At 64.4% G+C, this 57671-nt stretch carries 49 protein-coding genes and 1 riboswitch (2 of these 50 running past the window's edge); of the genes, 27 read left to right on the forward strand and 22 right to left on the reverse strand.

Annotated features, from left to right (window positions below):
* A protein-coding gene (locus AC1POX_RS10960) for an ATP-binding protein (RefSeq protein WP_008575791.1) crosses the window boundary here: on the forward strand, positions 1–430 show its final stretch. It extends 797 nt beyond the left edge of the window; 430 of the gene's 1227 nt are visible here — the last part of the coding sequence; the start codon falls outside the window, past its left edge; its stop codon occupies positions 428–430.
* 120 nt (positions 431–550) lie between these two features.
* Here AC1POX_RS10960 and AC1POX_RS10965 read toward each other — a convergent pair whose 3' ends face one another.
* Together AC1POX_RS10965 and AC1POX_RS10970 are read right to left on the reverse strand one after the other, a co-directional pair.
* Entirely contained in the window at positions 551–2272 is a 1722-nt protein-coding gene (locus tag AC1POX_RS10965; protein WP_008575790.1) for an EAL domain-containing protein, read from the reverse strand.
* A 3-nt stretch (positions 2273–2275) separates the two neighbouring features.
* Positions 2276–4408 (reverse strand): sensor histidine kinase, encoded by a 2133-nt coding sequence (locus AC1POX_RS10970; RefSeq protein WP_029819371.1) that lies wholly within the window; start codon positions 4406–4408, stop codon positions 2276–2278.
* Positions 4409–4528: 120 nt separating this feature from the next.
* On the opposite strand from AC1POX_RS10970, the gene AC1POX_RS10975 reads away from it, so the two are divergent.
* Complete coding sequence (locus AC1POX_RS10975; protein ID WP_372356151.1) at positions 4529–7315, forward strand: sensor domain-containing protein; 2787 nt, start codon at positions 4529–4531, stop codon at positions 7313–7315.
* Positions 7316–7783: 468 nt separating this feature from the next.
* Here AC1POX_RS10975 and AC1POX_RS10980 read toward each other — a convergent pair whose 3' ends face one another.
* From AC1POX_RS10980 to AC1POX_RS11005, 6 genes are all read right to left on the reverse strand, one after another.
* Positions 7784–8467, reverse strand: a complete 684-nt coding sequence (locus tag AC1POX_RS10980) for a hypothetical protein (RefSeq protein WP_136733662.1) — start codon at positions 8465–8467, stop codon at positions 7784–7786.
* 280 nt (positions 8468–8747) lie between these two features.
* On the reverse strand, positions 8748–9032 hold the full coding sequence (locus AC1POX_RS10985) for a hypothetical protein (RefSeq protein ID WP_011347295.1): 285 nt from the start codon (positions 9030–9032) through the stop codon (positions 8748–8750).
* Between the two features lie 86 nt (positions 9033–9118).
* Positions 9119–10396 (reverse strand): methyl-accepting chemotaxis protein, encoded by a 1278-nt coding sequence (locus AC1POX_RS10990; protein ID WP_014090132.1) that lies wholly within the window; start codon positions 10394–10396, stop codon positions 9119–9121.
* A gap of 61 nt (positions 10397–10457) precedes the next feature.
* Entirely contained in the window at positions 10458–11072 is a 615-nt protein-coding gene (hflD, locus tag AC1POX_RS10995; protein ID WP_029819372.1) for a high frequency lysogenization protein HflD, read from the reverse strand.
* On the reverse strand, positions 11072–12208 hold the full coding sequence (gene mnmA, locus AC1POX_RS11000) for a tRNA 2-thiouridine(34) synthase MnmA (protein WP_209262008.1): 1137 nt from the start codon (positions 12206–12208) through the stop codon (positions 11072–11074). Before mnmA ends, hflD begins: the two co-directional genes overlap by 1 nt.
* On the reverse strand, positions 12205–12663 hold the full coding sequence (locus AC1POX_RS11005) for an NUDIX hydrolase (RefSeq protein ID WP_014090135.1): 459 nt from the start codon (positions 12661–12663) through the stop codon (positions 12205–12207). Before AC1POX_RS11005 ends, mnmA begins: the two co-directional genes overlap by 4 nt.
* Before the next feature lie 250 nt (positions 12664–12913).
* Between AC1POX_RS11005 and clpS the strand changes: the two genes are divergently transcribed.
* Positions 12914–13234 (forward strand): ATP-dependent Clp protease adapter ClpS, encoded by a 321-nt coding sequence (gene clpS / locus AC1POX_RS11010; protein WP_005914463.1) that lies wholly within the window; start codon positions 12914–12916, stop codon positions 13232–13234.
* Between the two features lie 142 nt (positions 13235–13376).
* Positions 13377–15659 carry an ATP-dependent Clp protease ATP-binding subunit ClpA gene (gene clpA / locus AC1POX_RS11015; protein ID WP_008575777.1) on the forward strand — a complete coding sequence of 761 codons (2283 nt, stop codon included), beginning with the start codon at positions 13377–13379 and terminating at the stop codon, positions 15657–15659.
* A 272-nt stretch (positions 15660–15931) separates the two neighbouring features.
* Here clpA and infA read toward each other — a convergent pair whose 3' ends face one another.
* The 5 genes from infA to trxB form a co-directional block, all read right to left on the reverse strand.
* Positions 15932–16150 (reverse strand): translation initiation factor IF-1, encoded by a 219-nt coding sequence (gene infA / locus AC1POX_RS11020; protein ID WP_002813418.1) that lies wholly within the window; start codon positions 16148–16150, stop codon positions 15932–15934.
* 80 nt (positions 16151–16230) lie between these two features.
* The gene (gene aat, locus AC1POX_RS11025; RefSeq protein ID WP_372357162.1) at positions 16231–16983 is read right to left on the reverse strand and encodes a leucyl/phenylalanyl-tRNA--protein transferase; all 753 of its coding nucleotides are present in this window, start codon (positions 16981–16983) and stop codon (positions 16231–16233) included.
* Between the two features lie 130 nt (positions 16984–17113).
* The gene (locus AC1POX_RS11030; RefSeq protein ID WP_277570033.1) at positions 17114–18157 is read right to left on the reverse strand and encodes an NAD-dependent epimerase/dehydratase family protein; all 1044 of its coding nucleotides are present in this window, start codon (positions 18155–18157) and stop codon (positions 17114–17116) included.
* A gap of 253 nt (positions 18158–18410) precedes the next feature.
* Positions 18411–19532: a GNAT family N-acetyltransferase gene (locus tag AC1POX_RS11035; protein WP_218488801.1), complete on the reverse strand. Its 1122-nt coding sequence runs from the start codon at positions 19530–19532 to the stop codon at positions 18411–18413.
* A gap of 57 nt (positions 19533–19589) precedes the next feature.
* Entirely contained in the window at positions 19590–20558 is a 969-nt protein-coding gene (gene trxB, locus AC1POX_RS11040) for a thioredoxin-disulfide reductase (protein ID WP_003482910.1), read from the reverse strand.
* Between the two features lie 283 nt (positions 20559–20841).
* Here trxB and AC1POX_RS11045 point away from each other — a divergent pair, with 283 nt between their 5' ends.
* The 3 genes from AC1POX_RS11045 to lolA all read left to right on the forward strand — a co-directional run bounded on the left by AC1POX_RS11045 (position 20842) and on the right by lolA (position 26014).
* Positions 20842–23199 (forward strand): DNA translocase FtsK, encoded by a 2358-nt coding sequence (locus tag AC1POX_RS11045; protein ID WP_008575323.1) that lies wholly within the window; start codon positions 20842–20844, stop codon positions 23197–23199.
* A 171-nt stretch (positions 23200–23370) separates the two neighbouring features.
* The gene (locus AC1POX_RS11050) at positions 23371–25278 is read left to right on the forward strand and encodes a DUF3857 domain-containing transglutaminase family protein (protein ID WP_372357163.1); all 1908 of its coding nucleotides are present in this window, start codon (positions 23371–23373) and stop codon (positions 25276–25278) included.
* Between the two features lie 64 nt (positions 25279–25342).
* Positions 25343–26014: an outer membrane lipoprotein periplasmic chaperone LolA gene (lolA, locus tag AC1POX_RS11055; RefSeq protein WP_008575326.1), complete on the forward strand. Its 672-nt coding sequence runs from the start codon at positions 25343–25345 to the stop codon at positions 26012–26014.
* A 115-nt stretch (positions 26015–26129) separates the two neighbouring features.
* Here the strand turns inward: lolA and xopZ are convergent, their stop codons facing one another.
* Positions 26130–30296 (reverse strand): XopZ family type III secretion system effector, encoded by a 4167-nt coding sequence (gene xopZ / locus AC1POX_RS11060; protein ID WP_372356152.1) that lies wholly within the window; start codon positions 30294–30296, stop codon positions 26130–26132.
* Here xopZ and AC1POX_RS11065 point away from each other — a divergent pair.
* The 3 genes from AC1POX_RS11065 (at position 30225) to crcB (ending at position 32481) form a co-directional block, all read left to right on the forward strand.
* Positions 30225–30530 (forward strand): hypothetical protein, encoded by a 306-nt coding sequence (locus AC1POX_RS11065; protein ID WP_372357207.1) that lies wholly within the window; start codon positions 30225–30227, stop codon positions 30528–30530. The two genes, xopZ and AC1POX_RS11065, sit on opposite strands and share 72 nt — an antisense overlap.
* Positions 30527–31900, forward strand: coding sequence for a replication-associated recombination protein A (locus AC1POX_RS11070; protein WP_029819381.1), 1374 nt, complete (start codon positions 30527–30529; stop codon positions 31898–31900). Before AC1POX_RS11065 ends, AC1POX_RS11070 begins: the two co-directional genes overlap by 4 nt.
* 2 nt (positions 31901–31902) lie before the next feature.
* A riboswitch (Fluoride riboswitch) is annotated at positions 31903–31971 on the forward strand.
* A gap of 108 nt (positions 31972–32079) precedes the next feature.
* Entirely contained in the window at positions 32080–32481 is a 402-nt protein-coding gene (gene crcB / locus AC1POX_RS11075) for a fluoride efflux transporter CrcB (RefSeq protein ID WP_008575332.1), read from the forward strand.
* A 313-nt stretch (positions 32482–32794) separates the two neighbouring features.
* Here crcB and AC1POX_RS11080 read toward each other — a convergent pair whose 3' ends face one another.
* The 3 genes from AC1POX_RS11080 to AC1POX_RS11090 all read right to left on the reverse strand — a co-directional run bounded on the left by AC1POX_RS11080 (position 32795) and on the right by AC1POX_RS11090 (position 37191).
* Positions 32795–34000 carry an acetyl-CoA C-acyltransferase gene (locus AC1POX_RS11080; RefSeq protein WP_014090145.1) on the reverse strand — a complete coding sequence of 402 codons (1206 nt, stop codon included), beginning with the start codon at positions 33998–34000 and terminating at the stop codon, positions 32795–32797.
* Between the two features lie 161 nt (positions 34001–34161).
* Positions 34162–36534, reverse strand: a complete 2373-nt coding sequence (locus tag AC1POX_RS11085; RefSeq protein ID WP_209262002.1) for a 3-hydroxyacyl-CoA dehydrogenase/enoyl-CoA hydratase family protein — start codon at positions 36532–36534, stop codon at positions 34162–34164.
* 24 nt (positions 36535–36558) lie between these two features.
* A complete protein-coding gene (locus AC1POX_RS11090; RefSeq protein ID WP_003482890.1) occupies positions 36559–37191 on the reverse strand; it encodes a TetR/AcrR family transcriptional regulator in 633 nt (210 codons plus the stop codon).
* 218 nt (positions 37192–37409) lie between these two features.
* Here AC1POX_RS11090 and ndk point away from each other — a divergent pair, with 218 nt between their 5' ends.
* The 8 genes from ndk to AC1POX_RS11130 all read left to right on the forward strand — a co-directional run bounded on the left by ndk (position 37410) and on the right by AC1POX_RS11130 (position 45566).
* Entirely contained in the window at positions 37410–37835 is a 426-nt protein-coding gene (gene ndk, locus AC1POX_RS11095) for a nucleoside-diphosphate kinase (RefSeq protein WP_002812972.1), read from the forward strand.
* An 18-nt stretch (positions 37836–37853) separates the two neighbouring features.
* Positions 37854–39059, forward strand: coding sequence for a dual-specificity RNA methyltransferase RlmN (rlmN, locus tag AC1POX_RS11100; RefSeq protein ID WP_008575352.1), 1206 nt, complete (start codon positions 37854–37856; stop codon positions 39057–39059).
* Between the two features lie 10 nt (positions 39060–39069).
* Entirely contained in the window at positions 39070–39852 is a 783-nt protein-coding gene (locus tag AC1POX_RS11105) for a tetratricopeptide repeat protein (protein WP_338339315.1), read from the forward strand.
* Complete coding sequence (locus tag AC1POX_RS11110; RefSeq protein WP_011347313.1) at positions 39849–40709, forward strand: RodZ domain-containing protein; 861 nt, start codon at positions 39849–39851, stop codon at positions 40707–40709. The genes AC1POX_RS11105 and AC1POX_RS11110 overlap by 4 nt, the downstream gene beginning before the upstream one ends.
* A 70-nt stretch (positions 40710–40779) precedes the next feature.
* Positions 40780–41418, forward strand: coding sequence for a YfgM family protein (locus tag AC1POX_RS11115; RefSeq protein WP_008575358.1), 639 nt, complete (start codon positions 40780–40782; stop codon positions 41416–41418).
* Positions 41418–42635 (forward strand): outer membrane protein assembly factor BamB, encoded by a 1218-nt coding sequence (gene bamB, locus AC1POX_RS11120; protein ID WP_008575359.1) that lies wholly within the window; start codon positions 41418–41420, stop codon positions 42633–42635. Before AC1POX_RS11115 ends, bamB begins: the two co-directional genes overlap by 1 nt.
* A gap of 10 nt (positions 42636–42645) precedes the next feature.
* A complete protein-coding gene (gene der, locus AC1POX_RS11125) occupies positions 42646–44043 on the forward strand; it encodes a ribosome biogenesis GTPase Der (RefSeq protein WP_372160593.1) in 1398 nt (465 codons plus the stop codon).
* 302 nt (positions 44044–44345) lie between these two features.
* Positions 44346–45566, forward strand: coding sequence for a molybdopterin molybdotransferase MoeA (locus AC1POX_RS11130; RefSeq protein WP_372356153.1), 1221 nt, complete (start codon positions 44346–44348; stop codon positions 45564–45566).
* Positions 45567–45905: 339 nt separating this feature from the next.
* Here the strand turns inward: AC1POX_RS11130 and moeB are convergent, their stop codons facing one another.
* Both moeB and AC1POX_RS11140 read right to left on the reverse strand, forming a co-directional pair.
* Entirely contained in the window at positions 45906–47111 is a 1206-nt protein-coding gene (gene moeB, locus AC1POX_RS11135) for a molybdopterin-synthase adenylyltransferase MoeB (protein WP_218490152.1), read from the reverse strand.
* A gap of 22 nt (positions 47112–47133) precedes the next feature.
* A complete protein-coding gene (locus AC1POX_RS11140) occupies positions 47134–47298 on the reverse strand; it encodes a hypothetical protein (RefSeq protein WP_372356154.1) in 165 nt (54 codons plus the stop codon).
* On the opposite strand from AC1POX_RS11140, the gene AC1POX_RS11145 reads away from it, so the two are divergent.
* Together AC1POX_RS11145 and AC1POX_RS11150 are read left to right on the forward strand one after the other, a co-directional pair.
* Entirely contained in the window at positions 47297–49960 is a 2664-nt protein-coding gene (locus AC1POX_RS11145; protein ID WP_372356155.1) for a TonB-dependent receptor, read from the forward strand. The two genes, AC1POX_RS11140 and AC1POX_RS11145, sit on opposite strands and share 2 nt — an antisense overlap.
* 97 nt (positions 49961–50057) lie before the next feature.
* The gene (locus AC1POX_RS11150) at positions 50058–50273 is read left to right on the forward strand and encodes a hypothetical protein (RefSeq protein WP_008575367.1); all 216 of its coding nucleotides are present in this window, start codon (positions 50058–50060) and stop codon (positions 50271–50273) included.
* Between the two features lie 34 nt (positions 50274–50307).
* On the opposite strand, the gene AC1POX_RS11155 is transcribed toward AC1POX_RS11150, so the two are convergent.
* A complete protein-coding gene (locus AC1POX_RS11155) occupies positions 50308–50676 on the reverse strand; it encodes a hypothetical protein (RefSeq protein ID WP_372356156.1) in 369 nt (122 codons plus the stop codon).
* A gap of 90 nt (positions 50677–50766) precedes the next feature.
* Between AC1POX_RS11155 and AC1POX_RS11160 the strand changes: the two genes are divergently transcribed.
* From AC1POX_RS11160 to AC1POX_RS11170, 3 genes are read left to right on the forward strand one after another with little or no spacing between them, the layout of a single operon-like run.
* Positions 50767–51345, forward strand: a complete 579-nt coding sequence (locus tag AC1POX_RS11160) for a DUF4142 domain-containing protein (RefSeq protein ID WP_029819392.1) — start codon at positions 50767–50769, stop codon at positions 51343–51345.
* A 3-nt stretch (positions 51346–51348) separates the two neighbouring features.
* Entirely contained in the window at positions 51349–51879 is a 531-nt protein-coding gene (locus AC1POX_RS11165) for an SRPBCC family protein (RefSeq protein ID WP_008575371.1), read from the forward strand.
* 13 nt (positions 51880–51892) lie between these two features.
* Positions 51893–53062, forward strand: coding sequence for a zinc-dependent alcohol dehydrogenase (locus AC1POX_RS11170; RefSeq protein ID WP_372356157.1), 1170 nt, complete (start codon positions 51893–51895; stop codon positions 53060–53062).
* Between the two features lie 197 nt (positions 53063–53259).
* Here the strand turns inward: AC1POX_RS11170 and AC1POX_RS11175 are convergent, their stop codons facing one another.
* Complete coding sequence (locus AC1POX_RS11175; RefSeq protein ID WP_372356158.1) at positions 53260–54030, reverse strand: OBAP family protein; 771 nt, start codon at positions 54028–54030, stop codon at positions 53260–53262.
* Between the two features lie 145 nt (positions 54031–54175).
* Between AC1POX_RS11175 and xth the strand changes: the two genes are divergently transcribed.
* On the forward strand, positions 54176–55171 hold the full coding sequence (gene xth / locus AC1POX_RS11180; protein WP_372356159.1) for an exodeoxyribonuclease III: 996 nt from the start codon (positions 54176–54178) through the stop codon (positions 55169–55171).
* A 34-nt stretch (positions 55172–55205) separates the two neighbouring features.
* Here the strand turns inward: xth and AC1POX_RS11185 are convergent, their stop codons facing one another.
* Positions 55206–55481, reverse strand: coding sequence for a PQ-loop domain-containing transporter (locus AC1POX_RS11185; RefSeq protein ID WP_031422621.1), 276 nt, complete (start codon positions 55479–55481; stop codon positions 55206–55208).
* A 183-nt stretch (positions 55482–55664) separates the two neighbouring features.
* Here AC1POX_RS11185 and AC1POX_RS11190 point away from each other — a divergent pair, with 183 nt between their 5' ends.
* The 3 genes in view from AC1POX_RS11190 to AC1POX_RS11200 are tightly spaced (at most 37 nt apart) and all read left to right on the forward strand, a layout consistent with a single transcriptional unit that may run on beyond the window.
* A complete protein-coding gene (locus AC1POX_RS11190) occupies positions 55665–56939 on the forward strand; it encodes a molybdopterin molybdotransferase MoeA (RefSeq protein ID WP_372356160.1) in 1275 nt (424 codons plus the stop codon).
* 37 nt (positions 56940–56976) lie between these two features.
* Complete coding sequence (mobA, locus tag AC1POX_RS11195; RefSeq protein WP_071117216.1) at positions 56977–57546, forward strand: molybdenum cofactor guanylyltransferase; 570 nt, start codon at positions 56977–56979, stop codon at positions 57544–57546.
* Positions 57530–57671 carry the 5' end (the start) of a hypothetical protein gene (locus AC1POX_RS11200; protein ID WP_008575384.1) on the forward strand. It continues 221 nt past the right edge of the window, so only the first 142 of its 363 coding nucleotides appear in the window; it begins with the start codon at positions 57530–57532; the stop codon falls past the right edge of the window. Before mobA ends, AC1POX_RS11200 begins: the two co-directional genes overlap by 17 nt.

Raw genomic sequence — 57671 nt, forward strand, 5'->3', positions numbered from 1 at the left:
GGGTCTGGAATCCACCATCAACATCATCTGGAACGAGCTCAAGTACAAGGTCACGCTGGAGCGCAACTACGCCGAGTTGCCGCTGGTGGAGTGCCTGCCATCCGAGCTCAACCAGGTCTACATGAACATGCTGCTCAACGCCGGCCAGGCCATCGTCGAGCGCGGCACGATCACCGTGACCACCGGTCGCGACGAAGCAGAAAACGTCTGGATCCAGTTCCAGGACAGCGGTGCCGGCATCGCCCCGGATCTGTTGCAGCGCATCTTCGACCCATTCTTCACCACCAAGCCGGTCGGCAGCGGCACCGGCCTGGGCCTGTCGATTTCCTACGGCATCATCAACAAGCACCACGGCCGCATCGACGTGGAAAGCACGCCAGGGCAGGGTGCCAGTTTCAGGATCACGCTACCGATCCGGCAGCCGCGGTAGCGCTGACGCGCTGGGAATCGGGAATCGGTAAGGTAGCTTTTCGCTCGCTTGATCTGGTTGCGTGTCTGAGAAGCAACAAGACGCAGAGGTCTGCTCTACCGATTCCCCAATCCCGATTCCCTATTCCCGGCCATTACGCAACTCATCATGCGTGCGGAATGCCTGGCGAATGTGCTCGCGCAGCTCGTCGTCGTTCCAGGGCTTGGTCAGGAAACGGTAGATCGCGCCGCGGTTGATGGCCTCGGTGACGGTGGCCAGGTCGGTGTAGCCGGAGAGCACCAGGCGCACCGTGTCCGGGTAGAGCATCTTGACCCGGCCCAGGAACTCGGTGCCGCTCATGTCGCTCATGCGCTGGTCCGACAGGATCACCTGCACATCGTTGGTGGCCAGCAGGTCGAAGGCGTCGCGCACGTTGCCGGCTGCCAGAATCCGGTAACCGTCGCGGCGGAACAGCCGCACCAGCGAGCGCAGCACGTTTTCTTCGTCGTCCAGCAGCAAGAGCGTGCGGTCGGGGCGGCTTTCGGCAAATGATTCCGGGCGCAGGTAGCGGCGACGCAGTGCCATGCCGGCCGACTCGGCTGACATCGGCTCGCCGAACAGGTAGCCCTGGAAGATGTCGCAATCGTTGCGGCGCAAAAAGCCCAGCTGCGCCTGCGATTCCACGCCATTGGCAATCACCGTCATGCCGAGCTGGTGGCCCATGGCGATAATAGCGCGCGCAATCGCCGCCTCGCGGCTGCCGGCCGGTGCGCTCTTGATGAAGCTGCGGTCGATCTTGAGCCGGTCCACCGGGTAGCGCACCAACGCGCTCAGGCTGGAATCGCCGGTGCCGAAGTTGTCCAGGCTCAGGCTGATGCCTTCGTTGCGCAGATTGGCCATCGTCTCGTGGACGAAATTGACGTTGTTGGTCAGCGCGCTTTCGTTGATCTCCAGCGTGACGAACTGCGCCGGCACACCGGCGGTCTGCAGCATCGCCATGACTTCGTTGAAGAAGCCCGGGCGCAGCAGCTGCAGTGTGGAAACATTCACTGCAATGCTGAAATCGTCGAAACCCTGGTCGCGCCACAGCCGCGCCTGGCGTACTGCGTTCTGCAATACCCATTCGCCGATCTGCACGATCACGCCCAGGCGCTCGGCGGTACGCATGAAGCGTTCCGGCACCAGCATGCCCAGGGTGGGCGATTGCCAGCGCAGCAGCGCTTCCATGCCCACGATGCGGCCGTCGCGCGCACTCACCAGCGGCTGATAGCGCAGGCGCAATTCGCCGTGCGGAATCGCATCGACGATCTGCCGCGCAATGATGCTTTCGCTATGCGCGTTGGTGGCCGAGTTGCGCGTGTACAGCCGCACCGTGTTGCCGCCTTCGCGCGCGGCCTGGTAGCTGGCTTCTTCGGCGTAATCCAGCAGCGTGGACAATGAGGTGGAATGTTCCGGACACAGGCTGATGCCGACCTTGCCGGTCATGAACAAGGTATACGGCAGCACCGACAGCGGCAGTTCAAGTTGCTGGCGGATTTCCTCGGCAAAATCTTCCGGCAGGGGCGTGTCGTCGCGGCGCACCGCCACAACCACCATTTCATCGCTGCCGTGGCGCCACAGCTTGCCGCGCGTGCCGAGAAATTCCTGCAGCCTGCGCGCTGCCAGCGTCAGCGCCTGGTCGCCGACCTCGCCACTCATGTTCTCGTTGATCGAGGCGAAGTGATCGATATCGACGTGGAAGATCATCAGCGGCGGGCCGCCGGACGCGGCCGCATCCACCAGGTGCAGCAATTCGGGGTTGCCCGCGCCAAGCCGGGTGGGCTTGACGATTTCCAGTCCGGGCGGGATTACGGGACTCCACATGACTCAACGTCCACCATCGTCGTGGACGGACTCGCCGACCGGGTGATAGGGCAGGCGCAACGTCACGCGCGTGCCTGCTCCGGGGGCTGATTCTATCGCGAGCGTGCCGCCGACGGTTTGCGCACGCTCACGCATCACGATCAGCCCCAGCCCACGCGGACCTTCCGGCTCGAAACCATCGCCGTCATCGCTGACTTCCAGGCGGAAACTGTCGCCATCGATCGAATGCAGACGCAGGTGCACTTCGCCGGCGCAGGCGTGCCGCAACGCATTGGTCAGGCTTTCCTGCGCGATCCGGAAGCAGGCCTGTTCGATCTCGTTGCCCGGCCGTTCCTCGAGTGCCTGAATATCGAGCTCCAGCCGAACCTGCGAGGCGCGGAACAGCATCGATGCCTGCCAACGCAGCGCTGCCTCCAGGCCCAGGGCATCGAGTTGTGGCGGGCGCAACAGCATCGACAGATTGCGCAGCTTGGTCACCGTGGTGTCGGCCAGCGACACGACTTCCAGCAAGTCCTCGCGGCGCGCGTCCGCGTCCGGCTCATCCAGGGCTGCGTGCGCAGACAACTTCATCGCAGTGATCGCTTGCCCGATGTCGTCATGCAGGTCGCGCGAGATGGCACGCCGCTCATCTTCCTGCAACGAAAACAGACGTTTGGCCATCGCCTGCAGTTCGGCATTGCTCTCGGCCAGGGCATCGCGCATGCGCTCGGGTTCGCTCAGATCGCGCACCACCAGCAACTTGCAGCTGCGTCCGCCGTAGCGGATGTCGCCGGCCGACAGACCTGCGTAGAAGGTGCTGCCGTCGCGACGACGCATCGCGCGTGCGCTGGAGACCGGCTCATTGCGATCGCTGCCTGCGCGCAGGTATTCGCGCACCACCGGCAGGTCGTTGTCGCCCACCAGGGTCTGCAGTGGTTCGCCCAGGATGGTTTCGCCATGGAAGCCGAACTGGGCCGAGCCGGCCGCGTTGGCGTACATCACATGCTCGTCGGCGAGAATCAGCACACCGTCGGGCAGCACGCGCACCAGTTCGCGAAACTGCTCCTCGCGTTCGCGCAGCAGCCGGCGCGATTGCTCGCGTTCGCTCACGTCCTGCAAGGTGCCGTGCACATGGCGCACGCCGCTGGGACTGGTCACGCTTTCGGCGCGCAGATGCACCGTGCGCGGTTGCGAATCGCCACCGGTCAGCGGCAGCAGCACATCGATCTGCACCTCGCCACCGGTACACATGTCTTCGATCATGCGTTCGATGCGCACCTGGGTCGCGCTGTCGGAGGCGGTCAGCAATTCTTCCAGCCGATGCTCACGACGGTGCATCGGCACGCTGCGCCCCAGAAGGCGGTAGACCGCCGGCGAATAGCGCCCCAGGCCGGTGGTGCGATCCAGTTGCCAGGAGCCCAGCCGCGCGATGCTCTGCGCCTCTTCCAGGCGTTCGAGCGCCTCGTCGCGCAGATCCTGCGCCCGGCGCTCTTCGCTACGGTCTACGGTGACGACCAGGCGGGCAGGGCCGCTGGCCAGATGCAGCTGGTTGCTGCGCACCTCGACATGCCGCGGGCCGCTGCGCGTCATCAGGTCTTCGTTCAACACGCAGGTGGCATCGCCCTTGCCACGGATCTGCGCAATGATCTCTTCCAGCCGCTCGCCATCGGCATTGGGCCAGATCGCCTGCAGCGTCTGCTGCAGGAACTCGTCGCGCTCCCAGCCGAAGAATTCCAGCGCCGCCGGATTGGCGTCGAGGATGCGCATGGTGGCCAGGTCGTAAATGAAGGCCGGGCTGGGCAATGCCAGGAACTTGGCTTGCAGCAACGCCTCGGACTGCGCCAGCTGGGCGTACTCGTCCACGATCAAGCCGGTAAAGCGGCGCAGCACCAGGTGGATGACGATGCTGGACAGCACCAGAAAGCTCGCATCCGACCAGCGCTCCGGCATGGCGGCGCCGGCCAGGTTGAGCAGCCGGTTACCCAGCAGCAGCCAGATCACGCCAACCAGCAGGTACAGGCCGGTCAGTGTCCACAAGCCTTGCTGCAGGCGCTCGGCCAGACGGAGGCAGGAGACGGGGGCAGACGAAAATGCGGGCGCGGCGACGGGCTGTTGCATGGATCCGCGGACGACCTTGAGTGCTGGCGATGCGGCCATCTTAGCCGCAACTCGGGCCGGTTCGGTCCAGCTCGCAACAGGTGCCTCAACTATTGGCCGGCACGGCCGTTATCCATTGCGACTCCGAAGGCCGGGGTCGATTCTTCGGAGTGTTCCAGAGTGGACTCAGGCGTCATTGCAAGCATGCTGCAGCACCCGCTGACCTCGGCGGTGGTGTTGTTGGATGCGCATGGCCAGCCTCTGGCGGCCAACCGCGTTGCACAATCCCTCGGATTGCCGGCAACCCTCGGCGCATACGCCGATGTGTTGGAAAGCAGCCGTGCCCAATTGGCCGAAAGCGGGGGCATGGCGCCCTGCGTATTGCCAGGCACCGGCGGCGGGCGGCTGGAGGGCTGGCTGCGTGCGGTCTGCGACGAGCACGGCCAGATCATGGCATTCACCCTGAGCATTCCCGAGCCCAAGGGTGCCGATGGCACCAGTCGCTGGGAGATAGGCCTGGACAGCGCCGATCATGGCTTGTGGGATTGGGATATTCCGGCCGATGTGGTGTACCGCTCCGAGCGCTGGACGCGCATGCTCGGTTATTCCGAGCAGCCGCTGCCGAACAATCTCACTGCCTTGTCCGGGCTGATTCATCCGGAAGACCATGCGCATGTCAGCGCGGCGGTGCAGGCGCATCTGGAAGGCCGTACCGATACCTATGTGGCCGAATTTCGGCTACGCCAGCACGACGGCCAGTGGCGCTGGATCCTGGATCGCGGCCGCGTGGTATCGCGGACCGCGGACGGACGTCCATTGCGCATGGTCGGCACGCATACCGACGTGCACCATCAAAAATTGCTCGAGCAGCAGCTGCGCGAGCAGCAGGCACAGCTCGAAGAAGCCCAGCGCATCGCCAGCATGGGGAGCTGGAGCTGGGATTCGCATCACGATGCCCTGTGGGTGTCGCAGGATTTCCTGCAACAACTGGGCATGACCCATGTTCGTCTGCAAGGCATCCGCGACATCCTGCGCCTGCTGGCTGGGCCTTCGGTCGCGCAACTGCGCAGCGCCTGGCGCAAGATCAAGCACGAAGGCATGCCGGTGCATTTCGAACTGGAAATCAACGGCCTGCTCGGTGCCAACCCGCATCATCTGCGGGTGTGGGCACAGCCGGTGTTCGATGGCGACGGCAGCATGGTGCGCGTGCTTGGCCAGCTGCAGAACGTCACCGAACAACGCCAGACCGACGCGCTGATCCGTTGGCGCACCGAATTGCTCAATCGCGTGTCCGCGCTGGGCAAGATCGGCGGCTGCGAGATCGAGGTCGACACCCGGCGCATGCAATGGACCGAGGAGTGCTATCGCATTCACGGCCTGCGCAAGGAAAACATCACCCTGGAGCAGGCGCTGTCGCTGTATACGCAGGATTCGCGCGACGCCTTCGAGGCGGCGCTGCTGCGGATCTCCGATGGCGGACTGCCCGAACAGCTGGAGCTGTGTTTCTATCGCAACTCCGGCCAGCGTGTCTGGGTGCAGGTACTGATCGAGCTGGATCGTCGTGAGGGCTTGCCGCCGCGGTTTGTTGCCTTGTTCCGCGATATCACCCGCGAACGCGAAGCCAACGAGCGCATCGAGTTGCTTGCCCATTACGACCGCCTGACCGGTTTGCCGAACCGCTTCCTGTTGCGCGAGCAGGCAGAAAACGCCATTCGCGAAGCGAACGAGCGCGGCCAGACACTGGCGATGCTGTTGATCGATCTGGATGGCTTCAAAAGCATCAACGATTCGTTTGGCCATGCCACCGGCGACAACCTGCTCAAGCTTGCCTCGGCGCGCCTGCATCAGCATCTGCGTAATAGCGACCTGTTCGGCCGCTTCAGCGACGACGAATTCATCGTGCTGCTGCGCGATATGTCCGAGCCCGAAGATGCCGGCCACGTGGCGCGCAAACTGATTGCTGCGCTCGGCGAGCCGCTACGCAAGGAGCACGTCACCCTCAAGCTCGGCGCCAGCATCGGCATCGCGCTGCAGGGCGAAGGGCTATCGGATTTCGACAGCCTGCTGCGCGCCGCCGACGCGGCGATGTACGCAGCCAAGGAGTCCGGGCGCAATACGTACCATTACTACAGCCAGGACGTGCTGCTGCGGGCGCAGCGCCGCCTGGAGCTGGAGCATGCGCTGCAAGGCGCGCTCGACCGCGAAGAATTCACGCTGGTCTATCAGCCGCTGGTCAACACCGTGGACGATGCATCGCCGGCGATCGAAGCGCTGATGCGCTGGAATCGCCCTGGCCATGGTCCCTGCAGCCCGGTCGAATTCATCCCGATTGCCGAAGAATGCGGCGAGATCGTGCGTCTGGGCGAGTGGGTCATCGGCGAAGCGTGTCGTCAGGCCGTGGTCTGGGATCGGGCCGGGCTGCATTTCAGCCGCGTTGCGGTGAATGTGTCTGCGGTGCAATTGCGCGAACGCGGCTTTGCCGAGCGCGTGCTGGAAATCTGCCGCGACAATGGCTGGCCGCCTTCACGCCTGGAGCTGGAGCTGACCGAATCTGCCTTGATTCGCGACTCCGATTCGCTACGCCGCTGCTTCGAATTGTTCGAACAGAACGGCGTGCTGCTGGCGGTGGACGACTTCGGCACCGGCTTCTCGAACCTGCATTACCTCAACCGGTTCCCGGTACAGCGTCTGAAGATCGACCGAAGCTTCGTGCAGGGCATGCTCGACGACGCCAACACGGCCGAAGTCACCCAGGCCATCGTCCATCTGGGGCATGCCCTGGGCATGCAGGTGGTCGCAGAAGGCGTGGAAACCGTGCAGGAAGATGCACTGCTGCGCCAGCAGGGCTGCGACGAAATCCAGGGTTACTTCTACTCACGCCCGCTATCGCCGCGCGACATGGCGCAGTGGTTGCGCGAAGCCGACGCCGGCATGCGGTTGGGCGCACGGCTGGTGATTGCCAGCTAAGCCGCTGACCTGCTGGCTGCGCATATGTGGTGTCGCGCACGATCACCCAGTGATGTGATCGGCTCCGTGCCGCTGCGGTACGAGGACAGGCGACAGCTTTGCTGCTTGCCTGTTGCTGGCGATCTGAGCCAAATCCCTACGTGATGTCCAGCACGTGCATCGCAAGCGGCGCGGATCGCGCCTGCTCATCCCACGGGGTATTGGCACTTTCTGCTGCAGACACCTAGATGGGGTCGTTGCTGGCCAGGGGCACAGTCCGGTCCAGACGCATCGCCTAATGGATCAATGCGGGATGTTATGGATCTCCCCGGAAGCGATTGGAGCATCCTCCGAACGGATCCAGAATGGCTCGATGGCGCGACGAAGAACCAGGGCTGTTGTCCCGTACGTGCATGCATGACTGCCGGCGTAGCCGTTTCACCCGGTAAGCATCGACTGATGCAGTGTGATCAATCGACATCCTACCGGTCATTCCGGTTCGAACAACAGCTCGCGCCTCCAGAGCAGCGGTGTGCGCGCTCGCCGTTGATCAGGGAAGAAAAGCGACAGATAGCCGGCCGCGATCGCACGGCTGCGAAGTTTCAAGCCAACGCCTTCCGCTGTCACCACGGTGACCCCGGTCACGGTGCCTTGCGGATTGACCTGCATTTCCCAGATAAGGCGGCCATGCCACTCGGCCGGTGGGATCGCTGCGTCATAGTTCGGGCGGCCGACGACATACGGTGTTCCCGGATCATTCGACAGGGGTGAGTCTGCCAGCCTGGCATGGACCTGCAGCGTCTCTTCCCCCGTGCGCCCATCTCCTGTGCTAGCGCGAAATGTCCATAGGCCAGGCTTGCCTCCCTGGCCCAGATCGGCATCGTAACAGTGCTTGACGCCACGGTAGTCGGGGTACTGGTGGCTCGACACTTCCTGCCCGGAGGCATCGAAGGCCTTCACTACCAACCCACCTACATCGGTCTCGGCGAGATTGGTCGCGACACACACCTGGTGAGTGTGCTGACCATCGGTCAAAAACTGGATGGTTTGCTGGCGGGCAATCGAATGAGGTGGGCGGGCATCCCAGAGAAATTCGAGATACACCTTGTCATCTGCCGCAGTGGCCGAGTGAGAAAAGGCTGCCGCACACAACGCCAGGCAACGGATTTTCATGACATCCAGCGCTCAGTCCGAAGAAGGCAGCATGCTGATCGCCCGGGTTGGTGACGGGCTCAGGAGGAGAGGTGGATGGTAGAGGCTTTGGCCAGACCTGACAAACCACCGCCGGTGTGAGCGCGTCTCGGCCGGGCAGGGGGACAAGGAGCGCGTGCGCACGGCATCAGCGCTCCCGGGAGCAGCGAAAGCAGTGGACGGCTCAGAAAGCTGAGATCGGGCAGTTCAAACAACACGGCGGAGCGCCTGCCGAGGCATGCCCCGCTGTGCGGCGCTGGGCTTACCGCGCCGATCCGCTGACCGCGGCACCATCCAGACCGAGATCCCAGGCCACGGTTGCAAACAGCAGTTCTTCTTCGCTGCATGCACGGCGCGGGTTGATCAGGGCCAGCAGCTCCGCGCGTGCGCTGTGTTCCAGCCGTTCCAGCGCGGCCGGCATGCGGACGCGCCGCAATGCAGGCCTGGCTGCATCGCTTTGCGCGATGCGCTCGGCTTGTGCGGCTGCCAATGCAGCGGCCTGCAGTGCGGCGGTAGGGGCATCGATGGTCGGGGCAACAAGCGTCATGGGCGGAACACCAGGTCGTAACGGAACGACAAATCCCCGGAAGGCCGGGGAATGTCGGAATCAGCAGCTGCGTGGCGGCATCGGTCTTAGAACAACTCGACCGTGCCGGCACCCATGCCTTGCTGCGCCACCGGCTTGTGCGGCGGGCGCTCCCACTCCACGCGCATGTCGCGAAGGCGGTTGGACACCTTGGCCAGCGCGGCGACCAGGTCGCTGTCGTACACGCCGCCATTGCGATGCAGCAGTTCCTGCAGCGCCACCGCTTCGCGGTTGATCGCGGTCAGGCGATCCAGGTGGGTGTGGATACCGCTCAGCGTCTGCGTGGCGATGTCCTCGAACTGCAGGGCACGCACCGCTTCGGCCACGCTGCCATCGATCGAGCGTGCGCATTCGGAGATCTCGCGCATGCCATCGCCCAACGAGGCGTTGATCTGGGCGACGTTCTCCAGCATGGCGGCCGATTCATGGCGCGCCTCGCGGGAGCGGTCCATGTGGCGCGAGGCCAGCTGCGAGACCGTTTCACGCACCTTGGCGATCGATTCCTTGGAGCTGTGTGCCAGCTTGCGGATCTGCTCGTTGAAGGTGGTGGAACGCTCGGACAGGTTGCGCACCTCGTCGGCAACCACGGCGAAGCCGCGACCGGCTTCACCGGCACGCGCTGCTTCGATGGCGGCGTTCAAGGCCAGCAGGTTGGTCTGGTCGGCAATCGACTTGACGTCTTCCAGCAGCGCGAAGATGCCATCCAGATGCTGCGCCATCTCGTCGATGTGATGGACGGTATTGGTGCTTTGGCCGCTCACCTGTTCCAGCGCTTCCACCAACTGCTCCATACGGGAGCTGGCGTGCTGGGCGAAGCGGGCGACGTCGACGCCGGCGCTGCCATCGTCACCGGCGCGGTCGACGATGCGGGCCAGTGCCTGGCTTTGCTGACGCGATTTGCGATTCATCGCTTCGAAGCTGCCACCCAGGCCGGACACGGCCTGGCGGATCAGTTCGCGGGCACGCTCGACTTCCGAGCGCGAACCGTCGACTTCGTTGCTGACGAACGTGCGCAGTTCGTTGAGCAGTTGGTCCTGCTCGCGCAGGATGCGGGCCTGGTCCGGATTAGGCCGGAACTGGGAATACGTCACCCAGGCAGCGAAACCCAACCAACTGAGGGTCATGGTCGCCAGGATCGCCCAGCGCACCGAAGCGGGCCAGTCGAATCCGACAGCGAAGGGGAACAGCAAGGTCAGAGCCAAAGGAGCGGCTAGACGGATGAGTGGACGTGAATACATGGGCGTTCTCGGCAGAGTCACGGTTGCTGTATCGGCACTGCCCCCGTTGTCTTTAGCGACGATCGCCACATCGCCTGGCCCATTCAACCGCCGTTGGCGCGCGTCAGCGGCCGCTAGCGCGCAGATGCAGGCGGCTTTTTCGCGCCATTTAGCGCAACGCGCGGTCCACCGCTTCGATCATCGCGCGCTTGGCGAACAGGAAATCCCACAGGCTGCCGCCCATCTGCCGCCACAGCACCGCCGAGCGCACTGCTGCCAGCAACAGCGCGCGGATCTCCGCGACCACGCCGGCCTGGCCCAGGTAGTGCGGGTTGCCCTGGACCATGACCTTGGGCCGCAAGTGGCTGATGGTCTGCGCGTACAGCCCGCCGAGCGAGCTCAATACATCGGGGTGGCTGCTGTCGCCCAGCTGCTGGGCCTGGCGCGCTGCCGCGTCGATTCCGCTGGCGACAGTGGCGACGGTGCTGGCATCGCGCACGAACCGGCGCTCCAGCTGCAGCACGGCCAGCGCCAGGCGCGGCAGCACTTCGTCCTGGCCCTGGTTGCGGAAGTAGTTGTGCAGCAGGCGCAGGCCAGGCGCCAGCGCCGCTGCCGAGCCGTACACGGCCTCTGGCGAGGCGGCGTCCACCCGGAACACGCTGTCCATGGCGGTACGCACCGTCGCCGCTTCCGAATGCCCGGTCTCGGCGATCCGCCGCACTTGTTGCAGGGCCTGAGCGACGCCGGCAAGCGCCAGCACACGGTGATCCATGGAAACACTCATCAAGCCACTACCTCAGAGGAAAAAGAAGATCCCGCCAACTGGCGTTCCAGCGGTGCGTCGGTGGCGGCGATGACCGCGCCGCCCAGGCACTCCTGCCCGTCGTACAGCACCAGCGACTGCCCCGGCGTCACCGCCCGTTGCGGCCGTTCGAAGCGCACCTGCACGCTGCCATCGTCCTGCACCTCTACCGTGCAGGGCTCGTCGGGCTGACGGTAGCGCGTCTGCGCAGTGCAGGTGAACCGGCGTGCCGGCGGCGCCCCGGTCACCCAGTGGGCTTGTTCGGACTGCAGCCAGCGCGATTGCAGCAGCGGGCTGTCGCGGTCCTGGTCCACATACAGCACATTGTTCGCCACATCCTTGCCGACCACATACCACGGCGCCGCCGCCCGCCCGCGCACGCCGCCGATGTTCAGCCCTTCGCGCTGGCCCAGGGTGAAATAGAACACCCCCGGATGCTCGGCGATGCGCTGCCCCTGCGGGTCGCGGATCTCGCCGGCGCGCGCGGGCAGGTAGCGGCCCAGAAACTCGCGGAAATCGCGTTCGCCGATGAAGCAGATGCCGGTGGAATCCTTCTTGGCATGGGTCGGCAAGCCGGCATCCTGGGCAATCCGGCGCAACGTGCTTTTTTCCAGATCGCCGATCGGGAACAGGGTGGCGGCCAACTGCGCCTGCCCCAGCTGATGCAGGAAATAACTCTGGTCCTTGCCGCGGTCGGCGCCACGCAGCAGCCGCCACCGCCCGCCGCGATGCGCCACCTGCGCGTAATGGCCGGTGGCGATGCGCTCGGCACCCAGCGCCTGTGCTGCATCCAGAAAATGCTTGAACTTCACTTCGCGGTTGCACAACACGTCCGGGTTGGGCGTGCGTCCGGCCGCATATTCGGCCAGGAAATGCGCGAACACGCCGCTCCAGTATTCGCCGGAGAAATCGCGAAAATGAAACGGGATGCCCAGCACGCCGCACACCGCCACGGCATCGCGGCGGTCGTCTTCGGCGCGGCAATCGCCGCTGCCGTCGTCGGCCCAGTTCTGCATGAACAGCCCCGCGATCGGCTCGCCTTGCTGCGCCAGCTTCCACGCCGCCACCGACGAATCCACGCCGCCGGACACACCCACCACAATCCGTGGCGTACTCATGCGACGTGCCGCACCAGGGAGAGCGGATAGCGCTGCCCTGCCAGGTAGTCGGCAACCACCTCCCACACCAGTGGGCTGCGCAGGCGCTCGGTGGAGGCGCGCAGTTCGTCCGGGGTCATCCACAGCGCGCGCACCACGCCGGTGTCGAGGCTGCGTTCGGAGTGATGGGCTAGCGCATCGGCAACGAATGCAAAGCGCAAAAAGCACTGTCCGTTGGGGGCAACCCATTGGTAGGTACCGATGAACTGGGTCAGGCGCACGTCCCAGCCAGTCTCCTCGAGGGTTTCGCGCACGGCCGCATCCAGCAGGCTTTCGTTCGGCTCCAGATGCCCGGCAGGCTGGTTCAACAGCAGGCGGCCGCCGATGGCTTCTTCCACCTGCAAAAAGCGTCCATCGCGCGCCACGACGGTGGCCACGGTCACATCGGGATGCCAGCGTTGCTCTGGCGTACTCATCGAATCTGCTCCAACGCGGTCGACCACCTGTGCGCCGCTTGCGCGGCGGGGCCGGCATCGCGGTGCCACCCCGGCATGGTTGCGCCATCGTGTGCGGTGCGCATCGGGGCATCTGCGGTCGACGACGGCGCCAGCAGCTGCGCGGTCATGGGATCGGTCATCAAGGGCCAGCCAGGGAATTGGAGACAAATTGTGCGGGGCGCAGCGTAAATCGTCCAATGCGTGCAAGGTTGAACCGTATAATGGCCGGATGCCTCGGAATACCTCACACGAACACGACCACGGCCTGATGGTCGAAGCCAGCAAGCCCGAAGTGGCGCCACCGCCGCGCTACCAGGTGCTGTTGCTGAACGACGACTACACCCCGATGGACTTCGTGGTGACCGTCCTGGAGCAGTTTTTCAACCTGAATCTGGAGCAGGCCACCCAGATCATGTTGCACGTCCACACCCGCGGACGCGGCGTGTGCGGGGTCTACAGCCGAGAGGTTGCGGAGTCGAAAGTGGCCCAGGTCAACGAGTTTTCGCGCATGAACCAGCACCCGCTGCTGTGCACGATGGAACAGGCCTGAGGCGCCCGGCAGGTCATTCCAGCAGCGCAACAGTGTGGCTGCGATCACGTGCTAACGCTGTCTGAACATGCCTATCCGATAGGGTTGTGGAAAATCCCAACAAAAGCCGCATATTGTTGGCAACAGCCGTTCGGAGTTACCAATGTTCAGCAAAGACCTAGAGCAAACCATCGGCCAGTGCTACAAGCGAGCACGCGAGGCGCGTCATGAGTTCATGACCGTCGAGCACCTGCTGCTCTCGCTGCTGGACAACCCTTCCGCCCAGGCCGTGCTCAAGGCCTGTGGGGCAGACCAGGTGCGCCTGCACAATGACCTGGAACAGGCGATCGAGGCCTCGGTCTCGCGCCTGGCCGAGGACGACGGGCGCGACACGCAGCCAACCCTGGGATTCCAGCGGGTGTTGCAGCGCGCGGTCTACCACGTGCAGTCCTCGGGCAAGAAGGAAGTCACCGGCGCCAACGTGCTGGTCGCGATCTTCGGCGAGAAGGACTCGCATGCGGTGTACTTCCTGAACCAACAGGACATCACCCGCCTCGATATCGTCAATTATCTCTCGCACGGCATCGCCAAGCTGGGTGAGGACGGCGAGCAGCCGTCCGCGCCGGATGGTGAGTCCAAGAGCGAAGGCGGCGAGGGCGAAGCCAAGGGCGACGCCCTGGCCGAGTTCGCCACCAATCTCAACGATCAGGCACGCAACGGCAAGATCGACCCGCTGGTCGGCCGTAGCGATGAGATCGAGCGCACCATCCAGGTCCTGTGCCGTCGGCGCAAGAACAACCCGCTGTACGTGGGCGAGGCCGGCGTTGGCAAGACCGCGATCGCCGAGGGCTTGGCCAAGCGCATCGTCGACAACGACGTGCCGGAAGTGCTCGCCGATGCGGTGATCTACTCGCTGGATCTGGGCGCCCTGGTGGCCGGCACCAAGTACCGCGGCGATTTCGAAAAGCGTCTCAAGGGCGTGCTGGCTGCGTTGAAGAAGGTGCCGAATGCGGTGCTGTTCATCGACGAGATCCACACGATCATCGGTGCCGGATCGGCGTCGGGCGGCACCATGGACGCCTCCAATCTGATCAAGCCGGCGCTGTCGTCGGGCGAGCTGCGCTGCATCGGCTCGACCACGTTCCAGGAATATCGCGGCATTTTCGAGAAGGACCGTGCGCTGGCGCGTCGGTTCCAGAAGATCGATATCGTCGAGCCGACCGTGGGCGAGACCTTCGAGATCCTGCAGGGCCTCAAGCCCAAGTACGAGGCGCATCACGGCGTGACCTACGCCGATGACGCGCTACAGGCCGCCGTCGACCTGTCGGTGAAGCATATCGGCGACCGTTTGCTGCCGGACAAGGCGATCGACGTGATCGACGAGGCTGGTGCGCGTCAGCGTCTGCTGCCGGAAGGCAAGCGCAAGGAACTGATCGATATCGAAGAGATCGAGACCATCGTCGCCAAGATGGCGCGCATTCCGGCCAAGCAGGTCAGCGCGACCGACAAGGACGTGCTGCAGCACCTGGAGCGCAACCTGAAGATGGTGATCTTCGGGCAGAACCCGGCGATCGAGACGCTGGCCGGTTCGATCAAGCTGGCGCGCTCGGGTCTGGCCAATCCGGAAAAGCCGATCGGCAACTTCCTGTTCGCCGGCCCCACCGGTGTCGGCAAGACCGAGGTCACCAAGCAGCTCGCGCTGCAGCTGGGGATCGAGCTGGTGCGTTTCGACATGTCCGAGTACATGGAAGCGCACTCGATCAGCCGTCTCATCGGTGCGCCCCCGGGCTACGTCGGTTTCGATCAGGGCGGCTTGTTGACCGAAAAGATCGTCAAGACACCGCACTGCGTGCTGCTGCTGGACGAAGTGGAGAAAGCGCATCCGGACATCTTCAACATCCTGTTGCAGGTCATGGACCGCGGCATTCTGACCGACACCAACGGGCGCGAGGCCAACTTCAAGAACGTGATTTTGGTGATGACGACCAATGCCGGCGCCACGCAGGCATCGCGTCGGTCGATCGGTTTTACCAAGCAGGATCATTCCACCGATGCGATGGAGTCGATCCGTCGCGGTTTCACGCCCGAATTCCGCAACCGTCTGGATGCGATCGTGCAGTTCCAGCCCCTGGCGTTCGACCACATCCTGCGGGTGGTGGACAAGTTCATCATCGAACTGGAAATGCTGTTGCAGGAAAAGCACGTCTCCCTGTCGGCCACCCCGACCGCGCGCGACTGGCTGGCCCAGCATGGCTTCGATCCGCTGATGGGTGCGCGGCCGATGTCGCGGGTGATCCAGGAGAAGATCAAGCGCCCGCTCGCCGACGAACTGCTGTTCGGCAAGCTGGTGGACGGTGGCCGGGTCAGCATCGATGTCAAGGATGGCGAACTGGTGGTCGAGGCGCATCCGGAACCCGAACGCCTGCTGCCCGCGACGGTGGATTGATCGTTGTAAGGTTGTTTGGCAGTCAAGGAAAAGCCGCTCGAAAGAGCGGCTTTTTTAGGTCTTCAGCGCGCATCGCGATCACGCACCCTGACGATGGCACGCTTGGCGGGGATGGCTGCTGGGTGATGCGTTTCTACGCTGCCGGCAAGTCGCCCAGCCGCCGGTGCGGAGCAGGGCAGTGCGTTTCGGTGACTGCCTTGCACTGCGCGCTCGAATTGCGGGCACGACAAAAAGCGGCCAATGGCCGCCTCGCGTCTCGGTACCAAAACCGCTTACTTCATGCGGTAGGTAATACGACCCTTGGTCAGGTCGTAGGGAGTCATCTCAACTTTGACCCGGTCGCCGGTCAGGATGCGGATGTAGTTCTTGCGCATACGTCCGGAGATGTGGGCGATGATTTCATGCCCGTTCTCCAGCTTGACCCGGAACGTGGTGTTGGGAAGCGTCTCGCTGACGCTGCCTTCGAATTCAATGGAGTCGTCTTTCGACATGTAATCCTGTGCAGTCACGGCTGGCCCGGCAGGGCCGTAAGGGACGGCATTTTACGCGCCATCTCCCCGCGGTGCAAATTTTATGTTAAGCGGGTCTCACACAGCTCGCTGGCGGCGTGTTCGCCGTAACGCGCAGACCAATTACCCGGCGGTTCCGTCAGGGCAACCTGGCGTTGCACCTGGTGCAAAAAGTCAGCGCGCGGCAAGCGTTCGGCGCCCAGGCTCAGCAGGTGCGGATTTTCCACCTGCGCATCGATCAGTGGCCACCCTCGGCCATGCAGATTGGCGGCCAAGGCGGCTAGTGCCACCTTGGAGCCGCCGCTTTCCCCGCTGAACATGCTTTCGCCAAAAAACATCCGGCCGATCGCGACGCCGTAGATCCCGCCAACCAGGCGCGCGCCGTCGAACACCTCGATCGAATGCGCGTGGCCGAGACGGTGCAAGGCGATATAGGCCTGCTGCATTTCCGCGGTGATCCAGGTGCCGTCCTGGCCAGGGCGCGGACTCGCAGCACAGGCGTCGATCACCTGTTCGAAGGCGGTATCGGCGCGAACCGTCCAGGTGCTTGCGCGAAGCTGGCGCTTGAAGCGAGAGGACAGGCGCACGCCGTCAGTGCGAAAGACCATGCGCGGATCCGGGCTCCACCACAGGATCGGTTGGCCCTCCGAATACCACGGGAAAATGCCGTGCGCGTACGCGTTGAGCAGGCGCTGGGGCGACAGATCTCCGCCAACGGCAAGCAGTCCGTCGGGATCGGTCAGGGCGGCCTCGGCAGGCGGGAATGGGGCCGAGGCGGAAGTGCCCAACACGGTGGGACGACGAAAGGGCGTCATCACGCCGGCCACCGGCCGGATCGCCACGGCGCGCCACGCAGGCATGGAAATGGAGCGGCAAAGGGCATGGGCAGGTGCCTGGTTCGGTTCCGGCGATGGTACAGGTGCGCCTGCGGAGCACCCAGCTGGCTCAAGCCCGTCGCTGCCGGTCCCAGCTGGCGTAGTGCTCGTGCAAGGTCTGCTCGACCGGACGGTAGTCCACGCCCAATTCCTGGCGCGAGCGCCGGTTGTCCAGGCCGAAGCGGATGCCGAGATGATTGCGAATGTACTTGGGGCTCAGCCCGAAGAAGGGGCCGAGTAGCCGCAACGCCAAACCGGGAATCTGCAGACGCGGCAACAGGTAAGGGCGGCGGTGGACCTTGCGCAGGAACCGCGCGATTTCCAGGAACGAGATCATCTGTGCCGAGGCGACGATGTAGCGGCCGTGCGCGCTGGGCCGCTTGGCCGCGGCGATGTGTGCGTTGGCAACTTCACGCACGTCCACCGTGGCAAAGCTCAGGTCCGGCACGCCATAGAAGAACAGGCCGCGCATCAGTTCGTCGAGCAGGAACAGGCTGCCCGAATCCGAGCCTGCGGCCGGGGACGGACCGAGCACCAGGCCGGGGTTGATGCAGACCAGGTCCCAGCGCTGCTGCGCACGGGACATGGCCCACGCCTCCTGCTCGGCGACCACCTTGGAGTAGTGGTAGGGATTGTGATCGAGGCTGCTGGTGGTGTTGAAGAAGGCTTCCGACAGCGTTTGCCCGGGCATGTCCAGCACGTCGCGGTAGTCGCCGAAGATCGCGCCGATGGTGGACGTGAGCACCACCCGCTCGACGCTGGAAGTCGCGTTCACCGTGGTCAGCACGTTCCTGACGCCTTGCAGCGCGGGTTCCAGCAGTTGGGTGCGGCCGTTCTTGATCTTTTCCGGCATCAGGAACGGCGAGGCGACGTGATGCACCACAGAGCAGCCCTGCATCGCGTCGGCGAAGGAGCCGGGTACCAGCAGGTCTGCTTCGAACAACCGCAATTGGTCCGGGTGGTCCGCCTGCAGCTGCCGTAAGGGCCGCAGCTTGGGCGAATCGTGCAGGCTGCGCACGGTGGCGTGCACGGTGTCGCCCGCTTCCAGCAACTGCTTCACCAGCCGGCAGGCGACATAGCCACTACCGCCGGTGACCAACACCGTTTGCTTCATGGGCCGATTCCGGTGCGGGCGACATGCCCGAATCAATAGTCAACGCTAGCATATTCTGCGGTAGCGTCCGCAAGTGCGGAATGATCGGGTACCAGGCACGGCAAATGCGCGGCCTGCGAGGGCTACGATGAGGACTGATGAACGGGTCTCGCGCAACGGCGCAGAGGCCTGCCACGTCAGGCGGTGCCTGGATTTGTGCGGCGGCGGTGCGATGTATCGACCCGGGATGGGTGGAGAAGCCGCCGCAGGGCGATCACGCTTGGCGGAACGGCGAATGGCGCAGCAGGGCGGCGGCGTGCTGCTCGACCTCGGCCCGCTCTTGCGCGCACCAGTCCGCCAGCGGCTCGCGAAAGCCCGGATCGGCAATCCAGTGGCGGCTGCGCACCAGCGTCGGCAGAAAGCCGCGCGCGATCTTGTGCTGGCCTTGTGCGCCAGGTTCGAAGCGGGTCAGGCCTTCGCGCAGGCAATATTCGATGCCCTGGTAGTAGCAGGTCTCGAAATGCAGGCCGGGCAGGGCTTCACCGCCCCAGTAGCGGCCGTACAAAGTGTGCTGCCCGCGCAGGCAGAGTGCACCGGCGATGGGTTGCCCATCGAGGTCGGCCAGGAACATCACCAGCTGGCGCGGCATGGCCGTGGCCAGGTGCTGCAGGAACTGCTGCGTCAGCGCGGGCGAGTTGCCGTACTCGTTGAAGGTCTTGAGATAAAAGCCGTACATCGCGGCCAGCTCCGCATCGCTGGCCTCATCACCGTGCACCACGCGCAGTTGCACGCCGGCGCGCTGCACCTTGGCGCGTTCCTGGCGAATGTTCTTGCGGTGCTTGTGATCCATCGCCGACAGGAACGTCTCGAAGTCGCCCCAGCCGCTGGCGTTGTGCCAGTGGTACTGCAGGTCGTTGCGTTCCAGCCAGTCGGCATCGAAGGCGGCGTCTTCACCAGCGGGGTAAAAGTTCACATGCGCCGACGACAGTCCGCTGCGCTCCACCAGCTCGCGCATCGCCTTCAGCAGGTGGCCGCGCCACGTGGGCGCACCGAGCAGGCGCGGGCCGGTGACGGGCGAGTAGGGCACCCCACACAGCCATTTGGGGAAGTAGTCCTGGCCATAGCGCGCGTACGCATGCGCCCAGGCATGGTCGAAGACGAACTCGCCGTGCGAGTTGTTCTTGAGGTAGCCGGGAGCCGCGGCGACCAGAGTGTCACCCTCCCACAAGGTCAGGTGCAGCGGGTTCCATCCCCAATCCGGGCGCAGGCAACCCTCACGTTCAAGGCCTTGCAGAAATGCGTAGCTGATAAAGGGATGCGTGCCATCGTGCAGCGCATCCCAGGCGCCGGCCGGCAACTCGTCCAGCTGGCGACACCAGCGTGCGGTTATGCCCATGCGGGCAGCCCCTTGGCGATGCTGGCCGCGTGGCGCGGCCGGCAATCAGGCGCCATCTCAGGCGCTCTTGTCGAGGAAACGCTCGGCATCCAGCGCGGCCATGCAGCCGAAGCCGGCCGAGGTGATGGCCTGGCGGTAATGCTGGTCGGCCACGTCGCCGGCGGCGAACACGCCGGCCACCGAGGTCTCGGTCGCGGCGCCGTTCAGGCCGGAGCGGATTTCCAGGTAGCCGTTGTTCATTGCCAACTGGCCATCGAACAACTGCGTGTTCGGGTGATGGCCGATGGCCACGAAGAAGCCATGCGCATCGATGTCGCGGGTGCTGCCGTCGATGGTGGACTTCACTCGGACGCCGGTAACCCCGGCATCGTTGCCCAGTACCTCGTCGATGGCATGGTGCCAGACGGTCTCGATCTTGCCGGCGGCCACTTTGGCGAACAGCTTGTCCTGCATGATTTTTTCTGCGCGCAGCGTATCGCGGCGATGCACCAGGTAGACCTTGCGGGCAATGTTGGACAGGTACAGCGCCTCTTCGACCGCGGTGTTGCCGCCGCCGACCACCACCACGTCCTGGTCCTTGTAGAAGAAGCCGTCGCAGGTGGCGCAGGCGGAGACGCCACGCCCCTTGAAGGCTTCTTCGGTGGGGATGCCCAGGTACTTGGCGGTAGCGCCGGTGGCGATGATGAGCGCGTCGCAGGTGTACTCGGCCCCGTCGCCGATCAGCCGGAACGGACGCTGCGACAGATCTGCCGTGTGGATATGGTCGAAGATGACCTCGGTCTCGAAGCGCTCGGCATGCGCCTGCATGCGGCTCATCAGGTCCGGACCCATCAGGCCGTGGGGGTCGCCCGGCCAGTTGTCCACCTCGGTGGTGGTCATCAGTTGGCCGCCTTGCTGCAGCCCGGTGATGACCACCGGCTTGAGATTGGCGCGGGCGGCGTAGACCGCGGCGGTCCAGCCGGCCGGGCCGGAGCCCAGGATCAACAGGCGGGAGTGCTTGGCGGGGCTGGCAGAAGAGGCGCTCATGTATACTCGCGATCTAGGAATTGGTAGGGCAGGCGAAGTAATTCACGCCCCCGTGGCGGCATAGAGTGGCGGTCCCCACCCGGTGAATCAAGGCGGCGCGATGGAACTGCTTGAACCGCAGATGGCATGCTCCGCTCCAACCACGTGCTCGACGCCGCCTTGTGCGGCGTTTTTCGTTGAGCGGCGCTTGGTTGGATGGCCAGGGCGCATGCAACTGCTGAAACCGTGGCTTCAGTCGTTTATTATCAAACACTAACAGCATTTTTCTAAGGTCTGGCTACAGGTGGCAAAGCAGGTTCCCGAACGCAGCAGCAAGCCCGCAGAGGGCAAACCGTCGTCGCGTAAGACGGCGGTGGCGGACAATCCGCGGCGGCAGAAGCTCTGGCGCGATCTGGCCTTGATCGCGGTGGCGCCGTTGCTGCTGTATCTGCTGGCCAGCCTGTTCACTTACTCGGCGACCGATCCGGGTTGGTCGCGCACCGGCAATCTGGTTGCGCCGATCCATAACATGGGCGGCCGATTCGGCGCCCTGGCGGCCGACGTGCTGCTGCAGCTGTTCGGGTATGTGGCTTTCCTGCTGCCGGTGCTGTTGGGAGCGGTCGCCTGGATCGCCTTGATCGGCGAGCGCGAGGAGCAGAGCCAAAGCGACCTGGGGCCGGCGCTGCGCCTGGTTGGGATGGTGGGGTTCCTGATTTCCTCGACCGGCTTCCTGCACCTGCGCCTGTTCCAGGGCGAGGTGGCCGAGGCCGGCGGCATCCTGGGCAAGTTGGTCGCCGGCTCGCTCAGTTCCGGCTTCGGTGCCTTGGGCGCGAACTTGTTCGTGTTGGTGCTGCTGCTGGTGTCGATCACCCTGGCGACCGGCTTGTCGTGGTTTGCGGTGATGGAGCGCATCGGCAAGTGGGTGCTGGCGCTGGGGCCGCTGATGCAGCGCAAGACCCATCAGGCCACCGAGTGGCAGCAGACCCGGGTGATGCGCGAAGAACGCGAGGAAGTGCGCAAGGTCGATGCGGTCAAGCAGGCCAAGCGCGAGCCGGTCAAGATCGAGCCGCCGCCGGCGCCGGTGGTGGAAAAGAGCGAGCGCGCCAAGCGCGACACCCAGATTCCGATGTTCCAGGGCGTCAGCACCGACGGCTCGGACCTGCCGCCGCTGGCGCTGCTGGACGACCCCAAGCCGCAGACCAAGGGCTATTCGGAAGAGACGCTGGAAACGCTGTCGCGCCAGATCGAGTTCAAGCTCAAGGACTTCCGCATCGAGGCGCAGGTGGTCGGGGCCTATCCGGGCCCGGTGATCACCCGCTTCGAGATCGAGCCGGCGCCGGGCATCAAGGTCAGCCAGATCAGCTCGCTGGACAAGGACATCGCGCGCGGGTTGTCGGTGAAATCGGTGCGCGTGGTGGACGTGATTCCGGGCAAGTCGGTGATCGGCCTGGAAATTCCCAATGTCAGCCGGGAAATGATCTTCCTCTCCGAATTGCTGCGCTCCAAGGAATACGACAAGTCGGCCAGCCCGCTGACGCTGGCCCTGGGCAAGGATATTGCCGGGCGCCCAACGGTGGCCGACCTGGCGCGCATGCCGCACTTGCTGGTCGCCGGTACGACCGGCTCGGGCAAGTCGGTGGCGGTCAATGCGATGGTGCTCAGCCTGCTGTTCAAGGCCTCGCACAAGGAACTGCGGATGCTGATGATCGACCCGAAGATGCTCGAATTGAGCGTCTACCAGGGCATCCCGCACCTGCTGGCGCCGGTGGTCACCGATATGAAGGAGGCCGCCAACGGCCTGCGCTGGTGCGTGGCCGAGATGGAGCGCCGCTACAAGCTGATGAGCGCGGTGGGCGTGCGCAACCTGGCCGGCTTCAACAAGAAGGTCAAGGACGCCATCGACGCCGGCCAGCCGATGATGGACCCGCTGTTCAAGCCGAACCCGGAGCTGGGCGAAGCGCCGCGGCCGCTGGAGACGCTGCCGTTCATCGTGATCTTCATCGACGAATTCGCCGACATGATGATGATCGTCGGCAAGAAGGTCGAAGAGCTCATCGCGCGCCTGGCGCAGAAGGCGCGTGCGGCCGGCATCCACTTGATCCTGGCCACGCAGCGGCCATCGGTGGACGTGATCACCGGCCTGATCAAGGCCAATATCCCCACCCGCGTGGCGTTTCAGGTCAGCTCCAAGATCGACTCGCGCACCATCCTGGACCAGTCCGGCGCCGAGGCGCTGCTGGGCAACGGCGACATGCTGTACCTGCCGCCCGGCACCGCGCTGCCGGATCGCGTGCACGGGGCTTTCGTCAGCGACGAGGAAGTGCATCGCGTGGTCGAGCATCTCAAGGCCAGCGGGCCGGTGTCCTACGTCGAAGGCGTGCTGGACGAAGTGCAGACCATGGGCGATGGCACCGTGGTCGGTGCCACCGGCTTGCCGGAAAGCAGCGGCGGTGGCGGCGACGAATCGGATCCCTTGTACGACGAAGCCTTGCGCATCGTCACCGAGACCCGGCGTGCGTCGATTTCCGGCGTGCAGCGGCGTTTGAAGATCGGCTACAACCGTGCCGCGCGTCTGATCGAAGCGATGGAGGCGGCCGGCGTCGTCAGCCCGCCCGAGCACAATGGCGACCGTACCGTGCTGGCACCGCCGCCGCCGAAGTAGGCGCCGGCGATGTCGTGGCGCGTTTTATGTGCAGCTTCCGATCGGGCGCCTGCAGCAATGCCGCATTGTTGGAAGCCCGTGCCTGTCATTGCCTGGCACAACGGCTACCCTGTGGGTGAGGGCCGCTCCGGCCCGCCGTGATCGAGACCCATGTTGCATCGTCCCTCGTTAGTGCTCGTGCTGCTCCTCTGTCTCCCGCTGCTTGCCCAGGCACAGCAACGGCCCGCGCCCACTGCCAGTGCTGCAACACGCACGCAGGCCGACACCAATTACAGTTTCGTGCGCTACCGCGCCGACTACGAGGTGCGCGCCGACGCCAGCAGCGTCGAAACCGACGAATACGAGATCCTGCTCAAGACCAAGTCGGCCGTGGAGCAGTTCAGCCAGGTCCGGCTGAGCTATAGCGAGAAGATGGAAACGCTCGATGTGCTGCAGGCGTATACCGTCACGGCCGAAGGGCTGCGCCAGGACGTGGCGGCCGACAAGATCTATACCCAGGAAAGCTATTCCAGCGCCTCGGCAGCGATGTATGCCGACCGCAAGGTGAAAGTGGTGGTGTTCCCGAATCTGGCGCCGGGCGCGCGCATTGTGTACTGCGTGCGGCGGGCACAGAACACGCCGTATTTCCCCGGTTACTTCAGCCTGTGGGAGACCTTCAGCGTCTTCGCGCAGTACGACGATGCGGTGATTACGTTGGTCGCGCCGAAGGGGCTGCCGATGCATCTTTCTGCACGCGGGCTGCAGGGCAGCACCAAGCCGGTGGTGCGCGGCGACCAGGCACGCTGGGAGTGGCGCTACCAGCGCACCGCGCCGATGAAGAACCAGAACTGGAGCGCTGCGACCTGGGAGTTCAGCCCCACCTTGATGGCCAGCACCTTCGACAGCTGGTCGCAGATGGGCCTGGCGTACCACGTCAAAGGCGGGCGCGCTGCGGCGGTGACGCCGGCGATCCAGGCGCTGGCCGATGAGGTCACCCGCGGTATCGATGCCCCGCGCGCGCAGGCTGCCGCGCTGTATGCGTGGGTGGCGCGCAACATCCGCTATGTGGCGGTGTATCTGGGCAATGGCGGGCTGGAACCCAACAGCGCCGAGAGCATCCTGGCCAACCATTACGGCGATTGCAAAGACCACACCGTGATTCTGGAGGCCCTGCTTGCCGCCAAGGGGATTGCCAGCACACCGGTGCTGATTGGGGCAGAGGGCGGCCCGACCTTGCCGCAGATCCCGGTGCTGGGCCGCTTCAACCACGCCATCACCTACATTCCCGCATTCGATCTGTACGTGGACTCGACCAACCCCTACGCACGCTTCGGCCAGTTGCCGGCCGGCGATCTCGGCGCGCCGGTGGTGCATACGCGCGATGGCAAGGTCACGCAGACGCCGCCGAACGACCGCAAGGTCAATCGCTATGTCGCCCGCACCGAATACCGGTTCACGCCGCAAGGCGATCTGCAGGGCACCACCACGCTCGACAGCGGGCAGACCGGCGAAGTGGGCTTGCGCGCGATGTTCGTGCAGCTCAATGCGCAGAATCGCAACCGGATCGAAGAGTCGATCCTTGCCCAGTCCGGTTTCGACGGCACCGGCGATCTGCTGATTCAGGGCGACCCGCTGGATCTGGATGCACCGTTCAACTACCGCTACACCTTCCAGGCCAAGGACGCGGTGGATTTCTCGGTGGTCGGCGGCATGACCTTGCCGGATATGCCAGGTGCCGAGTCAACGCGCGCCATCTACACCACCACCTCGGCCGAAAACAATCTGACCCCGTTTTACTGCAACGACAGCGTGCGCGAAGAAACCTACGTGGTGAGCTTTCCCGAGACGGTGCCGATCATCGCCATTCCGCGCAGCAGCACCTTTCGCAATGCCGCCGGCGAATACGTGGTTGAGTGGACACGGCAGGGGCAGACGGTCACCGCCGTGCATCGCCTGCAGCGTGCCGCCGTGCGCGGGCCACAGGCGTTGTGCCAGCCGCAGGATTACCGTGCGTTTCGCGAGCTCTACCAACAGGTGCGGCGCGGGTTTCGCGGGCAGATTGTCTATGGCGATCTGTCCAGGGTGCAGACGGCACGATGAGGCGGATTGCCGCGCACACGCCGCCATCTGAACATGCCGTGCGATAGCGCTCGCCCATTCATCTATGAAGTATCAGAATCTACGCATGTCCTTCTGGAAGACCGCGATGCATCGCCAGCTCCGTTATGCCGTCCTTGCCACTGCTCTGTTCGCCAGTACCGCGTTTGCCGGTGCGCGCCAGGAGCTGGACACCTTCACGCGAGGGTTGAAGGGACTGGATGGGCAGTTCAGTCAGCGGGTGACCGACGCGAACGGCCGGGTCAAGGAAACTTCGAGCGGGCGGGTCGCACTGGCGACACCGCGTCAGTTCCGTTGGGAATACGCCAAGCCCTATAAGCAGCTGATCGTGGCCGACGGCAAGAAGGTCTGGGTATTGGATCCGGATCTGGAGCAGGTCACCGTGCGCGCACAGGGCAGCGAAGAACAGAACAGCCCGCTGGTTGCATTGATCGACCCGGCGCTTCTGGACAAGAAGTACGATGTCAGCGAAGAAGCCGCGCCACGCGACGGCCTGCAATGGTTGTCGCTGACGCCCAAGGTGGACACCGACGCCAGCTTCCAGATCGCCTCGCTGGGGTTCGGCAAGGAGGGCCTGGCCAGGATGGAAGTGGTGGACGCAGTCGGCCAACGCACCGCGATCAGCTTTAGCGGCTGGAAGCGCAACCCGGCGTTTGCTGCAGACACCTTCCGCTATACGCCGGCCAAGGGCGTGGATGTGGTGGGCGACGCGCAGTAAAGCGTCTGCGGGGCTCTCGGGATGAACGCATGGCGCAGCGAGCGGCTGTGCCTGCGAGCGCGCAGCAGTTGTCGTGACCTGACAGATGCACCCGCACAGGAGCGATGCCACCACGCTACGGGACTGGCTCGTACGGGATCCACTGACCAACCGTCCGACTCGCCTCCGCTGCCTGGTTGGTCTGGCGTTTGATGAAGAAATCGAGGCCACGTTCGCGCTGGCGTTTGCCCTTTTCGCGCAGGATCAAAATGGTCGGTTCCCAAATGCTTGGGTGGCTGATGAGCTCATCGAACGCGCGATCGGCTTCTGCCGCTTGCGCTTCGCATCCGGCGACCCGCAATAGCTGGGCCTGCGCGCGCAGCGCGTCCAGGCGTGGTGCAGCCTCTGCCTGCAACACCCAGTCCACGATCAGCGAGGCGAACTTGTTGTCTTGCATGTGGAGGCGGACCCGGTCGATGAAGTCCTGCAATTGGCGCTCGGCCACCATATAGAGCCGCTGGTCATCGACCTTGCCCTGCAGTTTGGAGATTCCGTAGTGGGTCCATAACTGCCAGTTGCGCTTCACTTCGCGTTCGAATGAGGCGAAGTTGAAGAATTCGAAGCCACGATCGGTGCGCACGGGATCGATTTCGTTGTTGAACATCCACAAGGTGGAGAACGTCGTGCTGCCGGCCGAGCGCAGTTCCCTGCTGTAGCCGAGATCAAGCGTGGCCATGGACAGCCGCGCCACTGGTGTGGGCGGCGCATTGCCGGTGCCTGGGTGCGTCCACTGCCGGGCGACGACACTGGCCGATGCGCGCCCTGCGATCTCTACCCTGGATTGTGCGCTCGAATCCTTCAGCACCATGGTCATGTAGCCTTCGATCGGCGTCTGCGACCGGGAGGTTTCGCGCCGCGCTTTCACGCCGAGCGACGCGCCCAGGGTGGCGCGACGCGGTTGGCCATCCATGTTTCCCACGCGCACGCCGGCAGCGACGCTGAGGCTGGATTCGGTGGCCGAAGTATTGCGTTCGGCATGGCCGATCAAGCCAACGGTGATGCTGGGGTGGTGCGCCAGCAGCTCCCCCAGGAAGTCGCGCTCGCTCAACTGGCCTGCATCGCCGCCGGATTGCTCGGCCAGTTGCAGCAAGTGTTCGAACATGGCCAGGAATTGCGCGCGCTGCTCCAGCTCCTGGCCCTTGCCCCGTCGCGGTACGCGGATTTGCACGCCATGCTCGATGCCCGATTCCTTTTTCATGCGCCATTCGGCTGCGCCCGTGATACCCACCGGTGCACGTTCGGTGCCCGGCAGCAGCACGCCCGCGCTAATGCCGGTACTGGCGTTGAACTGCCGCGCCTTCTGCCGCCCGATCTGCAGCGACAACCCGGTCCGCCCCATGTAAATCTCCACCGAGCGATCGGAACTGGTCTGGCCGCCCGCGGAGAGTTTCAGTCCCAGGCCGCTCGGGATGATCGCAAGTGCGGCCGACAGCGGCGTCGTATTGAGTCCGATCACCCGTTGCTCGGTAAGACGCAGCTTGTCGCGCCATTCCAGCCGTTCCATCAGGTTGCGCAGGCATTCGAACAGCGCACGTGGCGATCTGACGCGGGAGGTGTCGCCCTCGTGCAGAAGGCGACTTGCATGACCGATGGCCTGATGAAAGTGGGTGCGCGCGTCCGACGCCAGTTCTTCATCCAGGGTCGCTGCACCGACCGGCAGGTCGCTCGGCTGTCCGGCGTGGTCGAGCAGGCCACGCTGGATCAGACGCAGCGTTTCGGGCAGACGCATGCGGCCGGCGCGTAATGCACCCCAGGCGGATGCGATGGCCGGATGGCACGCCGCCGGCTGCAGGTCGTCGGTCTCGTTCACGGAGGCAGCCACCGAGCGCTGAAGCTCCTGGGCACGCCGTTCGATCGTGCCCAGCACCTTGGCGGTGAAGGTCAGGTCGGTTGCGTTCTGCTCGTGTGGGAGCCATTGCACGTATTCCAACAGTGCCTGCATTGCCAGCTCGTCCTGCGACGGCATTCGCCCGCCCGCCAGTTGGATCTGGCGGCGCGCGACGAGCCAGCTGGTCAGGTGGCCGGCCGCTTCGCGAAAAGCGTCGTTGGCACGCCGCACGGCGGTGGGAAGCGCTTCGGAGGCGCCGACCTTCATTCCCAGCTCAAGTGCGTTGAAGGGATTGAGGGCGCGCCTGCCGCGCCGCCCACTGCCTGCGACCGCCCATTGCGCAAACATCTGCAGGCATGCGTTGACGCGCGCATAGGGTGAACCTGCCCGGGTGGTTTCGTAGCCATTGCGGAATGCGTGAAATGCGCTGCGCTGGGCATCGGTTGCAGACTGCAGGCCCTGCAGCGGCGAGTCTCCATGCACGGCATGGCGCGCTCCCATCTGCGCATCGCCCAGCCAGCTGCGTTCAGCCTGTTCTGCGTCCGGCGTCAGTGCAAGCCGGTGGCTGGCACGCAGATGGACCTGCGCCGCCTCCAACCATTCCCTGGAGGGGGGCGTGGCTTCTTCGCGCAGCATGTGCGAAAGAACCTGCATGCCACGCGGAACGCTGGCCAACAGGCCGACGCAGGCGGTGACGGTCTCTATTGGCTGGGCCGCCTCGGCAGCGATGGAGACCTGTGGCGGCGGAATCAGCTCACGCAATCGCACCACGCCCAGGCGTCGCAGCACGTCGGCCGCTGCGGCGGCATCGCTTTCGCTGGCGATCGCCAATGCCTGCAGGGCGATGCGCAACGCGTCGACCGGCTGCAAGGCGTCGCTCCCGAACGCAGCGCTGCGGCCATGCAGAGCGTCAGCCCAGGCGCGCAGAACCTGTCGACTCACGGGGTCGATGGTTTCCTCGCGAAAGCCGGGCAGGACCTCGAGCAGTGCGTCCATGGTGTCGGCGACGATCTCGGCAGCGACGGGCCGGGCCTCATCGGCCGGCGGCTGCGCGGCTGCATGTTCCGCCACGCGCTGCATGTCGCCGTTCGCAGCTTCCAGCGCGTTGACCGTCTGTTCGTGCTGCCACACCTCCTCGGTGTTGATCCGCGACGAATGCCGCGCCTGCTGCAGTTTTGCCTCGACCTGGTCGAGGCGCTGCTGTAGGCGCCGCGCATGCCGCCGACAGCGCTCGGCATGCGTGCGTTGCAGGGTCAGCATGTTCTCGTTGCGTCCCAGTCGTGTGCGCAGTGCCTCGACTTCTCGGTTTCGCTCTGCAGCAAGGTGCGAGCCGAGCGTGCGCGACGCCGGCCTGTTGGCAGAGTTGCCTGCTTGATCCGACTGCAACGCATCGCGTGCTTGCGCATACGCGCTTCGCAATCGATCGATTTCCGCGTTAGCTTCCGCAAGTGCTTGCTCTGCTTGTGCTGCCTGTGCCGAGCCGCGGCCGAAAAAGACCGCTTTGGCCAGCGCATCGCCGCGTGCGCGCGCCTGCTGCACTGCGTGCTCGAGCCGGGTGCAGGCGCGCTGCAGCTGTAAGCGATCGACGCCCTGCTGCGCGTCGGCCGAGGATGGGCCCGCGTGCGCTGCGACAGCGCGCGACGGCTGATCGTGCGGTAGCGCGTTCAATGCGGCGCGTGCGGAGAGGATGTCCGACTCGAGATCGTGGATCGCGGCCGCCACTGCATCAGTCTGCGCATTGCATCCATGCAGCTGTTGCAGCAGTTCGGCACGTTCGCGCGTCAGCGCGTTGATGCTGTCGCTCAGGTTGGCGGCGCGCCGGGCTCTCAGGGCCAACTGCTCGCGTGCAGCCTGTAGCGTTTGTGCATGCGCGTAGCTCAGCTCGTCCTGGCGACGCCGGCAGATGCGTGCGGCCAGGTCGTTGTTGGATTGTTCCAGGCGGGCGATCAGTGCCTCATTGAGATGCTGGGTGGCATTGGACAGCAGCGGGGCTGCTCGCAGATCACGGGCGGCATCGGCGTTGCGATCCGATGGGCCGGCTGGTGTGTCCCGCGCGTACTGCACCGAGGAATAGCGCAGCAGGCTCGTATGTGGTTCTGGCGAACCGCTACTGAGCCCCAATCGTTCTGCGGCCTTCCTGCAGGGGCGCGGGAGGGCGTGTTTGCGTTTGGGAGCGGCCTTCAGTCCGGGATCGACGACGCTTGGCTGTCTTGCTTGCTCAAGTAGCGTCGCGGACCAACCCAGCGGATCTTCCTGTGCCTGGATCAGTTCCGCCTCGAACGCGCATGGGTCCGGAGTCGCCAATTTGTTGTGCGTCTGCCGCCGCGCAGAAGGCTTGGATGGATGCGCGATGGTCTCGGCCATCCCTGGAAGGCAAGCGGCGATGACGGAGGGGCGAAGCGGAATGCGAGGCATGGTGGAATCCGTGCGCTGAACCTGCCGCTTGCACTGGCGCAGCTCGTGGCCGATGCGGAATGCCGGCAAGCGATTGCGGTCACTCGTTACTCAGTAACAGTATTGCGCTACGCAGTCGATGCGTTGCACCTGCGCGAAGTGGTCGCTTGGAAAGAGAACCTCGGCGTCCCAGCGATGGCCAAACACTGCGTTGTGGAACGTCCATCAGGCGCAAGCGGTAGAATGAAGGGGTGAGCAAAGCCAAACGTCCCGACTCGATCACACCCGATCTGCTGCACGTCGATCGCAGCGCCATGGGGCCCTTGGCAGAGCGGATGCGGCCGCGCACGCTTGACGAGATGGTGGGCCAGAAGCGATTGCTGGCTCCCGACAGCGCCCTGCGGCGCGCGGTGGAATCCGGCCGCGTGCACTCCATGATCCTGTGGGGCCCGCCGGGATGCGGCAAGACCACATTGGCCTTGTTGCTCGCACATTACGCAGACGCCGAATTCAAGGCGATCTCGGCCGTACTCTCCGGCTTGCCGGAAGTGCGGCAGGTGCTGGCAGAGGCGGCGCAGCGTTTTGCCGGTGGCCGCCGCACCGTGTTGTTCGTCGATGAGGTGCATCGCTTCAACAAGGCCCAGCAGGATGCGTTCTTGCCGCATATCGAACGCGGCACGATTCTGTTCGTCGGCGCGACCACTGAAAACCCGTCCTTCGAGTTGAATTCAGCGCTGTTGTCGCGCTGCCGCGTGCATGTGCTGGAAGGCGTGTCGCCGCAGGATATTGTCGAAGCCTTGCAGCGTGCCTTGCGCGATGCCGAGCGCGGCTTGGGGGCAGAGACGATCCAGGTCAGCGAAGCGTCGCTGCTGGAAATCGCCAGCGCCGCCGACGGCGATGTGCGTCGGGCACTGACGCTGTTGGAAATTGCCGCGGAACTGGCGGCAGGTGAGGGTGGCGAGATCACGCCACAGACGTTGCTGCAGGTGCTGGCCGACCGTACGCGCCGCTTCGACAAGAACGGCGAGCAGTTCTACGACCAGATTTCGGCGTTGCATAAGTCCGTACGCAGTTCCAACCCGGATGCAGCGCTGTACTGGCTGACGCGCATGCTCGATGGCGGGTGCGACCCTGCGTATCTGGCGCGTCGGTTGACCCGCATGGCGATCGAGGACATTGGTCTGGCCGATCCGCGCGCGCAGAGCATGGCGCTGGAAGCCTGGGACATCTACGAGCGCCTCGGCAGCCCGGAAGGCGAGTTGGCATTCGCACAGCTGGTGCTGTACCTGGCCAGCACTGCCAAATCCAATGCCGGCTACGCTGCCTTCAACCAGGCCAAGGCCGACGTGCGCGCCACCGGCACCCAGGAGGTGCCGCTGCATCTGCGCAACGCGCCGACCAAGCTGATGAAGACGCTGGGCTACGGTCAGGATTACCAGTACGACCATGATGCCGAGGGCGGCATCGCGCTGGATCAGACCGGGTTCCCGGATGCGATGGGCGAGCGCGTGTACTACAACCCGGTGCCGCGCGGGATGGAGATCAAGCTGAAGGAAAAGCTCGATCGGCTGCGCGAGGCGCGCGCGCTGGCACGGGCTGACAAGGCCGGCAAGCCCACGGCATAATCGGCCGCACAGGAGATGGCATTCCTCCTCGAACCGCGCGCACCCTGCGCGCTGATGATGCCTGCCCACCCCGCCGGGGCGGCAGGCCTGTGCCCCGGCATCGCTTTTGACTCACAAAGGATGACGCCGATGTCGCACACTTTTTTTTCGAACACACGCTCTGGTCGCGGGGTGCGCGTATGAACGCACCGGTGTGGTGGCAACAGCTGTTGTTGGCGATGACCGGTGGCGCACTGGGATCGGGCTTGCGTTTTGCGATCGGTGCCTCGTTGATCCAGCGCTTCGGTACCGGCTTCCCTTGGGGAACGCTGACGGTGAACCTGCTCGGGTCGTTCGTGGCCGGCGTGTTGCTGGTCTGGCTGGATGCACGCGGGCCCTCGAGCTGGCCGCTGCGGGCCCTGTTGATCGTCGGCGTGATCGGTGGGCTGACCACGTTTTCGTCGCTGATGATGGAGTGCCTGGTGTTTGCGCGCACCGACCGCTCGACGATGATCGGCATCTATCTGGCGGTGACCTTGCTGGCTGGACTGGCGCTGGTCGTTGCAGGGGCGCGGACCGGTCAATGGTTGGTGGCGCGCTGAGCGTCGCCGTTTGCTAGCGGTATCTGCGGCGTCCCTATTGCGACAACTGGATCGACGGCTTCAGTGGCCGCAGCGACATGACCGATGCATCAGAACGCAACGCTCAGCGTTTCACTGGGCACGCGGGGATATGCGTTGGATCGCCGCGACGTTGGCAAGACCGCATTGACCGATAAAGGAAAGGGCGTGCTTGCGCACGCCCTTTTGGGCACAGCATGGCAATGTGATCGCTAAAACCTGATCTCCGCGGATGGATGACACAGATGGAAACACCAGACCGACCCGGAAGGCCGACCCGGCGCTCCAACCCGCCTCACAGCGCTTCGATGATGCCCGCAGCGCCCATGCCGGTACCGATGCACATGGTGACCATGCCGTACTTCTGCTGACGACGGCGCAGGCCATGCACCAGCGTGGCGGCACGGATCGCGCCGGTGGCGCCCAGCGGGTGGCCAAGGGCGATTGCGCCACCCAGTGGATTGACCTTGGATGGATCCAGTTCGCTGTCGCGGATCACGGCCAACGCCTGTGCGGCGAAGGCTTCGTTGAGCTCGATCCAGTCGAGTTGATCCTTGGTCAGCCCGGCCTGCTTGAGCGCCTTGGGAATGGCGGCGATCGGTCCAATGCCCATGACTTCCGGACGCACGCCGGCTACCGAGAAGCTGATAAAACGCGCAAGCGGTGTGAGGCCGTAATCCTTGATCGCCTGCTCGGAGGCCAGCAGCACGGCACCGGCGCCATCGCTCATCTGCGAAGAATTACCGGCGGTGACGCTGCCGCCGAACTGGCCGTTGCGGAACACCGGGCGCAACTTGGCCAGGCCCTCGAGCGAGCTATCCGGACGCGGGCCTTCGTCGGTGTCGACCAGGCGCTTGCGCAGCGCGATGACGTTGCCTGCCAGATCGGGCTGGTGCGAATGGATTTCGTACGGGCTGATTTCGTCGCGGAACTCGCCGGCGGCAATTGCGGCGATCGCCTTTTGATGGGAGGCCAGCGCAAAAGCGTCCTGGTCTTCGCGTGACACCTTCCACTCTTCTGCGACCTTCTCGGCAGTGATGCCCATGCCATAGGCAATGGCCACATGGTCGTCGGCGAACACGCTTGGCGACATCGCCACCTTGTTGCCCATCATCGGCACCATCGACATCGACTCGGTACCGCCGGCCAGCATCAGGTCGGCATTGCCCAGCCGGATCTGGTCGGCGGCCATGGCGATGGCCTGGATGCCGGACGAACAGAAGCGGTTGATGGTCTGACCGGCCACCGAATTGGGCAGGCCCGCCAGCAACACGCCGATGCGCGCCACGTTCATGCCTTGCTCGCCTTCGGGCATGGCGCAGCCGATGATGGCGTCGTCGATGCGCGAGGTATCGATGCCCGGCGCCTGCGCGACCACGGCGCGCAGCACATGCGCCAGCATGTCGTCGGGACGGGTATTGCGGAACACGCCCTTCGGCGCCTTGCCCACCGGCGTACGCGTGGCGGCAACGATGTAGGCTTCTTGAATCTGCTTGCTCATGGCTATCTCCGATAGCCGGGATTCGGGATTCGGGATTTGGGATTCGTCAAAGCGAATCCGCGTGCCCGAATGTTCCTGCCCGGCGGATGAATTTGGTGGAAGCGAGAAAGTTGGAGGGCGGGGACCCGCTGTTGCGAATCCCCAATCCCCACTCCCGATTCTCAGTTCCTGAGTGGCTTACCCGTCTTGAGCATGTGCCCAATCCGCGCCTGGGTCTTTTCCTGCTGGGCCAGTTCGACGAAGTGCTTGCGCTCCAGCTTGAGCAGCCATTCTTCATCGACCAGCGCGCCGCGATCCACTTCGCCACCGCAGACCACCGTGGCGATGCGGCTGGCGATTTCGTAGTCGTATTCGCTGATGAAGCGGCCTTCCAGCATGTTGACCAGCAGCATCTTGAAGGTGGCGATGCCGACGTCGCCGGCGACCTGGATGCGGCGTGCCGGCAGCGGGGCGCGGTAGCCGCCCTCGGCCAGCGCGCGCGCTTCGGCCTTGGCGATGTGTAGGCTCTCATAGCTGTTGAACACCACCTTGTCGGTGGCACGCAGCAGGCCCAGTTCCTTGGCATTGACGGCCGAGTTGGAAACCTTGGCCATTGCCACGGTCTCGAAGGTCTTCTTCAGCTCGGCGAACACGTCGCCGCCCGGACCTGCGGCGATCGACGCACGCACCGCGATTTCCTTCAGGCCACCACCGGCCGGCAGCAGGCCGACGCCGGCTTCGACCAGGCCGATGTAGCTCTCCAGCGAAGCCACGGTCTTGGCGCTATGCATCTGGAATTCGCAGCCGCCGCCCAGCGCCAGGCCACGCACGGCCGAGATCACCGGCACCTGCGCGTACTTGATGCGCTGGCTGGTGGCCTGGAAATTGGCGACCAATGCTTCGAACGCATCGACCTTGCCGGCCTGCAGCAGGCCAAGCGCGCCGGCCAGATCGGCACCGGCGGAGAAGGGCTCCTTCTGCTGCCAGATCACCAGACCGGCGAAGTCTTTCTCGGCGCGGCCAACCACTTCCTGCAGGCCATTGAGCACGTGGTCGGAAACGGTGTTCATCTTGGTCTTGAAGCTGACCACGGCGATGTCGTCGCCGTCGTGCCACATGCGCACACCGTCATTTTCGAACACGGTTTCGCCCGGCGAGAACTGCTCGCCCAGCAACGGATCGGGGAAGCGCTGGCGCTTGTACACCGGCAGCGACGAGCGTGGCAGCTTGGCGTCGCGCGCCGGGCTGTACGAGCCTTCGGCGCCATGCACGCCATCGCGACCGTCGAACACCCAGTTCGGTAGTGGCGCGCTGCTCATGCTCTTGCCGTTGGAGATGTCTTCGGCAATCCACTGCGCCACCTGCTTCCAGCCAGCGGCCTGCCAGGTCTCGAACGGGCCCAGCGACCAGCCGTAGCCCCAGCGGATCGCCAGATCCACGTCGCGTGCGGTCTCGGCGATATCGGCCAGGTGGTAGGCGCTGTAGTGGAACAGGTCGCGGAAGCTGGCCCACAGGAACTGCGCCTGCGGGTGCTGGCTTTCGCGCAGCTTGGCGAACTTTTCGGCCGGGTTCTTGATCTTGAGGATCTCGACCACTTCCGGCGCGGCGCTACGATCGGCCGGGCGATAGTCCTGCTTCTCCAGGTCGACCACCACGATGTCCTTGCCGACCTTGCGGAAGATGCCGGCACCGACCTTCTGGCCCAGCGCGCCCTTGCCGATCAATGCGTCCAGCCACTTCGGCGACTTGAAATACTGATGCCACGGGTCGTCGGGCAGGGTGTCGCCCATGGTCTTGATGACGTGCGCCATGGTGTCCAGGCCGACCACATCGGAGGTGCGATAGGTGGCCGACTTTGGGCGACCCACCAGCGGGCCGGTCAGCGCATCGACTTCGTCGAAGCCCAGGCCGAATTCCTGCGTGTGGTGGATGGTGGACAGGATCGAGAACACGCCGATGCGGTTGCCGATGAAGTTCGGGGTGTCCTTCGCATACACCACGCCCTTGCCGAGCGTGGTCACCAGGAAGGCTTCCAGGCCTTCCAGTACCGCCTTGTCGGTGCCCTTGGCCGGGATCAGCTCGGCCAGGTGCATGTAGCGCGGCGGATTGAAGAAATGCACGCCGCAGAAACGGTGACGCAACTGCTCGGGCAGCACGTCGGAGAGCTTGTTGATGCCCAGGCCGGAGGTGTTGGAGGCCAGCACGGCATGATCGGCCACGAACGGGGCGATCTTCTTGTACAGGTCCTGCTTCCAGTCCATGCGCTCGGCGATCGCTTCGATGATCAGATCGCAGTCGCGCAGCTGTTCCAGGCCGCTCTCGTAATTGGCGGGCGTGATCGCCTCGGCCAGCGCCTTGCTGGCGAGCGGGGCGGGGCTCAGCTTGCCGAGATTGGCGATCGCCTTGAGTACGATGCCGTCTGCCGGGCCTTCCTTGGCGGGCAGGTCGAACAACACGGTGTCTACACCGGCATTGGTGAGGTGCGCGGCGATCTGCGCACCCATGACGCCGGCACCGAGCACGGCGGCACGACGGACTAGCAACGGGTTGGACATAGCGATAGGCCTCTTGTGGAACGTTTACGGTGTGGAATGAGCGCGGAACCCGGGTTCCGCGAAACGGATGAGTTCGCGCGCCGCGCGCGCACGATGGTCGGCCTCGCTGACGCCCGCAGGCCGCTTGATGAGGCCGAAATCTGCCATGGCATAGGTCAGTGCGCCGGCCAGGAAGTCCAGCCGCCAATACAGCTCTTCCTTGCTCAGGCCCGGCACGCAGCCGGCGATGGCCTTGCCAAATTCGCGCAGCACATGTCCGTAGTGGTCGGACAGGAACTTGCGCAGGTTGTCGTTCTTTTCCGCGTAAGCGCGCGCAATCACGCGTACGAACGCGCCGCCGTTCTGGCGGTCCTGCGCCATGGCCAACGCCGGCTCGACGAAGGCAGCGAGCACGGCCGTGAGCTCGCCGGGCTGGGACTTCTTTGCCGTTTCCAGCTGCTGCAGGCGCGCGGCGGTCATCTCGTCCATGCGCCGGCGGAACACCTCGTTGACCAGGTTTTCCTTGGAGCCGAAGTGATAGTTGACCGCGGCGATATTGACGTCGGCCTGCGTGGTGAGCTGGCGCAGCGACGTGCCGGCGAACCCGTGCTGGGCGAACAGCTCCTCGGCCGCACCGAGAATGCGGTCCTTGGTGGAGAAGTGGGCGGGCTTGGGCATGCGCGAAGACAGGACTCAATCAAACGATTGTTTGAGTCTACGGGCTCGCCTGCTGGCAGGTCATGTCGCAACGCAGCACGATTCAGGGGGCGGTGTGCAAACGTAGCGTTGACGAGATAGAATTGACCATCGCAAAGAAGCCTAAGCCCGCGTTTTGTCGCGGGTTTTTTTCATGATAACCTCGGGCCTTCAGTGGCCCGCCCAACGGAGAACTTCCCATGGCGCTGGAGCGCACCCTGTCCATCATCAAGCCCGACGCCGTTGCCAAGAACGTCATCGGCGAAATCTACAGCCGCTTCGAAAAGGCTGGCCTGAAGGTCGTGGCCGCCAAGTACAAGCAGCTGTCGCGCCGTGAAGCCGAAGGCTTTTACGCCGTTCACCGCGAGCGTCCGTTCTTCAACGCGCTGGTCGAGTTCATGATCTCCGGCCCGGTGATGATCCAGGCGCTGGAAGGCGAGAACGCCGTTGCCGCACACCGTGACCTGCTGGGCGCGACCAATCCCAAGGATGCTGCGCCGGGTACCATCCGCGCCGACTTCGCCGATTCGATCGATGCCAATGCCGCCCACGGCTCGGATTCGGTCGAGAACGCTGCCAACGAAGTCGCGTATTTCTTTGCTGCCACCGAAGTGGTCTCGCGCTGAGGCCGAGTGAGTCGAATCGTGAATGAGGTCGTGATCCCTTCCGTGCTGCAGGACGGCTCCGTCCGTCCCCCGGAGCCGCGCAAGCAGAACCTGCTCGACCTCGATCGCGAGGGTCTGGAGCGCTTCTTCGCCGACACGCTCGGCGAGGCGCGTTACCGTGCCCATCAGGTGATGAAGTGGATCCACCATCGCTACGTCACCGATTTCGACCAGATGACGGACCTCGGCAAGGCGCTGCGTGCGAAGTTGCACCAGCATGCCGAGGTCCTCGTCCCGAACGTGGTGTTCGACAAGCCTTCGGCCGACGGCACCCACAAATGGCTGTTGGCCATGGGCGCCGACGGCAAGAACGCCATCGAAACCGTGTATATCCCCGACAAGGGCCGTGGCACGCTGTGCGTGTCCTCCCAGGTCGGCTGTGGCTTGAACTGCACCTTTTGTTCGACCGCCACCCAGGGCTTCAATCGCAACCTCACCACCGCCGAAATCATCGGCCAGGTGTGGGTGGCGGCGCGCCATCTGGGCAATGTGCCGCACCAGCAGCGCCGTCTCACCAATGTGGTGATGATGGGCATGGGCGAGCCGCTGATGAATTTCGATAACGTCGTGCGCGCGATGAGTGTGATGCGCGACGATCTTGGCTACGGGCTGGCCAGCAAGCGGGTCACGCTGTCGACCTCCGGCCTGGTGCCGATGATCGACCGGCTCTCCACCGAAAGCGACGTGTCGCTGGCGGTCTCGCTGCATGCCGCGAACGACACGCTGCGCGAGAGCCTGGTGCCGTTGAACAAGAAATACCCGATCGCCGAGCTGATGGAGTCGTGCGCGCGCTACCTGCGCGGCAGCAAGAAGCGCGATTCGGTGACCTTCGAATACACCTTGATGAAAGGCATCAACGACCAGCCGGAGCATGCGCGCCAGTTGGCCAGGTTGATGCGGCAGTTCGACAACGCGGTGCAGTCCAAGGACGCCGGCAAGGTCAATCTGATTCCGTTCAATCCATTTCCTGGAACGCGCTATGAGCGCTCGGGCGAGACCGAGATTCGCGCGTTCCAGAAGATCCTGCTCGATGCGCAGGTGCTGACGATGGTTCGCCGCACCCGTGGCGACGACATCGACGCCGCATGCGGGCAGCTCAAGGGGCAGGTCATGGACCGTACCCGTCGCCAGGCGGAGTTCCGCCGCACATTGGAAGGGCAGGCCGATCGAGATGCGGCAGCGTGAACTCGCGTTAATGGCGGCCGTGGCGATCGCGCTGAGCGCGGTTGGCTGCGGTGGTCGCAATGCCAAGGCCGGCAAGATCAAGAGCGTGGAGCAGGTCGCTCCGAGCTACGACTTTCGCGATAGCGCAGCGACCCAAAATCGTATTGCGCTGGAACAGCGATTGGGATTGGCGAACAATCGCCTGCAGAGCGGCGACTACGCCGGTGCGGAGCGACAGGTGCGTGAAGTCTTGAAGAAGACCCCGAATTCGGTGGATGCGCTGATGTTCCTGGGTGTCATTCAGCAGGGGCAGGGCAATCCGGCGGCCGGTGAAACCTATCGCCGTACCACTGAACTTGCCCCCCAGCGCGGCGACGTTCTAAACAATTATGGCGCGTGGCTGTGTGCCAATGGTCAGGCGGCCGAATCATTAGCCTGGTTTGATCGCGCCGTGCAAGATCAGGGGTATGCACCTGCTTCTGCGCTCGCCAATGCGGGCGGATGCGCGTTACAGGCGGGTCAAGCAGAGCGCGCAGAGCGTGATCTGCGCAAAGCGCTAGAATTGGAGCCCGCGAACGCGTACGCACTCGAATCGAAGGCGCGCCTTCAGGCGGCCCAAAAGAGCTTTTTCGAAGCCCGCGCTTTTATCGAACGCCGCCTTGCGGCTGCACCGGCAACTGCTTCCGTGTTACAACTCGCCATTCAGATTGAGCAAGGGCTAGGCGACAAGGTAGCTGCCGGCCGTTACCAACAGCGGTTGGTCAAGGAATTCCCTGACGCAGCGACCGCTACTCCCGGGGCCAATGCATTGTGATCAGTGATTCCAATCCGAACCTTTTCGAGCAGGAAAAGGGCTGCGGACAGCATTTGCGCGAAGCGCGCGAGGCAGCAGGTCTGAGCGTGGACGAGGTGGCCGGCAAGCTGCGCATGCCGGCCCACGTGGTGCACGCGTTGGAGCAGGAGGATTGGCAGCGGCTGGGCGCGCCGGTGTTCGTACGCGGGCAGCTGCGCAGCTATGCGCGCTTGTTGCAGGTCGATCTGGAGCCGCTGTTGCAGCAGGCCACCATTGCGCCGATCGAGCCGGTCAAGCTGGTCAGTCACACGCATACGCCGCGTGCGCGGCGCATTCTCGAAAGCACCGCGCGCAAGGCCATGTACGTGGTCATCACCGGCGTGTTTGCGGTGCCGGTCTGGTATGCGACGCGCTCGCATCTGGATGGCAAGGCGCCTAGCACGGTGTCCTTGGACAGCATGCCGGAGGCTGCAAAGTCCGCTGCGCCAGGTACGCCGGCAACGCAGCCGGCCGCCGCGCCGCGCGAGCAGCCGGCGCCGTATATCGCGTCGATGACCCCGGTGCCGCGTGCGACCGCCGACGCCAAGGCGCCTGCGGCAGCAGCTGCTGCCGGCGGCAGTTTGTCGCTGAGTTTCAGCGGCGACAGTTGGGTGCAGATTTTGGCACCGGATGGCAGTGCGGTGGAAAAAGCCCTGATACGTGCTGGTGAACAACGCACGTATTCGCCCGGTCAGGTGGGGCGCATCGTGCTCGGTAATGCCTCGGCGGTACAGGTTCAGCAAGGCGGCAGTATCGTCGACGTGAAACCGTTCCAGCGCGCTAACGTGGCCCGTTTTGCGGTATCCTCCGACGGCTCCGTGGTACCTGCTTCCGAGTGAAGCGGACTGCGGTTTTTCATTTATCCCTTTTGATGTTCCGCGCCTCCGGGATGACGGAGCGAGAGTACGCATGGCGATCGACGATCTGCTGGACGAACACGAACAAGGCGAACGCGTTCGTTCCTGGTTGAGAAAGAATGGCGCAGGTCTGGTGGGCGGTGTCCTGCTTGGTCTGGCACTGATCCTGGGCTGGCAGTGGTGGCAGACGCGCACCAATACCGCATTGGTCGAGGCCAATGGCCGCTACGAGGCGGTGGTGAAGTCGATTCAGGCCAAGGACCTGGACAAGGCCGCCAAGGACATCGTGGCACTGGACGACGGCAAGGGCGGTATTTATGCCGAGCTGGCGGCGCTGCGGCTGGCCAAGGCCCAGGTCGATGCCGGCAAGAATGCCGAAGCGATCAAGACCTTGCGCGACGTGCCCGCCGAAGGCGAGCTCAAGCAGATCGTGCAGCAGCGCCTGGCGCGCGTACTGACCGAAAGCGGCAAGCCCGACGAAGCGATCAAGCTGCTGGCCGACGCGCAGGACCACGCCAGCCTGGAGATTCGTGCCGACGCATTGGTCGCGCAGGGCAAGCCGGATGAGGCGCGTGCGCTGTACACCCGCGCCCTGACCACGGTGGATGTGGCTTCGCCGCAGCGCCGGTTGCTGGAAACCAAGCTGATGGATGTGGGCGGCAAGGTGCCCGATCCGGCGGAGCAGATTTGATGAAGCAGGTTGATATGTATAAGCGCGTTGCGTTGATTGCCGTGATGGGTCTGTCGCTGGCTGGCTGCAGCACCGTGAAGGGCTGGTTCGCCGGGAAGGACGCTGCTGCCAAGAAGGCGCAGGAACCTGCCGAGCTGGTGAAGTTCGAGCCGTCGGTCAAGGTCGAGAAGATCTGGTCTGCCGGTGTGGGCAAGGGTGAAGGGCATATCGGTGTCCGTCAGCGCCCGGCCGTGGCCGATGGCAAGGTGTATGCAGCGGCGATCACCGGTGGCGTGGAGGCACTCGACCTGCAGACCGGCAAGCGGGTCTGGGAATACAAGCCCAAGAAAGAAGAGCGTAACGACCGCAAGTTCAAGCAGCGCCTGTCCGGTGGTCCCGGTGTGGGCGAGGGCCTGGTGGTGATCGGTAGCCTGTCCGGCGATGTGATCGCCTTGAACCAGGCCGACGGCACTGAAAAATGGCGGGCCAAGGTGCCGAACGAAGTGATTGCTGCGCCGGCCATTGCACAGAACCTGGTGCTGGTGCGTAGCAACGACGGTCGCGTGACTGCGTTTGATGCGGCAACCGGCGAGCGTCGCTGGTTCCATGCCGAAGAAGGCCCGACCTTGTCCGTCCGCGGCAATGCGCCGATCGTGACCGGCCCGGGCGTGGTGTTCGTCGGTAACGACAGCGGCACCTTGAGTGCGCTGGCGCTGCAGGACGGTCGCCCGTTGTGGGAGCAGGCCATCGGCGTGCCGGAAGGCCGTACCGAGCTGGAGCGCATGTCCGATGTGGATGGTGCGCCGGTGCTGGATGGCACCACGCTGTACGCGACCAGCTTCAAGAATGAAACCCTCGCACTGGAAGGCCCGAGCGGCCGTCCGCTGTGGACGCGCGATCACGGCGGCGCCGGTGGCGTTGGTGTGTCGTCGGCCGTCGTGGTGGTGTCCGACAATGCTGGATCGGTGTGGGGGCTGGACAAGAGCAGCGGTGCGGCGATGTGGTCGCAGGCTGCGTTGGCACGCCGTTCGCTGACCGGTGTGGCCATCCAGGGCGATTACGCCGTGGTCGGCGACTACAAGGGCTATCTGCACTGGCTGAAACTCAGCGACGGCGCACTGGCTGCGCGCGCACGTGCCGGACGCGATACGCTGCTGGCGCAGCCGCAGGTGGTCGACGGCATTTTGCTGGTACAAAACACCGACGGCGATCTCACCGCCTTCCGGTTGGCACAATAAGGACCTTGCGATGCTGCCCCTGGTCGCCCTGGTTGGACGGCCCAATGTCGGCAAGTCCACCATCTTCAATGCGCTGACGCGCACCCGTGACGCGCTGGTCCACGACCAGCCTGGCGTCACCCGCGACCGTAACTACGGGGTCTGCCGTCTCGACGAGCAGCAGCCCTTCATCGTCGTCGATACCGGTGGTATCGCCGGCGATGAGGAAGGTCTTGCTGGAGCCACGGCCCGCCAGGCACGGGCCGCCGCCGGCGAAGCCGATCTGGTGCTGTTCGTGGTCGATGGCCGCGAAGGCGCGTCCTCGCTCGATGACGAGATTCTGGCCTGGTTGCGCAAATTGGCGCGGCCGACCGTGCTGGTGATCAACAAGATCGACGGCACCGACGAAGAAACCGTGCGCTCGGAATTCGCGCGCTACGGCTTCTCCGACGTGGTGGCGTTGTCTGCGGCGCATCGGCAGGGCATCGACGAATTGCTTGACGAGGTGGGGGCGCGGCTGCCCGAGGAAGGTGCCGGCGAGCTGCTGGACAACGACCCGGCACGCGTGCGGATCGCCTTCGTGGGCCGGCCGAATGTCGGCAAATCGACGCTGGTCAATCGCCTGCTGGGCGAAGAACGCATGATCGCCTCGGAAGTGCCGGGCACCACGCGCGATTCGATCGCGGTGGACCTGGAGCGCGATGGCCGTCAGTACCGCCTGATCGATACCGCCGGCCTGCGCCGGCGCGGCAAGGTGGAAGAGGCGGTCGAGAAGTTCAGCGCGTTCAAGACGCTGCAGGCGATCGAGCAATGCCAGGTGGCGGTGCTAATGCTGGACGCTACCGAAGGCGTGACCGACCAGGATGCGACGATTCTCGGCGCGATCCTGGATGCCGGCCGTGCGCTGGTGGTGGCGATCAACAAGTGGGACGGGCAAAGCGATTACCAGCGTGCGCAGGCCGAAGACCTGCTGTCGCGCAAGCTGGGCTTCGTGAACTGGGCCGAGGCGGTGCGGATCTCTGCATTGCATGGCTCGGGCATGCGCGAATTGTTCCAGGCCATCCATCGCGCGCATGCATCGGCCAACCACGAGTTCAGCACCAGCGAAGTGAATCAGGCGCTGGAAATCGCCTACGAGACCAATCCTCCGCCAAGCATTCGCGGCCATGTCTCCAAGCTGCGTTATGTACATCCGGGTGGCGCGAATCCGCCGACCTTCATCGTGCATGGCACGCGCCTGAAGGTGTTGCCGGAGTCGTACAAGCGCTATCTGGAAAACTTCTTCCGCAAGCGTTTCAAGCTGGTTGGTACGCCGGTGCGTTTCATCTTTCGCGAGGGCGCCAACCCGTACGAGGGCAAGAAGAATCCGCTCTCCGATCGCCAGGTGGCCCGTAAGCGGCGCCTGATGCGGCATGTCAAAGGGAAGTAAGGGCCCCAGGCTGCCTGAGCCGTGATGTTCAGGCGGTTCGGCAGGCGCGCAGATCGGCCGGGCTGCGCGTTCGCCGCGTGCAGGCAGGGTTCTAAACGTTCCGCGCATCCTCCTGATCGCTCGATCGACACGTGAGGCAGTTGCTGCCGCGTGCAGCTTTTCGTTCTTTGGCGCGGGTGGCGGCGCGTGCCGGTGCAATCGAAGTCGCTCGCAGCGCGGCGTATCGTTAAAGCCCATCTCCTTTGGCCGACGCGTGGCGCGGCCACCCTTCGCGTTGGCGATGCGCTGGTATCCTGCGCGGCATGACCGATTATCCTTCCCGCATTCCGTATGCGCAGGCGCTGCAGATTCTGCGCAGTGTCGCGGCCAGCAACCGCTCGCCCGATGAAAACATCGCCACCTCGCGTGCCGATGGGCGGATCTCTGCCGGCGACCTGATCGCACCGCTGGCGCTGCCGCCGTTTGCCAATAGCGCGATGGATGGCTTTGCGCTGCGGCACGCCGATGTTGCTGGCGGCGATGCGTCGCTGCAGCTGGTTGGCGAACAGTTTGCCGGCGAGCGCTGGGCCGGCACACTGGGCGCCGGGCAATGCCTGCGTATCACCACGGGCGCGCCACTGCCCGATGGCGCCGATACCGTGATTCCCAAGGAAGATGCCGACGAACGCGATGGCATGGTGCGGTTTCAGACCGCGCCTGCACCGGGCGCAGCCGTGCGCCTGGCCGGCAGCGATGTGCGTGCCGGCGATCTGGTGATCCAGGCCGGGCAGGTGCTGACGCCTGCACGTATCGGTCTGGCCGCTGCGCTGGGCGTGTCGCGGCTTGCGGTCGCGCCGCGCCCGACCATTGCGGTGCTGGCCACCGGCGATGAGCTGATCGAGCCGGGCATGCCGCTCGGCCCGGGTCAGATCTACAACAGCAACCGCGACATGCTGATGGCGCAACTGCGTGCACTGGGCTATGCGCCGACCGCGTGGCCGACCTTGCCGGACGACCCGCAACGCATTCGCACCATGCTGGAAGATGCGGCCGCAGCGTTCGATGTGGTCATCACCTGCGGCGGCGTTTCTGCGGGCGAAAAGGATTATCTGCCGCGTCTGATCGGCGAATTGGGGCGCATCCATTTCTGGCGTGTGCGGATGCGCCCGGGCATGCCGGCGGTGTTGGGGCAGATTGGCCGCTGCCTGGTCCTAGGCTTGCCGGGCAACCCGGTCTCTGTGCTGGCAACGCTGATCGCCTACGGCGTCCCGTTGCTGGATGGATTGCAGGGACGCAGCGAGCCGCGCCCGGTCTGGCATGCGGCGTTGGCAAGCCCATGGGACAAGCGCCACGAACGGCTGGAATTCCTGCGTGGGCGATTGGAATGCGGCGAAGATGGGCGGCTGACCGCGCTGCCGCACCGTGGCGATGCATCGCATCTACTGCGTGGCGCGGCCGACAGCAACGCATTGATCGTGCTGCCCGAGCAGGCGCGGCGCTTTGAGGCTGGCGAGATCGTGCGGGTGATTCCTTACGCGTTGTGAGTGTTTGCTCGATCGTTGGTGCCCGGCAGAATGATGCGCGCCCTGTTGGAGTGTTTACGTCATGGGCAGCGCATGCGACGTGCGTGTCGCGGCGTTTCAACATGTAGGGCGATCGTCAAACTGCTCAAGCGTCTTGGGCGTGGCCTGGAAGCGAACGCCTCGACAATGGGAGCCAATCGCTCGATAGCCGCTCTCCCGGTGGGAGAGTGGTGAGGTGGGGCGCAAGACAGCCATCCACGCAAACGTCGCCGAAGTGCTTGACGTATCGATATACCTCGCATTGCATCGGTGGCAAGCCAATCAGTCAGCGACCGACACCACACGCCGCTGTGGGCTCGCTCAACCAACCGCACTGCCGCAGAACGCCGCGTAATCCGCATAGCCGCGAAATGCCGCGCCAGGCGCGCACACCGGGCAGTGCGGGTCCGGCGGCAAGCGGATGTCGCGAAAGCGCATCGCCAATGCATCGAAACTGAGCAGGCGACCAGTGAGGCCGTCACCAATGCCGAGCAGCAACTTGATCGCTTCGGTGGCTTGCAAGAGTCCGATCACTCCGGGCAGTACGCCGAGCACACCAGCCTCGGCACAACTGGGCGCAAATTCCGGCGGCGGTGGTTCGGGAAACAGGCAGCGGTAGCAAGGCGCATGACCGCGGTGGCGGCCGGCATCGAACACGCTGACCTGTCCTTCGAACTGCTGCACGGCGCCGTAAACCAGTGGTTTACCGAATTTGACGCACGCGTCGTTGAGCAAATACCGCGCAGGAAAATTATCTGCGCCATCCACCACCACATCCACATCCTGCAGCAGCGCTTCGACATTGTCGGCCGTCACGCGGGTTCGCACCGCCTCGATGTCCACGCGCGGGTTGAGCGCGGCAATGCGCTGCGCGGCGGAGTCGACCTTTGCAGTGCCGACGCTGTCTTCGGTGTGCAGAATCTGGCGTTGCAGGTTGCTGCGGTCCACCACGTCGTCGTCGGCAATGCGCAGATGCCCCACACCGGCTGCGGCGAGGTAGAACGCGGCCGGCGAGCCTAGTCCGCCTGCGCCGATCAGCAACACCCGCGCGCGCGCCAGGCGCCGCTGACCTTCCAGGCCGACCTGGGACAGACGCAGATGGCGTGAATAACGCTCAAGAAAGTCCTGCTCGTCCGCCGGCAACGTCGGGCGTACCAACGGCAGGCCGGCGCTGGCCCATGCGCTGGTGCCACCGACCACCGACGCCACGTGCGCATAGCCGTGCGCGCGCAAGATGGCGGCCGTGTGCGCCGAGCGTTTGCCGCTCTGGCAGATCAACACGATTGCGCGGGTTTGCTCCGGCAGATGGGCTGCAGGCTCGGTTTCCAGGGAGTTCTGTGCGATCGCCAACGCGCCTTCGGCCTGGCCGCCGGCACGCTCATGCAGTTGCCGGATGTCGACCAGCAGGGCGCCTTGCAGGGCGCGGGCACGGGCGTCGGCGGGAGAGATGTCGTGGCTGCTCATGTTGCCATTGTCGCGCAAACGCAGCAGCTGCGATGTGCAGTCTTGCCCATGACACGCACGCACCTCGCCGTTGATGAAAGGCGCGTCATGATCGCGGCGCGACGGCGGACGCGATCACGCTGCACTGCGAGCGGCACCGCTGTAATTCGGCCTTGTTCAACACCTCGCGGCTCGTGCGGCCCGGTTTGCCTGACTTGCGCAGGAGCGCCCAGCCGCGCGTCATCGCACTGCTGCCCCAGGAGGCCATCATGCTTGTTCCGTCGCAGCATGCGTCTGTCGCGCGGCGTGCCATCACGTATCGGCCGCTGGGTGTGTGCATCGGTTTGGTCCTGAGTTGCAACGCGGCGGCGCAACAGGCCGCGCCCAACCCCGATCCCGCGGCGCCGGCCACATCCACGTTGGAAGCGGTGCAGGTCAAAGGCGTGCGCAGCAGCGTGGAAAGCGCCATCGCGATCAAGCAATCGAACGCGGAAATCAGCGATTCCATTGTCGCCGAAGACATCGGAAAGCTGCCCGACAACAGCGTGGCTGCGGCCCTGCAACGCGTGACCGGCGTGCAGGTGGCGCGCGCCGGTGGCGAAGTGGGGCAGGTGCTGGTGCGCGGCTTGCCGAACGTCATCACCACCCTGGATGGGCGCAACGTCTTCACAACGGTGGGTCGCGACATGGAGTTGGCCGATGTTCCGGCCGAATTGCTGCGCAGCGTGGATGTGTATAAGACCACTGGCGCGCAATTTCAGGAGGGTGGCATCGCCGGGGTGGTCGATGTGCATCTGCGGCGGCCATTCGATTTCGATCAGGACGGCACCATTGCCGGCAGCATCAGCGCCTTGCGGGGCGGCCAATCAGGCAAGACCGTTCCCAATGGCAGCCTCACCCTCAGCCAGCGCCGCGACACCGGGTTGGGCCGCATGGGCTGGATGGGAAGCGTGTCCTATCAACGCCGCCCGTATCAGGAATCCAACACGTTGTACGGCACTTACGACCGGAAGGCGAACCCGCTCGATCCGGCCCAGCAGATCTACGTGCCTTACAGCGCAGGCGGATTGATGGCGCGCGGCGATCGCAAGCGCAAATCGGCGAATTTTTCGTTTCAATGGGCGCCAAGCGAGAACAGCGAGGTGTATTTCGACACGCTGTACATCGGGTACGACAACCGGCCCCAAGTGAATTACTGGTTGCCATTCCCAGGGCTGGCCACGCCAGAGAACACCGAAGCGGTCAGCCTGCGGCCGGGCAGTGATGTGCTGGCTGGCCTGGTGGCGCGCGAGGTGCGCACGCTCTCCAGCACGCAAGCGCACAAGAACGCATCCGATACCTACCAAGCTGCGCTGGGCGGGCGTTGGGCCGGCGAGCGCATGCGTGCGAGCAGCGAGCTCGCCTATACCCATAGCACTGCCAGGAACCGCTCGTTCACCCTGGACATGACCACGCAGGCGCCGCGATTGAACATGCGTTCGTCAGGCGGCGCTGCAGATGTCTGGATCACCCAGGCCGATGGCAGCGCTTATGACGTCACAGCGCCAGGAAATTGGGAACTGAGTCAGTACTACGACAGCTGGAACACGCAGAGAGGCGAAGAATGGGCATGGCGGGCCGATGCCACCTTCGACCTGGAGCTGGGGCCGTTGCGATCGGTGGACGTGGGTGCGCGCGCAAGCCGGCGGACGGCGACCAATCACTCCGGCGATACCGGCGCGCGCAACAATCTGACCGGCGCACCGATCTACTTGAGCGAGGTGTCCGGCCTGGCATCGGTAACGCCCGGCAACATGCTCGACGGGGCGCGTGCATTCACCAGCGATCGCTGGGCATCGGCCAACCAGGACGTCCTGCTGCAGCAAAGCACCCGGTTGCGTACCGTGATGGGGCAGCCGCCGGGCCGGCCCGATGAAAACCCTGCCTTGTTCTTCGACGATCGCGAAGACAGCTATGCGATCTATGCGCAGGTGAATTACGGGTTCTCGCTTGGGTCCATTCCTGTCGATGGGCGTGTGGGGGCGCGCGCGACGCGATTGGATTCGCAACTGCAGGGCAGCCAGTCGGTGGATGGCGTGCTGAGCCCGGTCAGCATCGATCGGCGTATCGACAAGGTGTTACCCAACTACAGCGCCAACCTCACCTTGCATGACAACCTGATGCTGCGGCTGGCAGGCAGCACCACGATCACGCGCCCGGAATTTGCCGATCTCAATCCGCAGCTGGCCTTGTATCAGTCCACCGAATCGTTGCCGGCGCGCGGCAATGGCGGCAACCCGCAGCTGCGTCCGGTGGAATCGCGCAATGCCGATGTGTCGCTGGAATGGTATTTCCGTCCCGGCTCATTGCTGTCGGTTGCCGGCTTTCATCGCAAGATCGATGGCTATATCCAGAATTACGCAGCCGATGAATCCATCGGTGGCATCGTCTATTCGATCAGCCGGCCGCGCAATACCGGCGAGGGCAGCTTGAAGGGCGTGGAGGTGGGAAACACGCAGTTCTACGACTTTCTGCCGGGTGGGTGGTCCGGCTTCGGCAGCCAGCTCAACTACACCTATATCTCGGCGAAGGCCGAATCGCCGGAAGGGATCAGCCAGCCGTTGACCAACGTCTCCAAAAATTCCTATAACGCGATCCTGATGTACGAATACGCGCGGTTCTCGGCGCGGGTCGCCTACAACTGGCGTGGCGACTATGCGGTGAGCTTCAACAGCTCAGGCGATCAGCCCGAGCAAATCAATCAGGGGCGGGAGCAATGGCTGGATGCCGCCTTCAATTACGAGCTCAACAGGCATGTGACCTTGTTTGCCGAGGCCACCAATCTGCTCGGCACCACGACCAACAATTATTTCGGTCAGCGGCATGGCGATTTCCCGCGCGAGATCGCATCGCCCGAGCGGACTTACACCCTGGGTTTTCGCTTCCGTTTGTGATGCGGATAACGTTGATGCGGATAACGCGGTCTGCGCACCACGTTGGCATCGGGCTCACCGGCGCAGCGGTAGCGTGAGCACAGCAGAGGAGACCGTGATGACACCTGACATCGATGCACAATTGAAGCAGCTTGCCGAAGCGTTGCCGGAGATGCGCAGTCAGCACCCGGACGATTTTTGGGATGTGTTCCGGGCCCGTTCCGAGAAGATCACCGGTGCGGCGCAATCGCAGGAGCAGGCAGCGCAGATCGTCAAACGTATCGACGAGATATTGGCCGCCAATCAGCTGGGGCCGGCGGATCCTGGCGCATGACACGGGACGCTGACGGGATGCGGTAGGCTCGACCCTATGCCGTGAATCGACGTTGCAGCGCCAAGCGCTGCAGCGACAGCTTGCCCGTGATTACGCCCTTGCTGCGGGACAAAGCGGCTCGCGGTGCGCGTGCATCGCCACAGCACTGCCAGTGGGACGATTGCAGCACAAAATGCACGTAGAGCCGATCCTCGATGTCCCGGGAGGCCGACCATTGCCTTGATGATTGCAGCGCCAGGCGCTGGCGGCGAGCGATTACGTTCCCAAACAGGGTTTTCGATAGCCGATGATGCGGTATCCCGCGCTGCCGCGCAGCGGCATGGTCGTCAGCGAATTCAAAGTTGGAGGAAAACCCCGACTGCGTGACCTTCACACAGTGTGACGATGCGTTGCGCTGCAGCACGCAGCCTTCGCCAGTTCTCGACGCTAGCGCGACGATCGAGTCACGCAGCCAAGCCCAGCATCGAGCTACATCATCCAGCTGGAGACTTCCATGAACACACGTCGCCCGATCATCCTTGTCCTGGCCCTGTGCGTTGGCGCCAGCATATCTGCGCAAGCACAGAACCGGACACAGTCTGCAATGCCCGCCGGGCAGCAAACCGCGGGTGCAGCGACACCCAGCGAGGACGAGCGCGAGGCGCTCGGTATGCTGAGTGCCATCAACACCAGCGAAATCAACGCGGCAAATCTGGCATTGCAGAAGCAGGTGCAAGGCGGCGCACGCGACTACGCCACGCGCATGATCAAGGAACACACCGACAACAACCAGAAGATCGCCAAATGGCAACCGGACACGTCCGCCGCGGGTGCAAAGCTGCAGATGACGAAGGGCAAGGCGGAGTTGGCCAAGCTGCAGAAGCTGGACGGTCATGCATTCGAAACGGCCTATATCACTGCGATGGTGAAAGACCACACCGACGCATTAACGGCGCTCGACAGCAAGCTGATCCCGCAGGCAAAGACATCGCCGGTGCTCGAACACCTGCAGACCACGCGCCATCACGTCGCCGATCATCTGAGCAGCGCCAAGGCATTGCAGGCCGACGACAAGAACGCCGGAGCCCGCTGAGCCATGGCTGCATTACCGACCGATCCGGTACGTACCGACGATGACGGTACGCACATCGTACGCAGCATGACCATCCGTGCCGAACCTCATCAGATACTGGATGCCTGGTGCGATGCGAATGTGCAGCAACGCGTGTTGGAAGGTGCTGCCGAGCTGGTCTCCGGCGACGGCCATGCGTCCCGCTGGAAGCTGCACGCGCCGCTGCGTCAGGATGTGGAGGTGACCTTGCGCCGCGCAGATGCGCGGCTGGGCGAGTCGGTGCGTTACGAGGCCGAGGGCGAACATGGGCTGCAGCTCGCTATCGTATTGCAGGTGCGCCCTGCACGTGGGCGCGAAGCCAGCGAAGCGACGCTAAGCCTGCACTATGCGGTCGAAGGCCTGCTGGCGCAGGTGTTCACCAAGCTGGTGAATCCCGCGCCGTACGTGCTGGTCGGCAAGGGACTACGGCGATTGCGCGCATGGCTGGAGGCCGGCGAGGTGCCGACCTTGTTGCATACCCCAGCGGCGCGCGCGTCGACGCACGCGCATTCTTGAGGAGGGCTTTTCTGTGCGAGCACTGTGCTGGAATGGCATCAACGATTTGCGCGTGGAAACCGTGCCCGATCCGGTGCTGGTCAATCCCCGCGATGTGATCCTGAAGGTCGGGCTCACCACCACCTGCGGCTCTGATCTGCATTTCATCGATGGCTACCTGCCAACCATGCGCGAGGGCGATGTCATCGGCCACGAGTTCATGGGTACGGTGGTGGAGGTGGGCAACGCAGTGAAGAATGTGCGCGTGGGTCAGCGCGTGGTGGTGCCGTCATTTATTTCCTGTGGCGGTTGCTGGCATTGCGAGCGCAAGGAGTTTTCGCTGTGCGACAACACCAACCCCAACTGGGAAATGCAGGAACCCTTGCTTGGGCATGCGACCGCCGGGATTTACGGCTATACGCACGCCTTTGGCGGCTACGCAGGTTCGCACGCAACCTACATCCGCGTGCCGCATGCGGATGTGGGGTGTTTCGAGGTGCCCGATGGGGTCTCCGATGAAGATGCGCTGTTTCTCTCCGACGCGGGGCCGACTGGCTTCATGGGTGCAGACTTTTGCAATGTCCAGCCCGGCGACACGGTGGCGGTGTGGGGATGCGGTGGCGTGGGGCTGATGGCCCAGCAAAGTGCACGTATTTTGGGCGCAGAACGCGTGATCGGCATCGACCGCTTGCCGGAGCGTCTGGCAATGGCGCGCGATGTGTTAGGTGTGGAGGTGATCGATTATTCGGCGGTCGACAGCGTGGTGGATGTCCTGCGCGAAATGACCGGTGGGCGTGGCCCGGATGCCTGTATCGATGCGGTCGGAATGGAGGCGCATGGCACCGGGATCGGCCATACCTACGGTCGGGTCAAGCAGGCTTTGCACCTGCACACCGATCGCGGCCAGGCGTTGCGCGAAGCCATCCTCGCCTGCCGCAAGGGCGGCATCCTGTCGGTCTTGGGCGTGTACGGAGTGATGGACAAGTTTCCGCTGGGTGCCGTGATGAACAAAGGTCTGACGGTGCGAACCGCGCAGCAACATGGGCAGCGATACGTGCCCAGGTTGCTGGACCTGGCGCAGGCGGGACGTTTGAAATCCGGATTTTTGCTGACCCACAAGATGCCGCTGGAAGACGCCGTGCGGGGCTACGACATGTTCAAGCACAAACACGATGGGTGCGTGCGTGCGGGGTTTGTGCCCTAGCGTCGGAGAACCTTGGTCGCACTGAGTTGCGCTGCAGGCGCTGCCGGGAATCGCTTGGCATCTGGCGTGTGCAACAGGGCAGGGTAGGTGCGTACCGCTAGCTGCATCGCGCGTTTTTCCAGGCTCTAACGCATTGCCAAGTACGCGCGCCACGCCTGACCCTGCTGCACGTTGGTGCAGCAGGGTGTCTCCTGGGCTCAGGGATGCTTGCCCCTTGCGTCGGTCACCCCGGGTATGGGTTGGGCGTTGGGAAAATGGGCACGTAATGCATCCACGCCTTCTTGCGGCTTTGCCAGCGGCACAAGCTCTTGACGGTTGGCGCGGCGCTCTGCGGTGGACACCGAAACGGCCTGATCGCGTTGCGCAATCAACGGTTGCTGCAACTCACCATCGCGATTGAACGACCACGCCAGCATCGGCTCGCCCAGCGGCAAGGTGTCGCCAGGCGCGGTGCCCTTGCGCGAATGCCAGGTGTGCCAAGTCTTGCCGTAGCTGTTGATCTTGCTGCGCATCAGTTCCTTCTCTGCGACCTGCGGCAGGTTGGGAGCAGAGAGCTGGCCGGAAAGAATTTCACCGTTATGCGGATGCCAGAAGTTGCGCTCGTGTGCCGGCAACCGCGCAAATAACGTCTCCGAGATGATGTATTCGATACCGGTGAGGTTGGCACGGTCGGTGTTGCCGTCGTAGAGCGCGCATTGGGCAAGATCTTCATTGACCTGCTGGCAATAGTGATGCGCCTCCATTTGCTCATCTGGCGCATCCTTCATCGGATGGAAGCCGACCAGATAGATGTCCAGCTTGCCGACCGGGCCGCTGGGCTGCAGCACTTTCGCGCCGGCTTCCAGCACATTGGTCTTGGGCGTTTCCGGTGCGCCGGGCGGGGTGACCGACGGTGGGCTGCGCGAGCAACTGGCGCAGAGCGCAAGGCCGATCAACAGTGCGGAATGTCGCATGGCAATTCCCCTCAATGAATGTGCTTCAAGCTAAGAGCGCCGGTGGTGTGCCAGGCGTGAGCATGGGCCGGGGCACGCAGTGCAGCTTCACCTCGCTTGAGCATCGGCTTAATCAAGCGGCGGTCATGCTGTTGCACCACGGAAGCGGCCATTTGCACCCATGTCAGGTACCTTACGTAAGATCGCGACGTTCAACGTCAACGGTATTGCCAGCCGTCTGCCACACTTGCTGGAATGGCTGCAGCGCGAGCAGCCGGACATCGTGGGCCTGCAGGAATTGAAATCGACGCAAGCTGCGTTTCCGGAGCAGGCAATCCGCGATGCCGGGTACGGTGTGATCTGGCAGGGCGAAAAGTCCTGGAATGGCGTGGCGCTGCTCGCGCGGGGGACCGAGCCAGTGGAGATTCGTCGCTGGTTGCCCTGGGATCCACGCGATACGCAAAGCCGCTATCTGGAGGCGGCGATCCATGGTGTGGTGGTGGCCTGCCTGTATTTGCCCAACGGCAACCCGCAGCCCGGGCCGAAGTTCGACTACAAGCTTGCATGGTTCGAACGCTTGATCCGGCATGCGAAAACGCTGGTGGACCTGCCGCATCCGGTGGCGCTGATCGGCGACTTCAATGTGGTGCCGACCGATGCGGATATCTACGACCCCAAGGGCTGGCGCAAGGACGCCCTGCTGCAGCCGGAGAGCCGCGAGGCCTACCAGACCCTGCTGGCACAGGGCTGGACCGACAGCCTGCTGGCCATCCATGGCCACACGCCGATCTATACGTTCTGGGATTACTTCCGTCAGCACTTTGCGCGCGACCGTGGGTTGCGCATCGATCATCTGCTACTCAATCGCACGCTGGCGCCCGGCCTGCAAGATGCCGGCGTCGACAAGTGGGTACGTGCGTTGGAAAAGGCCAGCGACCATGCACCCACCTGGATCAGCGTGCGCGTACCGGATGCGCCCGCCGAAGCAGCGGCGGATGCCATGCCGGCAGCGAAGGTGCGCAAGCCGGGCGTAGCGAAAAAGGCGGCCGTGCCCAAGGCGGCCGCCAAGAAGACGCCCAGTGTCATCGCGAAAAAAGCGGCCAAGAAGATCGCTGCGAAGAGGGCCACAGCCGCATCGGCAAGACCACACAAGTCGGCGAAAAGAACGGCTGACTAAGCTCGACCGGCCGGCAGGAGTCCACGCAGCCTGTCTACGCTGCGCGTTCCAGCCTGCGGCGCTTGACCCGCTGCAATGCATAGCCGGTCAGGGCCGTCAGCAGGATCAGCACATTACTGACGATAAACACCGCGTTGCCAACCAGATAGCTGTAGAGGATGAACAACACCGAAGCACTGATCTGGCCGAGGAACAACCAGCGCGAGACGCCCTGCGCGGCGTCGGAGCGCCATTGTTTGTAGATCTGCCGGATCAAGGTGGCGATCAGGATGATGCTGGCGAGCCAGCCCACGACGTCGACGAATTGCATGCGTGCAGTTGATCAAGGAAGGCCTGCAACCTTGCAGCGCACACTGTCTGCATACCGTTCGAGCAGCTTCAAGCGTGGTGTCTACGGTGATGCCCATCATGTGGCGGATGGACACACGACGGCCCCGCACGGCCACGCCTGTACCTGCTGCGCCAGGGGCCGGTATCCTAGCCGGGTCATCCATTGGTCGGCACTGTCCTGCACATGATCAGCTATGCCGAAGCACTCGCGCTGGTCCACGCGCACGTCGCACCCCTTGCCAGCGAGTGGGTGGCAAGCGCCGATGCCGAAGGTCGCGTGCTTGCCGACGCCTTGTCGAGCCAGGCCGAGTTGCCGCCCTTCGACAACAGCGCAATGGATGGGTTTGCATTGGCGACCGCGGGGATGGGTGCGTTGGCAGACCGCGAGTACGTGGTGAGCGGTACCGTTGCGGCAGGGCAGGACGCCGGTGCGGCTGCGATCGGTGCGGCCTGGGAAATCATGACCGGCGCCGGCGTGCCGCCGGGTGCCGATGCGGTAGTGCCGATCGAGCAAGTGCAGATCCTTGAGCACGACGGCGAGCGCCCCAGCCGCATCCGCCTGTGTCAGCCGGTGCGTGCGGGCCAGCACATCCGTCGTCGCGGCGAAGACGTGCGCTTGCACGATCGCGTGATCGACGCCGGCACCATGCTGCGCGGTGCGCATCTGATGCTGCTCGCCGGCCTGGGCTGCGCGCATGTGCAGGTGGTGCGGCGGCCGCGCGTGGCCTTGATCGCCACTGGACGCGAGTTGATCGGCGACCCTGCACAACCCCTGCAGCCGGGCCAGATCCGCGATGGCACCAGCAGTTATCTGCTGGCTCAGTTGCGTGCCGCCGGCGCCGATGTCGTGTGGCGTGGGCAGGTAGGCGACGACGATGCTGCGTTCGATGCGTCACTGGCACAGGCCCGCCATGCCGGTGCCGATCTCATCCTGAGCACCGGCGCCGTTTCGCGTGGTCGGTACGATTTCATCCCGGAGGCATTGGCACGCCACGCTGCCGAAGTGCTGTTTCATAAGGTCGCAGTGCGACCGGGCAAACCGGTGCTGCTTGCACGCTTTAGCGATGGCGCGCTGTATATGGGGTTGCCCGGCAACCCGATGGCCAGCGCGGCCGGTCTGCGCTTTTTCGTCGAGCCGGCATTGCGCGGTTTGTTGGGCATGCCGGTTGAGCATGGCGTGCGCGTCGCATTAGAGGCACCGATGCAGGCCAGGCCGATCTGGCGGCAGCATCTGCGGGCACGCCTGCTGTGCAGTGCGGCCGGCGCGTTGTCGGTGCAGATCCTGCCGCAGCAGGAATCCTTTCGTGTGGCCCCGTTGCTGCAGGCCAACGTCTGGGCAGTGCTGGAGCCACAGGACGAAGGCGCCGCAGCGAGCACGCATGCCGAGGTCTTCGGCCTGGGCCACCTGCACCCGGCCGCGCCGGCCATCGCGCCATGAACATGCCGGTGGGTGCCGCCCATCCCGGGGCTGTCGCATGACGCTGCAGCAGCCGTGGACGGGCGTGGTGCTGGCTGGTGGACGTTCGTCGCGCATGGGGCAGGACAAGGCCTTACTGCCCTGGCATGGACGTCCGTTGCTGGAACAGATGCAGGCGCTGCTGCGCCAGGCCGGTGCGCAGCACGTGGTGGTCAGCGGCAACCGGCCCGAATATGCCGGCATTGCCGACGTCCATCCCGATCTGGGCCCGCTCGGCGGGCTGGCAAGCGTGATCGCGGGCGCGGCCGACGCGACCACGCTGGTGGTGGTGCCGGTGGATATGCCGCTGTTATCGGCCGCGTTGCTGGGCAAGCTGCTTGCGCCGTCGCAACATTGCTGTGTGGCCTTCGAGGACCAGATGCTGCCGATGTGCCTGCGCCTGGATGCCAGCGTGCGCGAGGCGTTGACGGTGCTGATGGCGGGCGCTGCATCGTCACGCTCGCTGCGCGCCTTGCAGCATTCACTGCAGTGCCATCGCGTGACTGTCACTGCCAGCGAACGCGCTGAGTTCGTCAATTGCAATACGCCCGAGCAATGGAGCCGGCTGATCCATGAAAATCCAGATTGAAGGCCAACATCTGCGCTTTCGTATCGACGAGGACGAGCTGGCCAGCCTGCTGGCCGGGCGTAGCGTCGACAATCTCAGCCGGTTGCCGAGCGGGCAGGGCGCGCGGTTGGTGAGACACAGCGTGA

This window comes from Xanthomonas sp. NCPPB 3442 (genome assembly GCF_056725145.1).

What these genes read in the sequence shown, in the direction of transcription:
- AC1POX_RS10965 (WP_008575790.1), bottom strand. Translation starts at nt 2,272, where the DNA reads ATGTGGAGTCCCGTAATCCCGCCCGGACTGGAAATCGTCAAGCCCACC.
- AC1POX_RS10970 (WP_029819371.1), bottom strand. Translation starts at nt 4,408, where the DNA reads ATGGCCGCATCGCCAGCACTCAAGGTCGTCCGCGGATCCATGCAACAG.
- AC1POX_RS10980 (WP_136733662.1), bottom strand. Translation starts at nt 8,467, where the DNA reads ATGAAAATCCGTTGCCTGGCGTTGTGTGCGGCAGCCTTTTCTCACTCG.
- AC1POX_RS10985 (WP_011347295.1), bottom strand. Translation starts at nt 9,032, where the DNA reads ATGACGCTTGTTGCCCCGACCATCGATGCCCCTACCGCCGCACTGCAG.
- hflD (WP_029819372.1), bottom strand. Translation starts at nt 11,072, where the DNA reads ATGAGTGTTTCCATGGATCACCGTGTGCTGGCGCTTGCCGGCGTCGCT.
- mnmA (WP_209262008.1), bottom strand. Translation starts at nt 12,208, where the DNA reads ATGAGTACGCCACGGATTGTGGTGGGTGTGTCCGGCGGCGTGGATTCG.
- AC1POX_RS11005 (WP_014090135.1), bottom strand. Translation starts at nt 12,663, where the DNA reads ATGAGTACGCCAGAGCAACGCTGGCATCCCGATGTGACCGTGGCCACC.
- clpS (WP_005914463.1), top strand. Translation starts at nt 12,914, where the DNA reads ATGCCTCGGAATACCTCACACGAACACGACCACGGCCTGATGGTCGAA.
- clpA (WP_008575777.1), top strand. Translation starts at nt 13,377, where the DNA reads ATGTTCAGCAAAGACCTAGAGCAAACCATCGGCCAGTGCTACAAGCGA.
- infA (WP_002813418.1), bottom strand. Translation starts at nt 16,150, where the DNA reads ATGTCGAAAGACGACTCCATTGAATTCGAAGGCAGCGTCAGCGAGACG.
- aat (WP_372357162.1), bottom strand. Translation starts at nt 16,983, where the DNA reads ATGACGCCCTTTCGTCGTCCCACCGTGTTGGGCACTTCCGCCTCGGCC.
- AC1POX_RS11030 (WP_277570033.1), bottom strand. Translation starts at nt 18,157, where the DNA reads ATGAAGCAAACGGTGTTGGTCACCGGCGGTAGTGGCTATGTCGCCTGC.
- AC1POX_RS11035 (WP_218488801.1), bottom strand. Translation starts at nt 19,532, where the DNA reads ATGGGCATAACCGCACGCTGGTGTCGCCAGCTGGACGAGTTGCCGGCC.
- trxB (WP_003482910.1), bottom strand. Translation starts at nt 20,558, where the DNA reads ATGAGCGCCTCTTCTGCCAGCCCCGCCAAGCACTCCCGCCTGTTGATC.
- lolA (WP_008575326.1), top strand. Translation starts at nt 25,343, where the DNA reads ATGAAGTATCAGAATCTACGCATGTCCTTCTGGAAGACCGCGATGCAT.
- AC1POX_RS11065 (WP_372357207.1), top strand. Translation starts at nt 30,225, where the DNA reads ATGCGCGATGGTCTCGGCCATCCCTGGAAGGCAAGCGGCGATGACGGA.
- xopZ (WP_372356152.1), bottom strand. Translation starts at nt 30,296, where the DNA reads ATGCCTCGCATTCCGCTTCGCCCCTCCGTCATCGCCGCTTGCCTTCCA.
- crcB (WP_008575332.1), top strand. Translation starts at nt 32,080, where the DNA reads ATGAACGCACCGGTGTGGTGGCAACAGCTGTTGTTGGCGATGACCGGT.
- AC1POX_RS11080 (WP_014090145.1), bottom strand. Translation starts at nt 34,000, where the DNA reads ATGAGCAAGCAGATTCAAGAAGCCTACATCGTTGCCGCCACGCGTACG.
- AC1POX_RS11085 (WP_209262002.1), bottom strand. Translation starts at nt 36,534, where the DNA reads ATGTCCAACCCGTTGCTAGTCCGTCGTGCCGCCGTGCTCGGTGCCGGC.
- AC1POX_RS11090 (WP_003482890.1), bottom strand. Translation starts at nt 37,191, where the DNA reads ATGCCCAAGCCCGCCCACTTCTCCACCAAGGACCGCATTCTCGGTGCG.
- ndk (WP_002812972.1), top strand. Translation starts at nt 37,410, where the DNA reads ATGGCGCTGGAGCGCACCCTGTCCATCATCAAGCCCGACGCCGTTGCC.
- AC1POX_RS11105 (WP_338339315.1), top strand. Translation starts at nt 39,070, where the DNA reads ATGGCGGCCGTGGCGATCGCGCTGAGCGCGGTTGGCTGCGGTGGTCGC.
- AC1POX_RS11115 (WP_008575358.1), top strand. Translation starts at nt 40,780, where the DNA reads ATGGCGATCGACGATCTGCTGGACGAACACGAACAAGGCGAACGCGTT.
- bamB (WP_008575359.1), top strand. Translation starts at nt 41,418, where the DNA reads ATGAAGCAGGTTGATATGTATAAGCGCGTTGCGTTGATTGCCGTGATG.
- der (WP_372160593.1), top strand. Translation starts at nt 42,646, where the DNA reads ATGCTGCCCCTGGTCGCCCTGGTTGGACGGCCCAATGTCGGCAAGTCC.
- AC1POX_RS11130 (WP_372356153.1), top strand. Translation starts at nt 44,346, where the DNA reads ATGACCGATTATCCTTCCCGCATTCCGTATGCGCAGGCGCTGCAGATT.
- AC1POX_RS11145 (WP_372356155.1), top strand. Translation starts at nt 47,297, where the DNA reads ATGCTTGTTCCGTCGCAGCATGCGTCTGTCGCGCGGCGTGCCATCACG.
- AC1POX_RS11140 (WP_372356154.1), bottom strand. Translation starts at nt 47,298, where the DNA reads ATGATGGCCTCCTGGGGCAGCAGTGCGATGACGCGCGGCTGGGCGCTC.
- AC1POX_RS11150 (WP_008575367.1), top strand. Translation starts at nt 50,058, where the DNA reads ATGACACCTGACATCGATGCACAATTGAAGCAGCTTGCCGAAGCGTTG.
- AC1POX_RS11160 (WP_029819392.1), top strand. Translation starts at nt 50,767, where the DNA reads ATGAACACACGTCGCCCGATCATCCTTGTCCTGGCCCTGTGCGTTGGC.
- AC1POX_RS11165 (WP_008575371.1), top strand. Translation starts at nt 51,349, where the DNA reads ATGGCTGCATTACCGACCGATCCGGTACGTACCGACGATGACGGTACG.
- xth (WP_372356159.1), top strand. Translation starts at nt 54,176, where the DNA reads ATGTCAGGTACCTTACGTAAGATCGCGACGTTCAACGTCAACGGTATT.
- AC1POX_RS11185 (WP_031422621.1), bottom strand. Translation starts at nt 55,481, where the DNA reads ATGCAATTCGTCGACGTCGTGGGCTGGCTCGCCAGCATCATCCTGATC.
- mobA (WP_071117216.1), top strand. Translation starts at nt 56,977, where the DNA reads ATGACGCTGCAGCAGCCGTGGACGGGCGTGGTGCTGGCTGGTGGACGT.